General features: G+C 63.7%; 58 protein-coding genes and 1 pseudogene (2 of these 59 only partly in view). 49 read left to right on the top strand and 10 right to left on the bottom strand.

All coding sequences use genetic code 11. The annotated features are described in order from the left end of the window. The 10 genes from TC41_RS02120 to TC41_RS16390 form a co-directional block, all read left to right on the top strand. On the top strand, positions 1-2,129 hold the 3' portion of the coding sequence (locus TC41_RS02120) for a glycoside hydrolase family 3 C-terminal domain-containing protein (protein WP_014463329.1). The gene continues 148 nt to the left of window position 1, outside the view; 2,129 of the gene's 2,277 nt are visible here — the last part of the coding sequence; its start codon lies off the left edge, out of view; it ends in the stop codon at positions 2,127-2,129. Positions 2,130-2,378: 249 nt separating this feature from the next. Then, entirely contained in the window at positions 2,379-2,879 is a 501-nt protein-coding gene (locus tag TC41_RS02125) for a flavin reductase family protein (protein WP_014463330.1), read from the top strand. Positions 2,880-2,951: 72 nt separating this feature from the next. Next, positions 2,952-4,382, top strand: coding sequence for an MFS transporter (locus TC41_RS02130; protein ID WP_014463331.1), 1,431 nt, complete (start codon positions 2,952-2,954; stop codon positions 4,380-4,382). A 62-nt stretch (positions 4,383-4,444) separates the two neighbouring features. Next, on the top strand, positions 4,445-5,173 hold the full coding sequence (locus TC41_RS02135; protein ID WP_014463332.1) for a GntR family transcriptional regulator: 729 nt from the start codon (positions 4,445-4,447) through the stop codon (positions 5,171-5,173). Next, complete coding sequence (locus TC41_RS02140; protein ID WP_014463333.1) at positions 5,133-5,885, top strand: fumarylacetoacetate hydrolase family protein; 753 nt, start codon at positions 5,133-5,135, stop codon at positions 5,883-5,885. Before TC41_RS02135 ends, TC41_RS02140 begins: the two co-directional genes overlap by 41 nt. Then, positions 5,882-7,426 (top strand): 5-carboxymethyl-2-hydroxymuconate semialdehyde dehydrogenase, encoded by a 1,545-nt coding sequence (gene hpaE, locus TC41_RS02145; protein WP_014463334.1) that lies wholly within the window; start codon positions 5,882-5,884, stop codon positions 7,424-7,426. The genes TC41_RS02140 and hpaE overlap by 4 nt, the downstream gene beginning before the upstream one ends. Before the next feature lie 24 nt (positions 7,427-7,450). Then, entirely contained in the window at positions 7,451-8,902 is a 1,452-nt protein-coding gene (hpaB, locus tag TC41_RS02150) for a 4-hydroxyphenylacetate 3-monooxygenase, oxygenase component (protein WP_014463335.1), read from the top strand. Beyond that, entirely contained in the window at positions 8,899-9,897 is a 999-nt protein-coding gene (hpaD, locus tag TC41_RS02155) for a 3,4-dihydroxyphenylacetate 2,3-dioxygenase (RefSeq protein WP_014463336.1), read from the top strand. Before hpaB ends, hpaD begins: the two co-directional genes overlap by 4 nt. A gap of 30 nt (positions 9,898-9,927) precedes the next feature. Continuing rightward, the gene (gene hpaI / locus TC41_RS02160; protein WP_014463337.1) at positions 9,928-10,833 is read left to right on the top strand and encodes a 2,4-dihydroxyhept-2-ene-1,7-dioic acid aldolase; all 906 of its coding nucleotides are present in this window, start codon (positions 9,928-9,930) and stop codon (positions 10,831-10,833) included. A gap of 192 nt (positions 10,834-11,025) precedes the next feature. Beyond that, on the top strand, positions 11,026-11,172 hold the full coding sequence (locus TC41_RS16390; protein ID WP_014463338.1) for a hypothetical protein: 147 nt from the start codon (positions 11,026-11,028) through the stop codon (positions 11,170-11,172). A gap of 119 nt (positions 11,173-11,291) precedes the next feature. Here the strand turns inward: TC41_RS16390 and TC41_RS02165 are convergent, their stop codons facing one another. Continuing rightward, on the bottom strand, positions 11,292-14,495 hold the full coding sequence (locus TC41_RS02165) for an MMPL family transporter (RefSeq protein ID WP_014463339.1): 3,204 nt from the start codon (positions 14,493-14,495) through the stop codon (positions 11,292-11,294). A gap of 252 nt (positions 14,496-14,747) precedes the next feature. On the opposite strand from TC41_RS02165, the gene TC41_RS02170 reads away from it, so the two are divergent. From TC41_RS02170 to TC41_RS02185, 4 genes are all read left to right on the top strand, one after another. After that, positions 14,748-15,263: a CcdC family protein gene (locus tag TC41_RS02170; RefSeq protein ID WP_014463340.1), complete on the top strand. Its 516-nt coding sequence runs from the start codon at positions 14,748-14,750 to the stop codon at positions 15,261-15,263. Positions 15,264-15,290: 27 nt separating this feature from the next. Beyond that, complete coding sequence (locus TC41_RS02175; RefSeq protein ID WP_014463341.1) at positions 15,291-16,505, top strand: D-alanyl-D-alanine carboxypeptidase family protein; 1,215 nt, start codon at positions 15,291-15,293, stop codon at positions 16,503-16,505. Between the two features lie 19 nt (positions 16,506-16,524). Beyond that, a complete protein-coding gene (locus TC41_RS02180) occupies positions 16,525-19,125 on the top strand; it encodes a penicillin-binding protein 1A (RefSeq protein ID WP_237700075.1) in 2,601 nt (866 codons plus the stop codon). A 170-nt stretch (positions 19,126-19,295) separates the two neighbouring features. Then, the gene (locus TC41_RS02185; protein ID WP_014463343.1) at positions 19,296-20,672 is read left to right on the top strand and encodes a sugar phosphate nucleotidyltransferase; all 1,377 of its coding nucleotides are present in this window, start codon (positions 19,296-19,298) and stop codon (positions 20,670-20,672) included. Here the strand turns inward: TC41_RS02185 and TC41_RS02190 are convergent. Next, positions 20,669-20,989, bottom strand: coding sequence for a thioredoxin family protein (locus tag TC41_RS02190; RefSeq protein WP_014463344.1), 321 nt, complete (start codon positions 20,987-20,989; stop codon positions 20,669-20,671). The genes TC41_RS02185 and TC41_RS02190 overlap by 4 nt on opposite strands. Before the next feature lie 126 nt (positions 20,990-21,115). Here TC41_RS02190 and TC41_RS17000 point away from each other — a divergent pair, with 126 nt between their 5' ends. Beyond that, complete coding sequence (locus TC41_RS17000; protein ID WP_008336326.1) at positions 21,116-21,241, top strand: hypothetical protein; 126 nt, start codon at positions 21,116-21,118, stop codon at positions 21,239-21,241. Between the two features lie 288 nt (positions 21,242-21,529). Next, the gene (locus TC41_RS02200; protein WP_230088101.1) at positions 21,530-21,928 is read left to right on the top strand and encodes a toprim domain-containing protein; all 399 of its coding nucleotides are present in this window, start codon (positions 21,530-21,532) and stop codon (positions 21,926-21,928) included. A gap of 56 nt (positions 21,929-21,984) precedes the next feature. Here the strand turns inward: TC41_RS02200 and map are convergent, their stop codons facing one another. Further along, on the bottom strand, positions 21,985-22,749 hold the full coding sequence (gene map, locus TC41_RS02205) for a type I methionyl aminopeptidase (RefSeq protein ID WP_014463347.1): 765 nt from the start codon (positions 22,747-22,749) through the stop codon (positions 21,985-21,987). Between the two features lie 48 nt (positions 22,750-22,797). Further along, entirely contained in the window at positions 22,798-22,986 is a 189-nt protein-coding gene (locus tag TC41_RS02210; protein ID WP_014463348.1) for a hypothetical protein, read from the bottom strand. Positions 22,987-23,087: 101 nt separating this feature from the next. Between TC41_RS02210 and TC41_RS02215 the strand changes: the two genes are divergently transcribed. Next, on the top strand, positions 23,088-23,789 hold the full coding sequence (locus tag TC41_RS02215) for a DUF429 domain-containing protein (RefSeq protein ID WP_041694916.1): 702 nt from the start codon (positions 23,088-23,090) through the stop codon (positions 23,787-23,789). 66 nt (positions 23,790-23,855) lie between these two features. Here the strand turns inward: TC41_RS02215 and TC41_RS02220 are convergent, their stop codons facing one another. Continuing rightward, entirely contained in the window at positions 23,856-24,203 is a 348-nt protein-coding gene (locus TC41_RS02220; protein WP_041694917.1) for a phage holin family protein, read from the bottom strand. 148 nt (positions 24,204-24,351) lie between these two features. Between TC41_RS02220 and acpS the strand changes: the two genes are divergently transcribed. From acpS to TC41_RS02260, 8 genes are all read left to right on the top strand, one after another. Beyond that, entirely contained in the window at positions 24,352-24,756 is a 405-nt protein-coding gene (gene acpS, locus TC41_RS02225) for a holo-ACP synthase (protein WP_237700077.1), read from the top strand. Positions 24,757-24,836: 80 nt separating this feature from the next. Continuing rightward, a complete protein-coding gene (locus TC41_RS02230; protein WP_014463353.1) occupies positions 24,837-26,339 on the top strand; it encodes a bifunctional ADP-dependent NAD(P)H-hydrate dehydratase/NAD(P)H-hydrate epimerase in 1,503 nt (500 codons plus the stop codon). Between the two features lie 9 nt (positions 26,340-26,348). Further along, positions 26,349-27,380, top strand: coding sequence for a LolA family protein (locus TC41_RS02235; RefSeq protein ID WP_014463354.1), 1,032 nt, complete (start codon positions 26,349-26,351; stop codon positions 27,378-27,380). A 93-nt stretch (positions 27,381-27,473) separates the two neighbouring features. Beyond that, on the top strand, positions 27,474-28,676 hold the full coding sequence (gene alr, locus TC41_RS02240) for an alanine racemase (RefSeq protein WP_014463355.1): 1,203 nt from the start codon (positions 27,474-27,476) through the stop codon (positions 28,674-28,676). 112 nt (positions 28,677-28,788) lie between these two features. Then, positions 28,789-29,037, top strand: a complete 249-nt coding sequence (locus tag TC41_RS02245) for a hypothetical protein (RefSeq protein WP_012809791.1) — start codon at positions 28,789-28,791, stop codon at positions 29,035-29,037. 4 nt (positions 29,038-29,041) lie between these two features. Further along, the gene (locus TC41_RS02250) at positions 29,042-29,392 is read left to right on the top strand and encodes a type II toxin-antitoxin system PemK/MazF family toxin (protein WP_008336350.1); all 351 of its coding nucleotides are present in this window, start codon (positions 29,042-29,044) and stop codon (positions 29,390-29,392) included. Between the two features lie 88 nt (positions 29,393-29,480). Then, complete coding sequence (locus TC41_RS02255) at positions 29,481-30,734, top strand: adenosylhomocysteinase (RefSeq protein WP_041695642.1); 1,254 nt, start codon at positions 29,481-29,483, stop codon at positions 30,732-30,734. 14 nt (positions 30,735-30,748) lie between these two features. Beyond that, positions 30,749-31,519 carry a gamma-glutamyl-gamma-aminobutyrate hydrolase family protein gene (locus TC41_RS02260; protein ID WP_237700079.1) on the top strand — a complete coding sequence of 257 codons (771 nt, stop codon included), beginning with the start codon at positions 30,749-30,751 and terminating at the stop codon, positions 31,517-31,519. On the opposite strand, the gene TC41_RS02265 is transcribed toward TC41_RS02260, so the two are convergent. Next, the gene (locus TC41_RS02265) at positions 31,459-33,015 is read right to left on the bottom strand and encodes an HD-GYP domain-containing protein (RefSeq protein WP_014463358.1); all 1,557 of its coding nucleotides are present in this window, start codon (positions 33,013-33,015) and stop codon (positions 31,459-31,461) included. The genes TC41_RS02260 and TC41_RS02265 overlap by 61 nt on opposite strands. A 224-nt stretch (positions 33,016-33,239) precedes the next feature. Here TC41_RS02265 and TC41_RS02270 point away from each other — a divergent pair, with 224 nt between their 5' ends. After that, positions 33,240-33,554, top strand: coding sequence for a DUF1659 domain-containing protein (locus tag TC41_RS02270; protein WP_014463359.1), 315 nt, complete (start codon positions 33,240-33,242; stop codon positions 33,552-33,554). 59 nt (positions 33,555-33,613) lie between these two features. Next, positions 33,614-33,832, top strand: coding sequence for a DUF2922 domain-containing protein (locus TC41_RS02275; protein WP_012809796.1), 219 nt, complete (start codon positions 33,614-33,616; stop codon positions 33,830-33,832). Positions 33,833-33,877: 45 nt separating this feature from the next. On the opposite strand, the gene TC41_RS02280 is transcribed toward TC41_RS02275, so the two are convergent. Both TC41_RS02280 and TC41_RS02285 read right to left on the bottom strand, forming a co-directional pair. Then, on the bottom strand, positions 33,878-34,144 hold the full coding sequence (locus TC41_RS02280) for a YuzB family protein (protein ID WP_041694920.1): 267 nt from the start codon (positions 34,142-34,144) through the stop codon (positions 33,878-33,880). 2 nt (positions 34,145-34,146) lie between these two features. Then, entirely contained in the window at positions 34,147-34,767 is a 621-nt protein-coding gene (locus tag TC41_RS02285) for a DedA family protein (RefSeq protein WP_014463362.1), read from the bottom strand. 153 nt (positions 34,768-34,920) lie between these two features. Between TC41_RS02285 and thiL the strand changes: the two genes are divergently transcribed. From thiL to tsaD, 5 genes are read left to right on the top strand one after another with little or no spacing between them, the layout of a single operon-like run. Further along, positions 34,921-35,892 carry a thiamine-phosphate kinase gene (gene thiL, locus TC41_RS02290; protein ID WP_041694921.1) on the top strand — a complete coding sequence of 324 codons (972 nt, stop codon included), beginning with the start codon at positions 34,921-34,923 and terminating at the stop codon, positions 35,890-35,892. Positions 35,893-35,899: 7 nt separating this feature from the next. Next, entirely contained in the window at positions 35,900-36,385 is a 486-nt protein-coding gene (gene tsaE, locus TC41_RS02295) for a tRNA (adenosine(37)-N6)-threonylcarbamoyltransferase complex ATPase subunit type 1 TsaE (RefSeq protein WP_014463364.1), read from the top strand. Next, positions 36,382-37,095: a tRNA (adenosine(37)-N6)-threonylcarbamoyltransferase complex dimerization subunit type 1 TsaB gene (tsaB, locus tag TC41_RS02300; protein WP_014463365.1), complete on the top strand. Its 714-nt coding sequence runs from the start codon at positions 36,382-36,384 to the stop codon at positions 37,093-37,095. Before tsaE ends, tsaB begins: the two co-directional genes overlap by 4 nt. Next, positions 37,092-37,595: a ribosomal protein S18-alanine N-acetyltransferase gene (gene rimI / locus TC41_RS02305; protein WP_014463366.1), complete on the top strand. Its 504-nt coding sequence runs from the start codon at positions 37,092-37,094 to the stop codon at positions 37,593-37,595. Before tsaB ends, rimI begins: the two co-directional genes overlap by 4 nt. After that, positions 37,592-38,635 (top strand): tRNA (adenosine(37)-N6)-threonylcarbamoyltransferase complex transferase subunit TsaD, encoded by a 1,044-nt coding sequence (gene tsaD / locus TC41_RS02310; RefSeq protein ID WP_014463367.1) that lies wholly within the window; start codon positions 37,592-37,594, stop codon positions 38,633-38,635. Before rimI ends, tsaD begins: the two co-directional genes overlap by 4 nt. Before the next feature lie 265 nt (positions 38,636-38,900). On the opposite strand, the gene TC41_RS02315 is transcribed toward tsaD, so the two are convergent. Beyond that, positions 38,901-40,874, bottom strand: coding sequence for an ABC-F family ATP-binding cassette domain-containing protein (locus TC41_RS02315; protein ID WP_014463369.1), 1,974 nt, complete (start codon positions 40,872-40,874; stop codon positions 38,901-38,903). 63 nt (positions 40,875-40,937) lie between these two features. Between TC41_RS02315 and TC41_RS16680 the strand changes: the two genes are divergently transcribed. The 14 genes and pseudogenes from TC41_RS16680 (at position 40,938) to TC41_RS02380 (ending at position 53,606) form a co-directional block, all read left to right on the top strand. Continuing rightward, positions 40,938-41,162, top strand: coding sequence for a hypothetical protein (locus TC41_RS16680; RefSeq protein ID WP_014463370.1), 225 nt, complete (start codon positions 40,938-40,940; stop codon positions 41,160-41,162). Continuing rightward, complete coding sequence (locus tag TC41_RS15330) at positions 41,153-41,848, top strand: phosphatase PAP2 family protein (protein WP_014463371.1); 696 nt, start codon at positions 41,153-41,155, stop codon at positions 41,846-41,848. Before TC41_RS16680 ends, TC41_RS15330 begins: the two co-directional genes overlap by 10 nt. Then, positions 41,841-42,413: a 5-formyltetrahydrofolate cyclo-ligase gene (locus TC41_RS02325; protein ID WP_014463372.1), complete on the top strand. Its 573-nt coding sequence runs from the start codon at positions 41,841-41,843 to the stop codon at positions 42,411-42,413. Before TC41_RS15330 ends, TC41_RS02325 begins: the two co-directional genes overlap by 8 nt. Next, positions 42,407-43,018: a molybdenum cofactor guanylyltransferase gene (gene mobA, locus TC41_RS02330; RefSeq protein WP_014463373.1), complete on the top strand. Its 612-nt coding sequence runs from the start codon at positions 42,407-42,409 to the stop codon at positions 43,016-43,018. Before TC41_RS02325 ends, mobA begins: the two co-directional genes overlap by 7 nt. Continuing rightward, on the top strand, positions 43,015-44,007 hold the full coding sequence (locus TC41_RS02335; RefSeq protein ID WP_014463374.1) for a molybdopterin-binding protein: 993 nt from the start codon (positions 43,015-43,017) through the stop codon (positions 44,005-44,007). Before mobA ends, TC41_RS02335 begins: the two co-directional genes overlap by 4 nt. Beyond that, positions 44,000-44,557, top strand: a complete 558-nt coding sequence (mobB, locus tag TC41_RS02340) for a molybdopterin-guanine dinucleotide biosynthesis protein B (RefSeq protein ID WP_041694922.1) — start codon at positions 44,000-44,002, stop codon at positions 44,555-44,557. The genes TC41_RS02335 and mobB overlap by 8 nt, the downstream gene beginning before the upstream one ends. 157 nt (positions 44,558-44,714) lie before the next feature. Further along, positions 44,715-45,002 carry a co-chaperone GroES gene (gene groES / locus TC41_RS02345; RefSeq protein WP_008336392.1) on the top strand — a complete coding sequence of 96 codons (288 nt, stop codon included), beginning with the start codon at positions 44,715-44,717 and terminating at the stop codon, positions 45,000-45,002. Between the two features lie 66 nt (positions 45,003-45,068). After that, positions 45,069-46,685, top strand: coding sequence for a chaperonin GroEL (gene groL / locus TC41_RS02350; protein ID WP_012809810.1), 1,617 nt, complete (start codon positions 45,069-45,071; stop codon positions 46,683-46,685). 219 nt (positions 46,686-46,904) lie between these two features. Continuing rightward, positions 46,905-48,092 carry an NAD(P)/FAD-dependent oxidoreductase gene (locus TC41_RS02355; protein WP_014463377.1) on the top strand — a complete coding sequence of 396 codons (1,188 nt, stop codon included), beginning with the start codon at positions 46,905-46,907 and terminating at the stop codon, positions 48,090-48,092. Between the two features lie 16 nt (positions 48,093-48,108). Continuing rightward, a complete protein-coding gene (locus tag TC41_RS02360) occupies positions 48,109-48,696 on the top strand; it encodes a DUF1641 domain-containing protein (RefSeq protein ID WP_014463378.1) in 588 nt (195 codons plus the stop codon). A 142-nt stretch (positions 48,697-48,838) separates the two neighbouring features. After that, complete coding sequence (locus TC41_RS02365; RefSeq protein ID WP_014463112.1) at positions 48,839-50,191, top strand: IS1380 family transposase; 1,353 nt, start codon at positions 48,839-48,841, stop codon at positions 50,189-50,191. Between the two features lie 232 nt (positions 50,192-50,423). Further along, positions 50,424-51,838, top strand: a pseudogene (locus tag TC41_RS02370) (rhodanese-like domain-containing protein). Between the two features lie 41 nt (positions 51,839-51,879). Further along, positions 51,880-52,908: a PAS domain-containing sensor histidine kinase gene (locus tag TC41_RS02375; protein WP_237700009.1), complete on the top strand. Its 1,029-nt coding sequence runs from the start codon at positions 51,880-51,882 to the stop codon at positions 52,906-52,908. A 20-nt stretch (positions 52,909-52,928) separates the two neighbouring features. Then, positions 52,929-53,606 (top strand): response regulator transcription factor, encoded by a 678-nt coding sequence (locus TC41_RS02380; RefSeq protein WP_014463381.1) that lies wholly within the window; start codon positions 52,929-52,931, stop codon positions 53,604-53,606. Between the two features lie 240 nt (positions 53,607-53,846). Here TC41_RS02380 and TC41_RS16685 read toward each other — a convergent pair whose 3' ends face one another. Continuing rightward, positions 53,847-54,059: a hypothetical protein gene (locus TC41_RS16685; protein WP_237700010.1), complete on the bottom strand. Its 213-nt coding sequence runs from the start codon at positions 54,057-54,059 to the stop codon at positions 53,847-53,849. 559 nt (positions 54,060-54,618) lie between these two features. Here TC41_RS16685 and TC41_RS02390 point away from each other — a divergent pair. The 3 genes in view from TC41_RS02390 to TC41_RS02400 are tightly spaced (at most 22 nt apart) and all read left to right on the top strand, a layout consistent with a single transcriptional unit that may run on beyond the window. Then, a complete protein-coding gene (locus tag TC41_RS02390; protein ID WP_041694925.1) occupies positions 54,619-55,608 on the top strand; it encodes an AAA family ATPase in 990 nt (329 codons plus the stop codon). Then, complete coding sequence (locus TC41_RS02395; RefSeq protein WP_014463384.1) at positions 55,605-56,723, top strand: DUF58 domain-containing protein; 1,119 nt, start codon at positions 55,605-55,607, stop codon at positions 56,721-56,723. Before TC41_RS02390 ends, TC41_RS02395 begins: the two co-directional genes overlap by 4 nt. 22 nt (positions 56,724-56,745) lie before the next feature. Beyond that, on the top strand, positions 56,746-56,765 hold the 5' end (the start) of the coding sequence (locus TC41_RS02400; RefSeq protein WP_014463385.1) for a transglutaminase family protein. Its footprint extends 2,101 nt past the window's final position; the window shows 20 of its 2,121 coding nt (coding positions 1-20); its start codon is at positions 56,746-56,748; its stop codon lies off the right edge, out of view.

Below are 56,765 nucleotides of genomic sequence, written 5' to 3' on the forward strand. Positions count from 1 at the left end.
AGCGGCCGGGCGGATCGTTCACCGATTCGGAGCCAGCCACGTGCTTTCCGACGGCTGCCGCGCTCGCGAGTTCCTGGGATCCCGCCCTCGTGGAGCGAATTGGCCAGGCGCTCGGCGACGAGTGCCGCGCGCTCGGCGTTCACGTCTTGCTCGGGCCAGGCGCCAACATCAAGCGATCGCCCTTGTGCGGGCGCAACTTCGAATATTTCTCCGAGGATCCGCTTCTCTCGGGCGAAATGGCCGCGGCGCATATCCGCGGCGTCCAATCGCGCGGCGTCGGTTCGTCGCTCAAGCACTTTGCAGCCAACAACCAGGAGTATCGGCGCATGACGACGAGCGCCGAGGTGGACGAACGCACTCTTCGTGAGATCTACCTCGCGAGCTTCGAAGGCGCCGTCAAGGGCGGCCGCCCGTGGACGGTCATGTGCGCGTACAACCGCTTAAACGGCACCTACTGCTCGGAACACCAGTGGCTTTTGAGCCAGGTGCTGCGCCGTGAATGGGGATTTGATGGCGTTGTGGTGTCGGACTGGGGCGCCGTGAATGATCGCGTGCAAGGGCTTGCCGCAGGGCTGGACCTCGAAATGCCCGGCGGGCCGTACGCGCAGGACGCCGAGATCGTGCAGGCTGTGCGAGACGGACTGCTGGACGAAGCTGTGCTTGATGCGGCCGTGGAGCGCCTGCTCGCGCTCGTCGACCAGGCCTACCATCCGCAGGGTCAACCCGCTGATTTCGACGCGCATCACCGCCTAGCCCGCCAGGCCGCAGCCGAGTCGATGGTGCTCCTGAAGAACGACGGGGCCGTATTGCCCATCGCGCCAGGGCGGCGGGTGGCCGTGATTGGCGCGTTCGCCGTCTCGCCGCGCTACCAGGGAGGGGGAAGCTCGCACGTCAACCCCGCGCGCCTCGACGAGCCGCTCGCGGAACTGCGCCGCGCGTTTGGGGATCAGCTTGTCCTATACGCGCCGGGGTACGCGCTCGACGACGACGCGCCTCGCCCGGATCTCATCGAGGAGGCCTCGCGCGCCGCGGCGCAGGCGGATGTCGCCGTCATCTTTGCAGGGTTGCCGGAAAGCTGGGAGTCGGAAGGGTACGATCGCGCCCACATGCGCATGCCAGACGCGCACGTGGCGCTCATCGAAGCGGTGGCCTCGGCTCAGCCTCAGACTGTCGTCGTGCTGTCGAACGGCGCGCCTATCGAGATGCCGTGGATCCACCGCGTGCCGGCCGTGATCGAGGCTTATCTCGCGGGGCAGGCCTTCGGCGGCGCCATCGCGGACGTACTGTCCGGCGCCGTGAACCCGTCCGGCAAGCTGGCCGAGACGTTCCCGCTTCGCCTCGAACACAATCCGTCGCATCCTTTCTTTCCTGGCGAGAGCGATCGCGTCGAATATCGCGAGGGCATATTCGTCGGGTATCGGTATTACGACACGAAGGAGATGGACGTGCTGTATCCGTTTGGGCACGGGCTCTCCTACACGACGTTCGAGTACGAGGCCATTCGCCTGTCCAAGGCGAGCCTGCGCGACGATGAGCTTCTCACCGTGGAGGTCGATATCCGCAACACCGGCCAGCGCGCGGGCAAGGAAGTGATCCAGGTCTACGTCGAACCGAGGGCCTCGCGAGTGATACGGCCGCGGCGTGAGCTCCGCGCATTCGCCAAGGTGGCGCTGGCTCCCGGCGAGACGCGTACGGTCGAGTTTCAACTGGGCAAGCGCGCGTTTACCCACTACGACGTGGAGGCCCGCGACTTCACCGTGGAGAGCGGCTGGTACGAGATCCACGTCGGATCGTCCTCGCGCGATTTGCGCCTCACGGCTTCCGTGGAAGTGACATCCACCGCCCCGCGCAGGCCGGTGCCGGTGCATGCCAATGCGACGCTCGGCAACCTTCTAGACGATCCGGCCACAGGGCCGGTGCTGCGCGAACTGTTGAACGAGAAGCTCGCCGCTTCGCCGCTTGGCAGCGAGATAGACGCCAATCCCATGTTCGAAGCGTTCATGCGCTTCACGCCCATCGGTCGTGTCACGACGCTGTTTGGGGTGCCGCGGGACGAGATCGATGGTGTGCTCGAGGCGCTGCGGGCGGCGCAGCACCGGGCGCAACAAGCGGAGGAGGAGAAGGCGTGATCGCAGGCCTCGCGATTTGGACTTGAGTGGCAAGTCCCGTGTCCATCGGCTCCCGAGGGCAGCAATCGTGCGGCGCACGGTGAATGGAGAACCATCGAGGGGGAGGCGTGGGTAGGGCCCGCCTCCCCCTCTCTTGAGGATTGACATGGTGTATGAAATCATATATGATTTAGACACAACCCTCGTAAACCACCCAAGGTTTGCAGGAGGATGACGGCCTTGTTGGGCGCGCGAAGGGAGGGACGTCAGATGACCGAGGTGGATGCGCAGGCGTTTCGGCGCACGTGTGGGCTGTTCACAACGGGGGTCACGGTGGTGACCACGGTCGTCGATGGGCACGTTCACGGCATGACCGCGAACTCGTTCACTTCAGTGTCACTCGAGCCGCCGCTCGTGCTGGTGTGCTTTGATGTGCGGAGCAAAATGGCGCAACTCCTGCCTTTATCGAAAGCGTTTACAATCAACGTGCTCGCGCATGATCAGGAACCCGTGTCGCGTCACTTCGCCGGATCGGCCGGCGGGTGGAACGGCACCTTTATCCCTTTCGGCAGTTCGGTGCGGCTCGACGACTGCCTGGCAGCGCTCTCGTGCGAGGTGTACGCCCAGTATCCCGCCGGAGATCACGTCATCGTGCTCGGCCGCGTGAATGACATCTATCAACGGGATGAGGCTGGAGTCCCGCTCGTGTTCTGGCGGGGAAGATACACGTCTCTGGTTGATGACGCCTCGGCGCGCACCTGTTTGGGATGAATCGTATAGGAAATCAAATTCGATAGCTCGCTGTCATCGCGCTCCGCACGTCTGTGAAGGGAGGAACCCATCATGGGCACGGAAGTGCCTGTCTTGAGCGCGGCGGGTGTCTTGTCGCGCATGGAGCGGCTCACGGCGTGGCCTCTCCCCCGGCGACTCTTTCTGGTCATCGGCTTGGGGTATCTCTTCACCTTCTATGACATCTTCGACGTGAACGTGTCCTTCGTGCAAACGGCAACGGCCATCATCCCTGGCGCGACGCCGGCCAATGCGAGTCAGTACATCGGATTGCCCATTTTCGCTAATCTGTTAGGCTACGTCGTTGGCACGCTCATCCTCAGCCCGCTCGCCGATCGCGTCGGGCGGCGGCGGATGCTGATGACGACGATGTTCATCACGGGCGTCGGATCGCTTCTCACCGCGCTCGCGATGAAGGATTGGTGGTTCGTCCTCGCCAGGGGCATTACGGGCGTCGGTGTGGCAGCCGATCTCGCCGTCGTGAACACCTACATGAGCGAAGTGGCACCGCGCCGGGCGCGCGCCCGATACACCTCGGGGCTGTTCATCTTCTCCGGTATCGGCGCGCTCGTGGGCATCTGGCTCGGCCTTTTGCTCACGACGCCGAGCGCACCGTTCCCTCAGGGATTGCCCTTTGCGCTCGCCACGCCCTCGTTCACGTGGGGGTGGCGGCTCATGTATTACATCGGCGCCGTCCTCGCGCTCATCGCCTTGCTCCTGCGGCTCGAGCTTCCCGAGTCTCCGCGGTGGCTGGTGGCGAAGGGACGGATCGACGAAGCGGACGCCATTGTGGCCGAGATGGAGGCGCGCGTGGGCGCGTCCGGGCCAGCCGGCGACATCTCGCCGCTGTCGAGCTCCCCGGCAACCGAGGCGCCAACCCCCTACGGTGATCTCTTGCGAAGCCCGTTGTATCGCAAGCGCGTGTTTCTCCTGTTTTTCGTCTGGCTGTTCAGCTACGTCACGGTGTACGGCTTTTCTGCGGGCATGACCACGCTGCTCGTGGGCGCGGGGTATCGGCCCAGTGAAGCAGGGCTCATCGTGGCCGTGGGTGTCGTCGGCATGCTGATCGCTGGCGTGGTCGCCTATTTTGCCGGCGAATCGATGGAGCGCAAGGTGTACCTCCTGGTGTCTGCCGTGCTCACGATCCTCGGCGGCCTCGTCGTGGGGCTGGCTGGCCACCATCTGTGGATCTCTTACTTCGGCGCGATTGTGCTCTTCTTTGGCCAAAACGTCTGGGTGCCTGTCTTCTACGCGTGGACCGCGGAAAACTTCCCGGCGCGAGCGCGCACGAGCGGCTTCGCGCTCGTGGATGGCGCGGGTCACATTGGCGCGGGCGTCGGGCTCTGGGCCATTGCACCGTACATTCCGGCTCTGGGCGTCACCGCCGGATTCGTCACCATGTCGGGCTTCCTGCTCGTCGCGGCGTTCATCGCGCTCGGAGGCATTTCGTCGCGGGGCAAGGTCCTCGAGGAGATCTCGCCTTGACCACATGGGTTATCCTGCAACTTACGCTTTCGGAGACATAGGAAATCGTATACGATAACGTCATGACCAAACACATGCCGAGCAAGCAACAGGTTGCCTATTACACGTTGAGGCAGCGGATTCTCGACGGAACGTACGGGCCTGGGTATCGGATCGTGATCGACCGGATCGCGAAAGAACTGGGGGTGAGCGCGATTCCCATCCGTGAGGCCATTCGGCGGCTGGAAGCCGAGGGGCTCGTCGAAGTAGAGCGGTTTAGCGGCGCCAAGGTCACCCGCATCGACGCGAAGATGTATGAAGACATTCTGTCGGTGCTTGCGGTGCTCGAGGGGTATGCCACGGCCCAAGCCTACCGCAACCTCACGGAGGACGACTTTGAGGCGCTTCGTGAGACCAACGAGGCGATGCGCCAGGCCCGTTCGGACTTCGATCTCACGCTCTACAGCCGCTTGAACCAGCAGTTTCACGAGATCATCCTGCGCCGATGCCAGAATCGTTATCTCGTCGATCAGATTCACGCGGTGCGCGAGCGCATGGACGCAATGCGGGTGTCTGTCTTCAACCTTATCCCGCACCGCGCCAGCGACTCCATCGCGGAGCACGACAAACTGATTCAACTCATGGTGATGGACATCGGCGAAGAGGCGGTCGAGCGATTTGCCCGCCAGCACCGGCTCGCCACGCTGGAGGCGTTCCGGCGCTGGAACGAGGAACACACCCGTATGGTGGCGGAGGGGAAGGAGTGGTATCGTGCGCCACGCGAGATTCATCGACCGGGGACGGATTCATGAAGGCAGATGGGATGGAAACGCGCTCATCGACGAAGAGGGCCGAGCTGTCCCCGCCGAGCGAGTGACCTGGCTCCCGCCGCTTGCGCCCAGGACCGTCTATGGGCTCGCCCTCAACTACGCCGATCACGCCGCGGAACTGAACTTGGAGAAGCCGAGGGAACCGGTGCTCTTCATCAAACCGAACGGATCGCTCATCGGCCACCTGGCGCCCATCGTCTACCCCACGGGCGTCGAGTACATGCACTACGAGGCGGAGCTCGCGGTCATCATCGGGCGGCCGGGGCGGCGGATTGCGCCGGATCGCGCCCTCGATCACGTCCTCGGCTACACCATCGCCAATGACGTGACGGTGCGGGACTTCGTCGGCAACATGTACCGCCCACCGATTCGCGCCAAGGGCTTCGACACCTTTGGCCCACTGGGCCCGTCGTGGGTCGATGCGGCGGACGTGCCCAATCCGCATCATCTCGCGATTCGGACCTATGTGAACGGAGAATTGCGGCAACAGGGGAACACGAGTGATTTCATCTTTCGGATTGAGGAGATCATCGCCTTCATCAGCTCGTTCGCGACCCTGTATCCGGGAGACGTGATCTTGACCGGGACGCCGCCCGGGATTTCGCCGGTGAAGCCGGGTGACGTGATCGAGATTGAAATCGAAGGCATTGGCCGTCTAAAAAATCCAGTGGTGGGGGAGGGGACGTCGGCATGAACAAGGTGGATAGCCGGGAATCCGGGGCGGACCTGGCGTTCGAAGCCATCGCCCGGCCAGCGCTTCACTTCATCGATGGTCAGTTCGTGGAGAGCGCGGAGGGCGGCTGGTTCGACACGCTGAATCCGACGACGAACGAGGTGTTGACCCAGGTCGCCGAGGGAACGGCCAAGGACGTCGATCGAGCGGTCGAGGCCGCGTATCGGGCTTTTCACGACGGACCCTGGGGCAGGATGACCGCCAAGGAGCGGGCGCGGTACCTGCTTCGCATCGCCGACGCCATCGAGCGGCACGGGGAGGAGCTTGCGCGTCTGGAAGTAGCGGATACGGGCCTACCCATCTCCCAGGCCCGGGGGCAGGCCGCCCGCGCGGCGGAAAACTTCCGGTTCTTCGCCGAGATGGCCACGCGCATGACCGGGGAGACGTTTCCCGTGGGCGAGGACTTTCTCAACTACGCCATCCGCGTCCCGGTGGGCGTCGCGGGGCTCATCACGCCCTGGAACACCCCGCTGATGCTTGCGACTTGGAAGATCGCGCCCTGCCTCGCAGCCGGGAACACGGCCGTCCTCAAGCCCGCCGAGTGGTCGCCTCTCACGGCCACGAAGCTCGCCGAGATCGTGCAGGAGGTCGATCTCCCGCCAGGCGTGCTGAACGTCGTCCATGGGTTCGGGGAGGTGGCGGGCGACGCCCTGGTCAGGCACCCGAAGGTTCCCCTCATCTCGTTTACGGGCGAGACGACGACGGGCCGCACCATCATGAAAAACGGCTCCGACGCGCTGAAGCGCTTCTCGATGGAGCTGGGGGGCAAGTCGCCCGTCCTCGTGTTTGCCGACGCCGATCTCGATCGCGCCTTGGACGCCGTGGTGTTTGGGGTGTACTCTCTGAACGGAGAACGGTGCACCGCGGGATCCCGCCTGCTCGTCGAGGCCTCTATTCGCGAGGAATTTGAGGCGCGGCTCGCCGAACGAGTTCGCCAGATTCGCCTCGGCCATCCGCTGGATCCGTCCACGGAGGTCGGACCGCTGATTCACGCCGAACACAAGCGCAGGGTGGAGTCGTACCTCGAGATCGGCCAGCGGGAAGGCGCCGTCATGGCGGTGGGCGGAGATGTGCCTCCAGAGCTCGAGAGGGGGAACTTTGTCCGGCCGACGCTCTTCGTCTGCGTGCGGAACGACATGCGCATTGCTCAGGAAGAGATCTTTGGCCCGGTTCTCGTATCGATCCCGTTTTCGACGGAGGAGGAGGCCATCCGAATCGCCAACGGCGTGCAATATGGACTCGCCGCATACATTTGGACACGGGACCTCGAGCGCGCGCACCGCGTGGCCCGTCGGATCGAATCGGGGATGGCGTGGATCAACTCCCACAACGTCCGGGACCTGCGCACGCCCTTCGGCGGCATGAAGCAAAGCGGCGTGGGGCGCGAGGGCGGCCATTACAGCTTCGAATTTTACACGGAGTGGAAGACCGTGCATGTCGCGCTCGGGCAGCATCCCATTCCGCGCTTCGGGGTATCGGATGCTGGCGCGGGAAGGCGGTAAACCACAGGGTGAGGTGATGATGGCATGGGAGCGAAGAGCGGAGCGGAATACGTGGAGCGGTTGAATGCGGAGCCGCGAGAGGTGTGGATCCACGGGCAGCGGGTCGAAGGCAAGATCTCGGAGCACCCCGCCTTTCGCAACGTGATCGAGAGCATGGCGAAGTTGTACGACATGCAGTGCGATCCCGCCCTGCGAGACGAGATGACGTATGAGGAAGGCGACCGCCGCTACGGCCTGTCCTGGCTCGTCCCGAGGACCCGCGACGATCTCGTCCGCAGGGGCCGCATGATGCAGCGCTGGGCGCGCGCCACGTTTGGGATGATGGGGCGAACGTCCGACTATCTGAACGTCGCGATCACGGCTATGTCGCAAGCAAGCGCTTACTTTGCGGGCAACCATCCGTCGTACGCCGAGAACATCCAGGCCTACTACGAATACGCGCGCGATCGCGACCTCACGCTCACGCACACGCTCATCGCGCCGCAGGTCAACCGGTCGGTGAGCGTCGGCAAACTTCAGGATCCCTATATCGCCGCCCGCGTCGTGGAGAAGAACAGCCGTGGTGTCGTCATCCGCGGCGCTAGGCTTCTCGCCACGCAGGGGCCCATCGCGGATGAGATACTGGTCTTTCCCTCGACCGTGCTACGCAATACGGAAGAGGACGCGCCGTATTCGTTCGCGTTTGCCATCCCGAGTTCGACGCCAGGTTTGCGGTACATCTGCCGCGAGAGCTTCGATTACGGGCGATCGCACTTCGATCACCCGCTCGGCTCTCGCTTTGAGGAGATGGACGCCATTGTCGTGTTCGACGACGTCCTGGTTCCCTGGGACCGCATCTTCCTCCTCGAGGACGCGGAGCGCTGCAACCAGCTGCACCAGGCGACGCATGCCGTCGTGCACATGACGTACCAGGTGATGCACAAGAACATCGCCAAGTGCGAGTTCCTCCTCGGGCTCGCGGAGTCCTTGGTGGATGCGATTGGCATTGCGCAGTTCCAGCACGTCAAGGAGAAGGTCGCGGAGATCATCCTCGCGCTCGAGACGATGAAAGCGTTTTTACGAGCGTCTGAGGCCGACGCCGAGCTGGACGAGTACGGCGTCATGACGCCGGCCTGGGCCCCGCTCAACGCGGCCCGGAACCTCTTTCCGAAGACCTACCCTCGCCTCGTCGAGATCATTCAGCAGCTCGGCGCGAGCGGACTGATGGCCATCCCGACCGAGGCCGACTGGAACGCCGACATCCGCCGCGATCTCGAGCGATTCCTGCAGGGAAGGAACATCGATGCGTTCCACCGGCTCAAGCTGTTCCGGCTCGCCTGGGACGCGTCGCTCTCGAGCTTCGGCTCCCGCCAGGTCTTGTACGAACGTTTCTTCTTTGGCGATCCCGTCCGGATGTACGGCGCGCTCTACGATTCCTACGACAAAACCGAATATGTGTCGCGCGTGAAGGCGTTCCTGGACGGTGATGCGCAGTGAGAACGACGCTTCCGTATTCCGTCGTCCGCGCTGGCCACGCGGAGCTTTTGGTGCGCGATCTCGCCGCCTCCCGCCGGTTCTACGAGGACGTCCTCGGATTTGTGGTCACCGAGGAGAGGGAGGGTCAGCTGTTTCTCCGCGGCGTGGAGGAGCGCCATCACCACAGCCTCGTGTTGACGCAGTCGGACGTGCCGATGCTCGGCCATCTCGCGTTTCGGGTGGAAGAGGACGAAGACCTGGATGCCATCGCCGCGTACTTCGAGGCCCGCGGCTGCCGGTTCCATTTTGCGGAGGCAGGCCAAGAACCAGGGCAGGGCCGAGCGCTGCGCGTGCAGGATCCGTTTGGGTTTCCGCTCGAGTTTTACGCGGAGATGGCGCCTGCGGAGTGCCTCCTCCAGAAGTATCACCTGCACCGCGGAGCCGGCGTGCGGAGACTCGATCACTTCAACTGCTTTGTCCCCGACCTGGCGAGCTGTGAGTCGATGTGGCGCGACGGCTTCGGGTTCCGCCTCACGGAGTACGTCGAGACGGACGAGGAGCCGAGATCGACGAAGGCGGTCTGGCTTCACCGAAAGGGCAATGTGCACGATCTCGCCTTGATGGAGGGGCGGGGTCCTCGCCTGCACCACCTCGGATTCTGGATGGACGACATGGGGAGCATTATCCGCGCCTGCGACATCCTGGGAGGCGCGGAGATGCACCAGCACATCGAGCGAGGGCCGGGCAGGCACGGCATCTCCAACGCGTTCTTCCTGTACCTGCGCGATCCCGACGGACATCGGATCGAGCTCTACACATCCGACTACCTGACCGTGGATCCCGATCACAAGCCCATCCGCTGGAGCGCCACGGATCCCAGGCGGCAGACGCTATGGGGCCACCAGACGCCGGAGAGCTGGTGGCGGGATGGATCGGTCGTCATGGACTGGGAGTGCAAAGAGCCCGTCGAGGTGTGCGGCGCGACCGACGCGCGCGCGGCGGGGTATATCAAGTGAGGCTGCGCCATCACCGAGAGGAGGAGTGCCATGAAGGTCCGAAGCGACGTGCGCGATCGCCTGCGCGGATCCATCGTGCCGATGGTGACGCCGTTTTGCGAGGACGGATCGTTTGACGAAAAGGCGTATCGCGATCTCATCGAGTGGCAGATCGACAGTGGATCGCATGGGATCTCGTGCGCGGGCACGACGGGCGAACCGAGCTCCCTCACCATCGAGGAGCGCGAGTACCTGTTCGAGGTCACTGTCGACGCTGTGCGCGGGCGCGTGCCCGTGGTGCTGGGGACGGGATCGACGAATCACGCGGAGACGCTGCGCCTGACGAAGACGGCGGAAAAGTTGGGGGCAGACGCTGCGCTCGTCATCGTGCCGTATTACAATCGCCCCTCGCAGGAGGGCTTGTACCGGCACTTTCGCGCGGTTGCAGACAGTGTGGACATCCCCATCATTCTGTACAACATCCCTGGGCGGACGGGTGTGAACCTGGAGCCCGCGACGATGGCACGCCTGAAGCGCGACTGCCGAAACATCGTGGGCGTCAAGGAGTCCAACAAGGACTTCGAGCAGGTGACGCGCGTGTTTCAGGCGTGCGGCCGGGACTTCCTCGTGTATTCCGGAATCGAGCTCCTCTGTTATCCCATGCTCGCGCTGGGGGGCGCGGGCCATATCAGTGCCACGGCGAATCTCATGCCGCGGGAGGTCGCTCGGTTGTACGATCTGGTGGAAGAGGGGCGATGGCGCGAAGCACTGGACCTCCATTTCGATCTCGCCGAGTTGAACGAAGCCCTCTTCTGGGAGACGAATCCCGGGCCGGTCAAGGCGTGCCTCGCCATGATGGGCAGGATCCGCCCCGTGGTCCGGCCGCCGCTCGCGCTGCCCGGAGAGGAGCTGCAGGCGCGGCTGCGGCAGGTGTTGGTGTCGTACGGTCTGGTGTGACATCCCGCGGCGCACCGATATGGACAGCAGAGGCGCGTCTCGGCCGTGATCGCCGGGCCGCGCCTCCGATGCCAAGAGAGGGAGATCGCGGAACAAGCAAAAATATCAGAACATTCGGTTGAAACTTCGCCGCTCCCGTGGTATGATCCGTCTCAACGACAGACGCAGATCGCATGGATAGGAGTGGTGAGAATGCAGAAGACGGCACAGGAGATGACGTGCGTGTTGTGTGGTGCGGACATCCGGGAGGCGGATGGGCCCAACGAGGAGCGCGAGTGGGATCGGCTGTGCGATGAGTGCGTAGATCGTTGGGTCCGCGACTCGCAGTCCGAGTGGTGAGTTCCGCGTCAGGTGAATGGTGAGCCTGGTTGCGGGCTCTTTTCTTTTTCAGGGGCCTCTTGACGGACAAGAGACGGGGGCGGGGCACATCTCGCACCCGCCCCCAGTGTTCCGCCGTTTCACTCCACCGCTAATTCCTCCGGCAACGTGAGTTCGCGCTCCTCGTGCGGGATTCTCTGAAACGGCCAGAAGTGTGCCCGCCCCACGATGGCGGTGCAGGCCGGGACGAAGAGCGCCAGCACGATGAGCGCGTACAGCGCAAGCCCGATGATCACGGACAGCCCAATTTCCACGAGGGTCGTCACTCCGGACACGGACATGGAGCCAAACGTGCCCGCCATGATGGCGGCGGCCGAGAAGACGACGTTGCCCATCTGCCGCATCGCGTAAAGCATCGCGCTGCGCAGGTTCAACTCCGGATGGCGCCTTAGTTCCTCGTCGAAGCGCGACATCAAGAAAATCGAGTAGTCGACGCCGAGCGCCACCAGCAAGAGAAGCGCGAAGAACGGCACTGTCCAGCTGATGCCCGCTTTGTGCATCACATCTACGGCGACAAACTGCAGGCACGCCATCGTCACGAAGTACGTGCCGGTGAGCGACGCGATGACGTACAAAGGCGCGATGAGGGAGCGCAGCATCACCACGAGCAGGATGAAGATGGAACCTAGGATGAGCGCCATCATGCGGACGAAGTCCTGATTGGACAGTTGGTTCAGCGCATACTGCGTCGGTGTCGTTCCCGTGAATCCGATCTGCCCAGTGTGGATGGGCGCCGCCGTAAAGGCCGCTTGGGCCACGGTCTCGAGCCTGGGCATTTCATCAATTGCCGTCATGGAATACGGGTCCGATTTCAGAGTCACGCGAATGTCCGCCACGTGTCCGTCCGGCGAGATGTAGCTGTCCAAGGCCTGCCGCAGGCTGTTGTTGGACGAGATGGCGGACGCAGGCACGTAGAAGCCGGGATCGCCCGAGGTCTGCGCCTTGGCAGTCTCGTCGAGCGCGGACTTGACCGTGCCCACGCCGTTCGAGAGCTTGACGAGGGCGTTGTGCAGCTGATTTTCTCCGGCGCCCGCGTTCGCGAGCCCCGCGCCAAATTGCGAAGCTCCGCTCGCCCATCTGCCAAGCCCCGCCTGAAGTTGGCGAGCGCCGCCGCTCAGCTGATTCAGCCCCTGGACCAACGACGAGGCGCCTTGGCCCACCTGCGAAGCCTCATCGCTCAACCCCTTGGCGCCAGATGCCGCGCTGCGGCTTCCGGTGGCGAGTTGACTCGCGCCCGCAGCGACTTTGTCCGCTCCCTCCGCCATTGACGTGGCGCCATTTGCCCACTGATCCATGCCGTTCGCGAGCCTCTCGGCCGCCTTCGCAGTTTGCTGCGCGCCCGCAGCGTTTCCCTGCGCCAGCGCGACAATCTGCTGCCAATTGGGGTCAGATGCTTCCGTAGGGTGGGCTTTCGTCCATGCCGCAATAGCGTTCGCGAGTTCCTGCGCAGCCTGCGCTTCGCGGGCCGCCCCATTTGCCAGCGCCGTCTGGCCCGAGGCGATGCTGCGCGCCGACGTGGCGAGCTTATCGGCGCCTTGTGCCACCTGTTGTGATCCGGCCGCTACCTGCGCAGCGCCGCTGGACAGCTGCGCGTTTGCCTGCGCCAGCCGCGCTGCGCCGCTCGACAGCGCCTGTGCGCCGCCAGCAAGCTTCGAAGCGCCCTCTTGCGCCTGCGCTGCGCCTTGGCTGAGTTTTCCGCCGGCTTGCGCGAGCGCCGCCGCCCCGCTTGATAACTGCATGGCGGCGTCGGCCGCCTGGTGCGCGCCCTCCGGGCCGACGCGGCTCGCCACCTGATTCAGGCCGCTCTGCACCTTGGCCAGGCCGTTTGCCGCGAGCTGGTTCTGCTTTGCCAACTCAAACTCGCTGATGACCTTGCCCGTCGGCCGAGTGGCGCTCTGTACCTGTTGCACAAACGGTAGCTTCGCGAGGGCCTCGGACACCTGTTCGATGGTCGCCAGCCCTTCCGGCGTGCGCAAATTGTCCGGCGTATCGATCACGACGTCCATCGGCAGGACCTTGCCGGGGCCGAACGCCTTCGACACCACGTGAAAGCCCACGACCGAAGGCGCCGTCGGGATGTCGGAGGTCGGATCGAACGTGCGCTGGTCCGTGAAGGAAAGCGCAATGGGTGTCAGCACCACGAGCACGCCGGCAAGCGTCCACCAGGGATGCCGGAGTGCCGTTCTGCCGGTCAGATCCCAGATGCGCGAGGGCTTGTGGCTAGCGCCGTCGATGTCACGCCGCGGCCAGAACACGTAGCGCCCGAGCGCCATGATGAGCGCCGGGAGGGTGAGGCACGCCGCCAGGGTCACGGCCACGCCCACGGCGACGCCGACGCCGGATCGGAACAGCCCGAAGCGGGCGAAGTACAGGGTCGCGAAGGAGAGAAACACCGTGAGCGCGCTGTACACGACCGTCTTGGCCACGCCCGACATGGCCCGCGCGAGGGCGTCCACTGGGGCGAGGCCTCGGCTCGCCTCCTCGCGGAACCGATTCAGCACGATGATGCTGTAGTCGGTTCCCGCGCCGAAGATGATGGCGATGAGAAACGTGTCCGTGAAGGTCGAGACCGGCAGGCCGACGTTGGCCAACACGGCCACCAGATTCGTCGTCAGGAGATAGGAAAGCCCGATGCAGAGCAGGGTGAGAAACGGGGCCACGATGGATCGAAAGACGACGAGCAGAATGACCAGCACGAGGGCGATGGTCACGCCGGCCGTCTTTGAAGCACCGTCCATCGAGATGTTGATGTTGTCGTTCTCGATAGGCGTGTCGCCCGTAAACAGCACCTGTGCGTCCTTCGGCGGCTTCTGAAACACTTGGTGAAGCTGGTTGAGCGATGCGTCGGTGGCTTTGGATACGTCGTTTCCCGGAAAGCCGACGGTCGCGATCTCCACCGTACCATCCGCGCTGAAAAACTGATTCTGCACGGACTTCGACTGGTTGTAGGCAGCCGTGACGGTCTTCACCCCGTAGGCGGCCTTGTGGTCGGCCACCTGCTTCAGTTTCTGCGTGAACCACGCCTTGTCCGCTGCCGTCAATCCGTGCGGGTTGTAAATCGCGACGACGGCGCTAGACCCCGCCTGGCGCGCCGGATCGACCCGCTTTAACCAATTGCTCGCGATCACGACGCTCGACGAGTTCGGCAAAAATTCCGTGTTCTTGTGGGCGACAATCGCGTTCAGCTGCGGCAAGAACACGTGCGCCACCGCCACGGCCAGGACCCAGATGGCGACGATGGCATACTTGAAGCGCGCGACGAAATGGGCGTAACGCTCTGCCACGGACTCGCCTCCTTCCGCAAGATGGGCTTGACAACTGATTTAGTGGCCGAAAGAATTCTACCAGGGAACTGTCAGGTTTTCCAGACGATTTTCCTCACGCTTTGCCGACTCGTGTGCAAAGTTCGCAGTTTTGTAGATCGCTGTTCAAGAAACCGTTGAGTCAAAGGTGGTATACTCACACGTAGTCCGCATGGGGGAAGCGATTGCCGCTAGGTCAGCTCGTCGGATCTCGCAGGAAAGCGAGGGGAGAGCGTGAATCACAGCGAAGTCACTACGCTGATTGCAACCGTTGTCGCTGTCGTGTTCGCCATCACGGTCATTTTTGTGCGGCTACGGGCGTCCAAGCGCCCGACCAATGCGCGGAAGATCCTCATCCCGCCGCTCGCCATGAGCACGGGGTTCCTGATGTATGTCTTTCCGTTCACGCGCGAGCCGATTCTCTACGCCATTGCGGCATTTTTGGTCGGCTGCATGTTCAGCTATCCGCTGATAGCCACGAGCCATTTTTACGTTGGAGAAGATGGCGTCTATCTGAAGCGGTCGAGGGCGTTCATCTATATTTTGCTCGGACTGCTGGTGGTGCGCATTGTCCTCCACAGCGTCGTCGAGCGGTATGTGGACGTATATCAGACGGGATCGCTCTTCTTCTGCCTGGCATTCGGCATGCTCGTGCCCTGGCGCATCGCGATGTTTGTGCGCTACAAGCGCTTGGTGCGCGAGATGGAGGCGTCGAAGTCGGGCGCCAAGACAGAACAGCCCGCGACCTGATGAGCGCGGGACGAGCAGCATAGGAGGATGGTTGTGCGTAGTCTGCGCGGGTTCGTCATTGCTATCGTGATTGCCATCATCGTCATCGGCGTGCCCATTGTCCAGTTGGTGCGCCCCGTTCCTCAGGCGGCCGCCGATGTGGCCGCGCCACTGCCGCGCGCCATTCCGGGAGAAAAACCTGTCATCCATTGGCCCTCGCAGGGTGAGGCCGCGCTGATGGCCGATGGGGTGGGCAGCTTCGGGACGTACGGGCCCCAGGTGGCGGTACCTATCGCGAGTGTGACCAAGGTGATGACGGCGTATCTTGTGCTTCAAAAGCACCCGCTGCAACTGGGGCAACAGGGCCCTTCCATCACCATCACGCCGGACGACGTGAAGGTGTATCAGCAGGATAAGGCCTTAGGACAGTCCGTGGTCAAGGTGGCTGCGGGAGAACAAATCACGGAATACGAGGCACTCGAGGGATTGCTTTTGCCTTCCGGCAACAACATGGGCACACTCTTGGCGAAGTGGTGCGACGGTTCCGTGCAGGCGTTCGTCCGGGAGATGAACGCGACCGCGAAGAGGCTTGGGATGACTGAGACGCACTACGCCGATCCCACGGGGTACTCGCCGGCGAGCCAGAGTGATGCGGTTGATCAGATGAAGCTGTTTGCGCTCGCCATGCAGAATCCGGTGTTCCGCCAGATTGTGGGAGAGGCCCAGGCGGAACTTCCCGTCGCGGGGCTTGTGTACAACGTCGATTCGGTGGTGGGGCACGGAACCATCATCGGAGGCAAGACGGGATCGACCCTCGAAGCGGGCGGCTGTTTTGTGTTTGCCGCGCGCAAGGTCATCGGCGGCCGCGAGGTGCTGATCATCGGTGCGGTTTTGGGTCAGAAGGGCCCGCAGCCTCTTGCTGAGGCACTGAACGCAGCCGTCGCGATGTCGCAGGACGCCCAGAAGGCACTTCGGTCTGTTCCACTCGTCTTCGCCGGTCAGACGGTGGGGACGCTCTCTGCGCCGTGGGCGAAGCCCGTCTCGCTCGTCGCGACGGAACCTGTGCAGGTCATTGGCTGGGGAGGGCTCCCTGTCAAGCAGTCGTATCGGGCGGATGTGCTCGATTCGAAGAAGCCGATTGCGGCTAACCAAGTGGTGGGCCAGCTCCAAATCCAGGTTGGGGCGCAGACGGTGCGCGTGCCCGTTGCGGCCGCATCCTCCGTTCCTGCGCCCACGCTCAGTTGGCGCATGAAGCGTCTCTGAGAAGTCCATATCGATGGAGGTGGGCCGTTTGGTCCGACGATGGATTGCCATCGCCTTCGGAACGGTCGTCGCGCTTGTCGTGGTGATTGCGGTTGGGTTTTACCTTGCGGTCCGGCTCACGCCGTTCGACGCAAGCCTCTTGGAGGAATCGCATCAACCGACGGTCGTGTACGCCGCCGATGGGACGAAGCTCCTGACGCTCGGCTCGCCGAACACGGATTTAACGTATAACCAAGTTCCGAAAGACATTCAGGACGCGATTGTTGCAACCGAAGATCACACCTTCTGGACCAATCAGACAGGCATCGATCTCAAATCCATCTTTCGCGCGTTGTTCGTGGACGTCTCTTCAGGCAGCTTGGCTCAGGGCGCGAGCACCATTCCCGAACAGTTGGCGAAGATGGTCTATCTGACGGATCAGAAGACGTTTGCGCGGAAGTTCAAGCAGATCATCTTGGGTCTGCAGATCGAGCGCAACTTCACCAAGCAGGAGATCCTCACGATGTACCTGAACCGCATTCCGATGGGCGAGAGTGCGGTCGGCATTGAGCAGGGGGCTCTGCGGTATTTCGGCATCGATCTCAAGACGGAACCGAACAAGCTGACGCTCGCGGACGCGGCGCTCTTGGCGGGGCTGCCCCAAGCGCCGTCGGCGTATGACCCGCTCGTGCATCCGCAAGCGGCGCTCGAGCGGCGCAATCAGGTCCTGCAGAACATGGTGCGTTACGGCTATATCACGCAAGCGCAGGCCGATGCCGCGGAGAAGCAGCCACTAGGTGTATCGTTTCATTCGTTTCCGGGGGACGGTTGGAACACCCAGCCGCTTCTCACTAACTTCCTGCTCGACTATCTGAATCGGCACGGCATCCCGCCTCAGGAGGTCATGCAGGGCGGGTTGAAGATCTACACCACCATCGCGCCGAACGTGCAGAACGCGATTAACGAGGTGTTCTGGAGCGGGAAGTACGACTCGGACTTCCCGGGGCCGACGACCGGGACCGTCGTGGAAGGTGCGGCCATTTTCGTGGATCCGAAGACCGGTGCCATTCTTGGCGCGGCGGGATCGCGCAGGCAGGGGTACGTGCCGCTCGGGCTGGATCGCGTCTACCAGGCGAGCTCGCCGGGATCGTCCATCAAGCCTATCATGGATTACGCGCCGGCTCTGGCTACGGGCAAGTGGACGTATACGTCCATCCTGGACAACACGCCCCAGGATTTCGGCGGAGGTTACATCCCGCAGAACTGGGACCCAAACGCGCCGCCAAAGGTGACCCTCCAGTACGCGCTGGAATGGTCGCAGAACGTCGCGTCGGTGTGGCTTTTGTCGCAGATCGGCATTGACACGGGGGCCAACTTCGCCAAGGCGGACGGCATCCCGCTCACGCCGAAGGACTATGAGCACCTGGGCATCGCCATCGGCGGTCTGGAGAATGGGGTCACGCCGATGGAGATGGTCGCTGCATATACGCCATTTGACAACAACGGCATTCGGTCTCAGCCGTATCTCATCACGAAGATTGTGAACAGCCAGGGCGGGATCATCTATCACGAAGGGCCGCAGCAGACGCAGGTGATGACGCCGCAGGTGGCGCTCGACATGACGCGCCTGATGGAGGACGTCGTGGATTACGGCACGGGCCAGAATGCCAAGCTTCCGGGCTGGGGCGTCGCGGGCAAGACCGGGACCGTGCAGTACAGCGCTGGCCTCGTGAGCGATCATCCGAACTGGGTGCGCGACGGCTGGTTCGACGGCTACACGCCGAACCTCGTCGGCAGCATCCACATCGGGTATGACGTGTCGACGCCGGAACATCACATGACGATGTCGCCGGTCGATCCGTCCGCGAACGCGGCGCAGATTTTCCACGATATCATCGCGCTGGCGCTGGCGAACGAGGCGCCCGAGCAGTTCCCGGTGGGGCCGTACCCTTACATCACCGGCACGGCGCAAGGGGTCGACTACGTCAATCAGATGAACAGCGGGCAGAACAACTCGAACCCGACGAACGCCATCTCCAACCTGACCGCGACGTACAACCCGAGCGCCAACACGGTCACCCTGTCCTGGTCCGGCAGCTTCTCGCAGCCTGTCACCTACGTGGTGACGCGCGTGTCTACGAACGGCGCGGATGAGACGGTGCCCGTGGGGCAGACGACGGCACAGACCATCACGGACACGTCCGTACAGCCCAATGAGACGTACATCTACACGGTTCAGGCCACGAGCCAGGCGACCGGACAGGCCGTGGGCAAGCCGGCATCGGTGACGGTGACGACAAGCCAAGCGCCACCGAATGGGAACAACCAAACAAACACGGCACCGCCTGGAAACGGCTTGAACAACACGCTCCCGGGAAACGGGACGGGCGGCCTCGGGAACCAGAGCTTGGGGAACACGACCGTTGGAAACATCACCACAGGCACGAGTAACGACACCGGCAACACGGCGAACGCGTTGCCGACCAACAGCGCGGTGACGTCGACGCCTCCCGAGGCCGCCAGCCCGACCCCCAAGTCCCAGGTGATGTCGTCTGGGAAAGGCGGCCATGGCAATGGGAACGGGGATACCAACGGGTCGAACTCGAATGGCACCCAAGCGAACATCGCTAATACACCATGAGCAAGCGGGGCTGCTCCCGGCCATGCGGATGGCGGGCCGGCCCCGTTTTCGTTTGCCCGAGCGCGTCTCGAACCCATGGACGAAATGTGAGCTCATGTTTTATAGTGGGAACTGTGAGTGATGGGGGCTGTATCCATCCGCCACGACAACACGTGGGAAGGGAGTGGTGCATGGTGAAACTGGTACTCCTGAGCGGCGGATCGGGCAAGCGCCTGTGGCCGATGTCGAACGACGTTCGGTCCAAGCAATTTTTGCGCATTTTGCCTCGTCCCAACGGCGAAGGACTCGAGTCGATGCTCCAGCGCGTCTGGCGGCAGATTGGCCAGGCGGGCCTTGCCGCGAACGACGTGTTCGTGTGCGCGTCGAAGCCTCAGGTGGAGGTCATTCACGCGCAGATCGGCGAGATCGACGTGATTGAGGAGCCGGCGCGGCGGGACACCTTCGCGGCCATCGCCCTGTCGACGTTGTACCTCGTCGACGAACAGGGCATGGATCCCGACGAGCCCGTGGTCGTCTGCCCCGTCGACCACTTCGTGGACGATCACTACTTCCAGGAAATCCAAAACCTCGGACCGATCTTGCTCCGCGAAGGCGCCGAGATGGCGCTCATGGGGGTGTGGCCGACGGAGCCGACGAGCAAGTTTGGCTACATCGTCCCGGAGGCGCCCGCCGACGGGGACTGCTTCCGCGTGAAGCGATTCGTCGAGAAGCCGGAGCGCGCCGTGGCCGAGGAACTGATTCGCCAAGGGGCGCTGTGGAACTGCGGCGTGTTCTGCTTCCAGCCGCGAACCATCGTCCGCATCCTGCGCGATCGCGGCCTGCCGTCGACGTATGCGGAGGCGCGCCGCGGCTTCGATCAGTTTCCCAAGCGCAGCTTCGACTACGAGGTCGTGGAGAAGCTTTCCTCCATCGTGGCGCATCCGTACCGCGGCACCTGGTCCGATCTCGGCACCTGGTCGTCCCTCGCCGAGCAGATGGAGAGCGAGGCGGTTGGCCGTGCGATTCTCTCCCAGTGCGAGGACACTCACGTCGTGAACGAACTGGGGCTGCCGGTCGTGGCACTTGGCTTGAAGAGGGCCATTGTGGTGGCCACGCCGGACGGGATTCTCGCGGCGGACAAGGACATGGCCGCGGGGCTGAAGGACGTTGTGGCGCCCCTCGACAACCGGCCGATGTACGAGGAGCGCCGCTGGGGGCGCTATCGCGTGATTGACTATCAGTTGCTCGACGACGAGACCGAGGTTCTGACCAAGTGCGTGGAACTCCTGCCCGGCCGCAACCTCAGCTATCACCGGCACAAGTGGCGCGAGGAGATCTGGACCATCATCGAGGGCGAGGGCGAGATCGTCGTCGACGACCGGTGGCAGAAAGTGGCGGCGGGCGACATCGTGCGCGCGCCACAGGGGGTGTGGCACGCGATTCGCACCGAGACGGGCATGCAGTTCATCGAGGTTCAGCGCGGTCGGGGGCTCGTGGAAGAGGACATCGAGCGCAAATACCTCACCTGGGAAGAGCTCGCGGCGGTGCTGCCCGGCATTCCGCGTTAACGCTCGAGAAACTGCCGGATGGCTTCGGCGAGGTTGACCACGTCGCCAAACCGGTATTGGACGTGGGCGATCTCGCCGTTTTTCACGTACAAAAGCGCCGGCACGCTCTCGATCCTCCACGACTGCATGGCCTGGGGGGCGAGGTTGGCGTCGAGATCGTAGAGCGGAAGCCGGCTGGCGTGGGCCGCGTCGACCACCTCCAGCATGCGCCGCGCGAGTTGACACGTGCCGCAGAGCGGCGTGTGGACGAAGACGAGGGCCTCGTGGGGCAGGGCGCCGAGCGCCTCGGGTGTGTCTCCTGGAAACGGGGTGAACATGGGAATCCGTCTCCCTTCGGCATGGACTTGGCGGGGGCCCTGGACATTCGCCCGCACCATCGCGTTCTTCCCGCATTCTATGGCAATGTGCCGACCGGCACAAACCTGTCGGAGGAGGGAATGCGGATGTACGGTGTGTTTGGTGGCTACACGCGTTGGGCAGTGGTGTTTCTGATCATCTTCGTGCTCTTCTTCCTGCTCGTTCCCGCGTATACGTGCTCGACGACCACGACCTGCACGCCCGTGGCGTGAGGCCGCAAAGCGTCCGCACCGCCGCCCCCATCGCGGAGGCGGCCTTTTTCTACATACCGGGCGGAGTCCCGTCCGTATGGGGACGAGGCGGCCCTGCATAGACTGCGAAAAAGGGGGCGAGATCGCATCGGGGCACGCGCGCCATACCGCGCACGCCGTGGCGCCGCGACTTCCAGGGACGACCTCTGCCGATGGGGCGCGACTCGTGCTATGATGGACGTGATCCGACGAAGTCACCTTCGTGGCGCGGCGAGGGCCGCGCGCGATGACGGAAGGAAGTTGAGCGACATGCGGACGCACGCGACTTCGCGAAAAGTCATCATCGTCGAAGGCAAGACGGACAAGTCGAGGATTTTGAAGGTGCTGCGCGAAGAGGTGGACGTGGTGTGCACGCAGGGCACGCTGAGCTACGAACAGGTGGAAAACGACATCGTCCCGCTGCAGCACGACGAGGTGTATATCCTGGTGGATGCGGATGCGGCTGGGAATCGCTTGCGCAAGCAACTGAAGCGAGAACTGCCGAACGCGATTGACCTCTACACGCGCAAATCGTACCGCGAGGTCGCCCGCACGCCGCTCGAACACTTGGCGAAGATTCTTGCCGACGCTCACTTTGAAATCGATGAGCAGTGGCTGCAGGTCCGGCCTCCCCGTCGGGAGCGGGTGCCGAAGACGGTTCACGGATGAAGGATGAATGGAGGCCGCTCGGGCGCGGAAATACGCGCCGGGCGGCCTTTTCGCATTCATTCGCCATCCTGCTTCGTGATGATCTCAGGGCCGTTGTCCGTGATGATGAGCGTGTGCTCGTATTGTGCGCTCAGGCTGCCGTCGGCGGTGCGGGCCGTCCAGCCGTCGGGATCGAGCTTTGTCTCGTACGTACCGACGTTCACCATGGGCTCTACGGTGAACGCCATACCCTTTCGGATCTTCGGCCCGCGGTGCGGTGGACCGAAATGAAGGACCTCGGGGCTCTCGTGCATCTGGCGCCCGATGCCGTGGCCGATGTAATCGCGCACGACGGAGAACCCCTGCGCCTCGACATAGGTCTGAATGGCGTGGCCGATATCGGAGATGTGGTTGCCTGGAATCGCCTGTTCAATGCCGATATAGAGCGCACGCCGCGTCACGTCGAGCAAACGGCGCGCCGTCTCGCTGACCTCGCCGACGGCGTAGCTCCAGGCCGAGTCGGCGTGAAGGCCCTTGTAAACGGCGACCATGTCGACTGTGACGATGTCGCCCTCCTGGAGGACATATTCGCCCGGGAAGCCGTGGCAGATGACGTCGTTGACCGAGGTGCAGGAGGCGAAGGGATATCCTCGGTAGCCCTTCTGCGCAGGCTCCATGCGGTGCCGGCGGATGAAGTCCTCGACAAACTGATCAATCTCGATGGTGCGAATGCCGGGCCGGATGAAGCTGCGCAGCGCCTCGTGGCAGCCGGCGACCACTTTTCCCGCTTCCCGCATGAGATGTTGTTCGTGCCGGCTCTTCAGCGTGATCAAACCTTGCATCGTATGTATCGCTCCGTTCGCTGTCGTGCCCGGGCGGGGCTCAGTGACTCACAGCCCTGTCGTGGGCGCGTAGATGTGGTCAGTCGTGATGAAGATGACGCCAATCACGACGCCAAGCACAAAATAGGCGATCATTTTCGCCCGCGACATCGGTTGCGCGCCTGGGCGTATCTTCATGAGGTAGGTGAAGGCGACGCCGACGAAGAGAATGAAAATGGCTTCGAGCACGTGATGCACGTCCGTCCGCCCTTTCCGTGGACATATCGGCATCATTGTGCCATAAACGAAGTTGAAATGCACGAGCGCGGAGAACGCTTGTTGCGGAAGGAGGCTGCTCCTTGGCCTGGGTGTGCGGCATGGACTTAGGGGGACTGGGCTTCCTGAGCTATGTGGCTTGGCTGGACACAGAAACTCGCAAATTCGCACTGGATCACTACATTCCACGCTTCTCTTCTTCGCCCACCCTGCTTCCGGTAAGCCCCGACTTCATGCCTGCAGGGGCGAAAGCGTACGGCTTCGATGGCCCGCAGGGGCTTCCTCAACTTCATTCTGGCAGGACGCGGCGGTTGTGTGACGAAAAGGCCGATACGCCGACGCGCACGATGCCACTGACGCTCTCGCCGATGTACAAAGGGCCGTACGCTTCATTGATCAAGGTGAGCATTCGACTGTTTTCCGAGGCCGTGTCGACCGGGCAGGCGCGGCTCCACGGGTACCCTCCGTCGTCGAACGCCGCGGGCCCCACCATCTTCGAGACGTATCCCCGAAAGATTCTGAAGGATCATTTCGGACTGAGCTCGATCCCGTCGAAGCGGAAGGAGCCGCATAAGTACGTGGAAGAGGTTTGGAACGCGTTAAAGGAGCGCGACTACCGCTGTTCCGGTGTCATTCGGCCGACGGTCGATCAGCTCGATGCCATGCTCTGCGCCGTCGCGGCGGAACACCTTCTGAAAGGTCAGTTCAAGGATCTTGGGGCAGCGCCCATCTGGGATCCCGTGCAGAAGATCTTCCGAGAAGGGTATATCGTGGTGCCCGCCTAAACAGGCGCAAAAACGAGGCCGGTCCCGCCACGGCGTGCGGGCCAGCCTCTGCCTTTCACTCAAATCTCACTCGTTTCTCGGACGGCGGAAGCTCGTCGGGATGAACAGATCGATGATGCCGATGACGAGCGACGCGAGCAGTGCACCGATGATGCTCACGTGCATGCCGTGCACAAAGATCTGTGCGACATAGATGACGATGGCACCGCTGATGAAGCCGATGATGCCGCGCCCGTACGGAGAGATCCTCCGCCCGAACAGGGCCTCCATGGCCAATCCCAACAGCGTGATGACAATCGCGGCAATGATGGCGCGCCAGAATCCGTGGATGTAAAAGCCGTGGACGATATGGCTGACGAGCAACAGGACCAATGCAGAGACGATAAAGCGGACAATGTGACCGATGATATGCATGGTCATCCCCCTGTTCCAGTTTACCGTAGATGTCCGCGCTCGGAAAGGGGATCCGAGTCATCCACAGAATTACGGTCTCCGCCATGAAACTTTTCCTGTGGCTAGATGGAAACCGCCTGCGCCGTAGTACAATCGATCCAAAGAGGTGGTGAGGCGCTTGATCCTCGGAATTGGCAACGACGTGATCGAGATCCGCCGCATTCGCGCGGCGCTCGAGCGGCGAGGCGAGGCGTTCGTCCAGCGCGTGCTCGCCCCGGAAGAACGTTTCCTCGCGGCCGGCATCTCCGACGCGGCCAGGTTCGCGGAGTTTGTGGCGGGCCGATTTGCAGCGAAGGAGGCCGTCGCGAAGGCCGCCGGCTGCGGCCTAGCCCGGCTCTCGATGCCGCACGTGGCCGTGTCGCTGGGCCACGGGGGCTTGCAGGTCGCCTGGAAGCCGCCATCCGCGCTTTGGGACCGATTCGGTCCGCCGGATGCCGCCCGCGTTCGGATTCATCTCGCCATCACCCACGGCGCCGGCATCGCGTTCGCCGTTGCCGTTCTGGAGCAGTTGTGACCGTCGCGCGCTTGTCAGCGTTGTACATACTTCGTGGACACGGCTCATATCCATATACCAATCCTCGGGGAGGGCACTCTGTGTATCTCGTCACGAGTGATGAAATGCGGTGTTTCGATCACGACACCATCCATCGCCTCGGCGTCCCGGCCATTGTCCTGATGGATCACGCGGGCCGCGCCATCGCCGATCGCGTCCGGGAACTTCGCCCGGACAAAGTGGTGGTCCTGTGCGGCAAAGGCATGAACGGCGGCGACGGCTGGGTGGCGGCGAGATGGCTGCGCCACGCGGGCATCGAGGTCGAAGTGTTGTCCTCGTGCGATCCGGCCGCCCTTCAGGGCGACGCGCGCGCCGCGCAGCAGATGGCGGAGCGATTTGGCGTTCCGTGGCGGGTCTACGAGCCCGGAAGCATTCACCAGTCGCTCTCCGAGTTCGGCCAAGGCGGACGCCTTCGCGCCGTGCTCATCGACGCGCTGCTTGGCACCGGGGTTTCCAGGCCGGCCGAGGGCGTGATGGCGCAGATGATTGAGGAGGCCAACGCGTCCTCGGCGTACATCGTGAGCGCCGACCTTCCGTCCGGCGTCGACGCGTCCACCGGAGAGGTCCCTGGACCCGCCATCAAGGCGCACGAGACCATCGCCATGGGGGCCGAGAAGCTTGGCACGGCGGTGACGCCCGGCGCCGTCTACGCCGGCCTCGTGCGCGTGGCAGACGTGGGCATCCCTGTCGATCCGGCGCGCGTCCGGGCGTCCTACGTATCGCCCGCGGCCTTTGGAAAACGGTTCGGCTTCCGCAGCGCCATGAGCCACAAGGGCACCTTCGGCAAGGTGGGCATCGCCCTCGGCCAGATGCCGGGCGCGAGCCGGCTTGCCTCGCTCGCGGCGCTTCGCGCAGGCGCGGGGCTGGTGGTCGTCGCGGGTGCCCGTGTCGACGCGTCGCTGTTCGCGCCCGATGTCGTCGTGCGAGAAGGCGGCGATCCCGCGCAGTTGCTGCAAGATGTGGACGCCGTGATCGTCGGGCCCGGGCTTGGGCTGCTCGGCCGCGAGGCGCGCACGTGGTTGTACGATCTCGTCCGGGCGGGCGTGGCGCGCGGGGTGGTTGACGCGGAGGCGCTCGCAGCCGTGGCGCACGCGGGCCAGTTCGGTCCGGTGGCGGGCGAATTTGTGCTGACGCCGCATCCCAAGGAGGCCGCGCGCATGCTCGGCTGGGATGCGCGCCAGGTGCAGGCCCGGCGGCTGGAGGCCGCGAGGACCATCGCCGCGCGGAGTCAGGCGGTGACGCTCCTCAAGGGGCACCGGACCGTCATCGCGCACCCGGATGGGCGGGTGCGGGTGAATCCCACGGGATCGAGCGCGCTTGCGGTAGCGGGGACGGGCGACGTGTTGGCCGGCGTCATTGGCGCCCTCATCGCGCAGGGGCTGGACGCGTTCGACGCCGCCTCCCTCGGCGCCTGGCTGCACGGTAGGGCCGGCGAGCGCGCGGGAGAAGAGCTGACGGAGGTCGCCGTCACGGCTTCGGACGTCATTGCTCGGCTGCCGGATGCGGTGCGCGCGTATCGCGCGGAGGTGGACGCCTCGGAGTGAGGATGGTGCGTGGCGGAGAAAGGCGAGGTGGCTATGCGAAAGCTAACGGCAGTCCTGTTGTCGCTCGCCCTCGCGGGGGGCGTCGTCGCTGGCTGCGGCATCCCCGGCACCACGAGTTCCGTGAGTCACAAGATCCAGTCGGAGGCGCAGGCCCTCGAGAACAAGAACTACCAGAGCGAGGCCATCATGACGGTGCAGATGGACAACAACGTCCAGAAGTACTTCGTGCGCGTCTCCTACGAGTCGAAAGACATGTACAAGATTGAGCTCGGCAACGCAGACAAACAGATCAATCAGGTCATTGTCCGCACGCCCAACGGCATGTTCATCGTCAGCCCGTCGCTCGGAAAGGTGTTTCGCTTCAACGGCAACTGGGCGCAGAACCAGGGGCAGATCTACCTCTACGATCAGCTCCTGCAGCGCATCGCATCCGACAAATCCGTCAAGGTGAGCCGGGAGAAGGACGCATACGCGTTCGAGGTACCCGTGGTCCCCGCGAGCGACGTGGTCAGTCGAGAACAAATTGTGCTTTCCAAGGACCTGAAACCGCAGTCGGTCACGCTGCTCGACAAGAACGGCAAGGCCGCGGTCGTCATCACGTACCAGTCGTTCGAAACCGGCGTCGAGTTCCCGAAGAATGCCTTCGATCCGCAGACCATCGCGCAAGCCGGGCAGGCCGCCAAACCCACCCTCGCATCCGATCACGCCTTCGACTACATCGAACCACCGGCCATGTACGGCACGAAGCTCACCGATCTCGCACAACCCGACGAGTCCAGTATCATCATGCGCTATCAGGGAGGCGGCCATCACTACGTCCTCACGGAGTCAGCGTTGACCCCGGGCGCCGCGGGGCTCCCGAACGCCGAATTGGTCGACCTCTACGGGGTCCCGGCGATCTACGACGAGGCGCCCGGCACCCGAGTCGCCAATCTGACCTGGATGCAAAACGGCATCGAGTTCGATCTCACGTCCAACGATCTCTCGCTGCCCGAACTCGAACACATCGCCATCTCCACCTTTGCCGAGGTCGGAAAGTGACGCCATTCCTCCTTCCGCCGCGCCATCTCAGAGGAAGCCCGAGGCCTCTGGGTGGCGCGTTTGTGTTACAATCGGCACATGAGGTGACCCCGAATGTACCGGCCCCTGTTTGCCGTGATCGATCTCGCCCATCTTTCCCACAACATCCGGTATCTGAAGAGCAGGTTGCGCTCGGGCGCGAGCCTCATGGTGGCGGTGAAGGCGGACGCTTATGGCCACGGCGTGCGAGCGGTGGTTGAGCGGCTCGTGCGCGAGGGGGTGCATCACGTGGCGGTGGCTTCCCTCGAGGAGGCGCTCGAGATCCGCGCGTTCCATCGCGACGTGAACATCCTGGTTTTGGGCGCGGTGACGCCAGACGCGTGTGCGAAGGCGGCGGAGGCTGAGATCGAGATTGCCCTGACCGATCTGAGCCCCGTTGAGGAGATCCCGCGCCTGCCGAAGCGGCTTCGAGTCCACCTGCCGCTGGACACGGGCATGAACCGGCTGGGGGTCAAGCGTACGGACGAGGCGGTGGCGCTCGCGCGGGCCATTGCGGCGCGAGAAGATCTGGAACTGGTGGGTGCGGGCACGCACCTGGCCGCCGCCGACGCGGATGATCCCGCGCACGCGGCGGGGCAGATGGAGCGCCTCGGGGAGTTTGTGCGCGCGCTCGAGGAGGCGGGGCTTCGCCCGCCGCGCATCCACGCCGGGAACAGCGCGGCGCTTTTGCGCAATCCCGCATGGCACCTCGATATGGTCCGCGTGGGCATTGCCGCGTACGGCTATTCGCCGGATCCGTCGGTTCTCCCGGTGCACTCGCTGCGCCCGGTGATGAGCCTCTACGCGGGCGTGCTGCGCGTCGCTCGCGCACAGCCTGGGGAAACCGTGGGGTACGGAGCAACCTTCACCGTGACGCGGCCCATGACCATCGCCACCGTTGCCGGCGGGTACGCGGACGGCTACCCGCGGCAGTTGTCGAATCAGGGCGAGGTGCTCGTTCGCGGCGAGCTGCGGCCTGTCATCGGCCGCGTCTGCATGGATCAGCTGATGGCGGACGTGACAGGGCTCGACGTCGCGACCGGAGACATCGCGGCGCTCTTCGGCTACGATGCGCCCTCCGCCTGGCGCACGGGGTGGTGGAGCCGCTTGCGTCCGGAAGAACGAAGGGTTCGCGTGCAGGAATCGTATCGAATGGCGTCGAATGTGGAAGAGAGGCGCGTGTTGTCGCTTCATCGACTGGCGGCGCGGGCGCAGACCATCCCGTACGAGATCTTGTGTCGCGTGCACCGGCGCGTGCCGCGCGTCGTGTGCGATTGACAGGGGCGCCCGGCGCGTTTCGACGCCTTTTTTGCGCCACGAGAAACGGGCGGCTATAATGGCGGCATGGAAGCCGTCTGGGACGTCGCTGCAAACAGTGGAGGTGCCGCGCTTGTCGAGTTCGAAATTCAACGCCTGGAATCAAGCTGCGGGTCGCGAATCCGGAGACAAACGCGCGCGTGACATCGTGCGCGAGGCGCTGCGTATGTATGTATCGAGGAGAGAGCCCGGAGATCTGCGCGAGACCATGCAGCGCGGGTATCAGGAGATGGCGCCTCTCAACCTGCGCATCGCCTGTGAGGCGTTTCTGGTCGAGCAGGAGGCCGGCAACACCGTGGAGCGCTTGGTGAGCGGGGTGTGAACGATTGAATGTCAGGCGTGGGGACATCTTCTTTGCGGATCTGTCGCCTGTGGTCGGCTCGGAGCAAGGAGGATTTCGCCCCGTACTCGTGGTGCAAAATGACATCGGCAACCGCTTCAGCCCGACGGTGATTGTGGCGGCCATCACCGCGCAGATCCAGAAGGCCAAGTTGCCGACGCACGTGGAGATCAAGGCGGAGAAGTACGGTCTGGAGCGCGATTCCGTGATTCTGCTCGAGCAGCTGCGCACCATCGATAAGCAGCGCCTGACCGACAAGATCACGCATCTGGACGACGAAGCCATGAAGCTCGTCAACGAGGGGCTGTTGATCAGCCTCGGCCTGGTGGATTTCTGAAGATTCGCTTTGGAACGCGGAGTAGAAACGGAGAAGGACGGATGGGCCATCCGTCTTTTTCATGCGCAAAAGGAGCGAGGGAATCGACATGCCGCAACCGAAACCATCCATGATCCGCAACCCCGACGCCTATCCTTCGGGGGATCAGAAGATCGAGTGGGCACGGGCGCACATGCCGCTCGTGGGTGAGATTGAGCGCCGTTTCGCCGAAGAAAAGCCGTTTCTGGGCAAGCGCATCTCCATGTGCCTGCACCTGGAGGCCAAGACGGCCCGCCTTGCGCTCGCCATTCAGGCCGGGGGCGCCGAGGTGGCCATCGCCGGTTCGAATCCGCTGTCCACCCAGGATGACATCGCGGCTGCCCTGGCGCGCCGCGGCGTGCGCGTGTACGCCTGGCACGGGGCGACGCCCGAGGAGTATCGCAGCCACCTCGAGGCTGTGCTCGACTGGGAGCCCGAGGGCGTGATCGACGACGGAGCCGATCTCGCCACGATGCTGCACCGCGAGCGGCCGGAGCAGGCGGCGCGGATCCGCGGGGGATGCGAGGAGACCACCACGGGCATCCTGCGGCTTCGGGCCATGGCGCGCGAGGGTGTCCTGCGCTACCCGATGCTCGCCGTCAACGACGCGCAGTGCAAGCACCTGTTCGACAATCGGTACGGCACTGGGCAGAGCGTGTGGGACGGGTTTATGCGCACCACGAATCTGATGATTGCCGGGAAGACCGTGGTTGTGGTGGGCTACGGTTGGTGTGGCAAGGGCGTGGCCATGCGCGCGCGAGGGCTCGGCGCGCAAGTGGTGGTGTGCGAGGTGGATCCGATTCGCGCGGTGGAGGCGGTGATGGAAGGGTTCCGGGTGATGCCGATTCGGGAGGCGGCCGAGGTGGGCGACATCTTCATCGCGGTCACGGGCAACAAGGCGGTCATCTCGCGGGACGCGATGGAGCGGATGAAGGATGGGGCCATCCTCGGTAACGCGGGCCATTTCGACGTCGAGGTGGACAAGGAGGCACTTTCCGATCTCGCCGTGGAGGTGCGCACCGCCCGCCCGAACGTGGACGAGTATCGACTCGCCGACGGGCGCAGGTTGTATCTCATCGCCGAAGGCAGGCTCGTCAACCTCGCGGCGGGGGACGGCCATCCCGTCGAGGTGATGGACATGACGTTCGCGCTTCAGGCGCTCGGCCTGCGCGAAGTGATGACGAAGTCGTACCCGCCTGGGCTGCACGCCATCCCGGCGCATATGGATGAAGAGGTGGCGCGTATGCGGCTTGCGACGTGGGGCGTCGAGATCGACGAGTTGACCGAGGCGCAGAAGCGGTACCTGGCGAGTTGGAACGCTTGAGCGCTGGGGCGGAGGTGGGGTGCTTGACGAGGCCATTGATTGGACTGACTGGATCGCACGAACTGAGGCAGAGCGCGGTCCCGGGTGTGCCGCTCCAGGCGGTGATGCTTGCGGACGACTACGCGCGCGGCGTGGAGCGGGCTGGCGGACTGCCGGTGGTGTTGCCCTATCTCGCGGATGAGGCGAGCGCCATTGAACTGGGCATGCGGCTCGATGGGCTCGTGCTGACGGGCGGCAACGATGTCGATCCGAATCTGTACGGGCAGGAACCACTGCAGGGACTCGGGACGCTCGAGCCGGAGCGAGATCGGTTGGAGATGTTGCTCGTGCAGGTGATGCGGCGGGAACAGAAGCCGGTGCTCGGGATTTGCCGCGGTATGCAGATGTTGAACGTGGCGCTTGGCGGAACGCTGTATCAGGATCTGCCGCGCCAGTGGAAGGGTAAAATTCAGCACAGCCAAAAGGCCCCGCGCAACGCGTACGCGCACACGGTCAAGCTGAAGCCGGGATCGCGCGTGGCGCGGTGCTACGGCAAGACGGCGATTCGCGTCAACAGCTTTCATCATCAGGCGGTGAAAGACTTGGCGCCTTCCCTGAAACCGGTGGGTTGGGACAGCGAGGGGCTGGTGGAGGCCGTGGAGTCGGAGGGGCGCTGGCCCATCGTCGCTGTGCAGTGGCATCCGGAAAATCTGTGGCGTGAGGACGAGGGCGCCCTGGCCCTTTTTCACTGGCTCGTGGAGGCTGCCGCCTCACGGGCGGCGGACTTGGCTTCGTCCGGAATGTAGACCTCTTGAACCACCTCGATGAACGCATCCACGAAGTGCGGATCCCACTGGGTCCCGCGCCCTTCTCGAAGCACCTGAAGGGCCTTCTCGACGGGCATGCCGGCGCGGTACGGGCGGTCGGACGTCATGGCGTCAAAGGCGTCGGCCACTGCGAGGATGCGACCAAACAGCGGAATCTCCTCGCCGGCGAGGCCGTCGGGATATCCCTTGCCGTCGTACCGCTCGTGGTGAGACCGGATGCCCGGCAGAAGCGGTTTCATGGCGTCGTCCGGCTGAATCTGCCGAATGATGTTTTCGCCGATCACAGGGTGCTGTTTGATGATGGCGAACTCTTCGTCCGTCAGCTTGCCTTCCTTCAGCAGGATCTCGTCGCGGATCCCAATCTTTCCGATGTCGTGCAAGAGCGCCGATTGCCTCAGTTCGCGCACCGTCTGCGGCGACAGGTTGACCTTGCGGCCGATGGCCTCGGCGTAGCGCGCGACGCGCTGCGAATGGCCCGCCGTGTACGGATCCCGCGCGTCCAGGGCCGCGGCCAGCGTGGCGAAATAGCTGTCGATAAGCTGGCGGTTCATCGCGTCGCGGTGCGCGAGGCCGTTCAGCATCAGGTTGAAGCCTTGGATGAGATCCGAGAACTCATCCATGTACGTGTCGTCCGCGCGCAAGGAAAAATCCCCCCGCTCCACGCGGCGCATCAGCGCCTCGAGCCTGCGGATGGGACGCTGCACGTCGCTCGCCAACAGGTATCCGCCTAATGCGGAGAACAGGGAGCCGAGCGCCAGGATGCCGCCGGCCCACGTCCAATAAGTGGACGATCCGAGTCCCGCGTTGGTCAGACGAACGGCGTTGGCCAATCCAAACAAGAGCAGGGGAAGGGCGCCAAAAACGACGGCGCTCATCGCGAACTTGAACGCGAGCGGCACAACGACCTGGCCGCGCAGCAACACCGACGCGCCGTACAGGTGCTCGCTCCTGCGCCGGATGGTGACGAGCGTCGGTTCAATGGAGCGCGACGTCAGGAAGAATTCGATCACGGCGTGCATGGAGGCGACAATGAGCGTGCCGAGCGAAGCGAGCCATACATACGCCATGGGCAGGTGCAGGAGCCCTCTGTGCACGAGGATGGACGATGACACGAGCCCCGGGATGAGGAACGACAGCCAGTGAGGCCCCATGACGCGGAGCACAGCCAGCGCCGGCAAGTGCAGCGCCCGTTTATAGCCCTTCGTCAGCACGTCTTCTGTCGGATGAGCTGTGAGAAGCGCTTTCCGAATCGGGCGAATTTGCACGCGAAACGCGATGGAGTCCGCCGTGAGCATCAGCACGAGCGATCCGCCGAGGATACCGCAGATGATCCACAGGTCCGTTGGAGTCAGATGGAGGGTGGTGAAGATGAGCACACCGCCCACGCCGAGGACGGCAATGACGGAACCCGCGAAGTAGTTCAGGATGAGCCGCTTGACCAAGCGCTTGAATTCGTAGTTCGCCGTCCAGCTCATACCGCACCCCACATCCCGTCGAACGCATAGCTCACTCGAATGAATTCCACCTGTTGCGCTCAATTCCTGCCGCCGCGGTCGTCGACCGCGCAAATTTGGGCGGGCGCACCAGCGCCATAAGGCCCGGTCCTGGTTTCTCCGAGAGTGTCCACGCGCGGAGCCCCTCGCTGCATGTCCTCTGGTGCCCGCCCGGGCGGGCGAATCCGCGGAAGGAGGAACGAGCGATGGCACAAACGAGCCTCGCACTCGGCACGACGTTGCAGCTGCAGACGCAGTCGGGCACGCGCGCCAATGGGCAACCCAAACTGAAGGTGCACAAGTTCAACCACGTGTCGCCGCAGGCGGCGGACGAAGATCTGCTCGCGGTCGGCCTCGCGTTGGCGCAGCTCATCGATGAGCCGCTCGTGCAGGTGGAGCGGGTGGATGTGGCGCTCCTGACGAACGCGCCCACTGGCGGAAGCGGCGCGGGCGCAGGGGGTTCCGGTGGCAGCGGCTCCACTGGCGGCACGGGTTCCGGCGGGCAGGGGCCGAGCGCGTGAACGCGAAGCCCGACGGAGATGGGCGTGGGTTCCGATTTGAATGGACAGGAGGCGCGTCGATGGCCGCGAAGGTATCACTCCACTTGATGTTCATGACGGATCGAAATAAGAAGGTTCGCATCGCGATTCCCAATCCGAAGCAGCCGGTCGATCCGACCGCTGTGCAGAACGCTGCGCAGCTGATTGTGGAAAAGGGCGTCTTTGATCTGCCGCAGGGCAAAATTGTGCAGGCGCTCCCGGCGGAACAGACGCAGACGGACACCTCGAGCGTGTCGTAAAACGGCAGCCCTCCCCCGGCGGCTTCGCTGCCAGGGAGGGCCGTCTCATGGGGACGGAAGCCGTGACTGGCCGGTCCCGCCCATGGCCTCGTCGACGGCGTCGAGGAGGCGCTGCGCGAGGCACTCGGGGCTCTCGGCCTCCACCACGGCTCCGCCGACCAGGGCGAACGGTTGGCGCGCGCACAGGCCGCACTGCTCCACGCATGCGTATTTCCTCACCGTCACGCCCGGGCGCTCGGCCCGGACGCGATGGATGGCCTCTCGCACCCCCGTAGGGGCGTTTTTCACGCACCATTCCAGAACCACGCTCATCCCTATCTCTCCCGGCGCCTGGCCTTCACGTGCCTCCACGCCCAGTACAGGCCGGCAGCCATCACAAGGCTCACCGTGATCCAGCTGAGTCCTGACTGCACGTGCTTCATCACTTCGTCCATATTTTCGCCGAACCAGTAGCCAAACGCGAGCCAAGCCCCGCACCAGACCATCGAACCGACGATGGAGTAGAGTGCAAACGTCGCGTACGGCATGTCGGACAGCGCCGCGGCGTACGTGCTGAGCGAGCGGATACCAGGCAGAAAGCGGCCGGGGATGAGGACGAGCCAGGCGTAGCGATCCAGCAAACCGCCGGTATGCTGAAGGCGCGTTTCATTGAGGAGGCGCAGTCGGTAGAGCGGGTTCAACAACAGCGATTCGAAGCGGCGCGTGAGGAGAAAGACGATGGTCACGCCGGTGAAGTACCCGAGCGCGCTGAGGCTGAAGACGGCGGGCGCCCGCATGGTTCCGAGGGCAATGGCGTAACCGTAAAAGGCCAGAAACACGTCGCCTGGAAACGGGAGGCCGAGGCCCTCCATTACCATGGCGGCGTACGTGCCTGGATAGCCTAGCAAGAGGAGGCCTGCGTTCAGCGACTGCAGCATCTCCCGGATGGCGTCCACATGTCCACCCCGCTTCCGTCGTGGGCCCAAGGCCCTAATGGATGTCTATGGACAAGAAGCGCGGCTCATGATTGACGCAGACCTCGGTGGCTGTCATTGTTATGGTATTGGCAAGGGCAACGACTCGGCGCGCTGCAAGGAGGGGATGTCGGGATGGACGAGTTCGCGCTCATTCGCTCGCTTGTCGCGAAGCTGCCGCCGCCGGGCGCGGACGTGTTGGTCCCCATCGGCGACGATTGCGCGGTGGTGGAGGGCAGTGGCCGCTTGGCCATGACGACGGACGCGGTTGTCGAGGGCGTGCACTTTCGGCGCGATACGATGTCCCCGCCGCAGGTGGGCTATCGGGCCATCGCGGCCGCGGTGAGCGACATCGCGGCCATGGGCGGCCAGCCTGCCTGGATCACGGTCGCGCTCGCCGTGCCGCCCTCTTGGCCCCAGGACGACGTGGTGGCCATCTACGACGGCGTCGCGGAGGCGGCCGCAGCTTTCGGCGCGAGCGTCGTCGGCGGGGACGTCGTCTCCACCCAAGGCCCGCTCTGGATGTCCATCACGGCCTTGGGCCGCGTCGAACGGCCCGTCACGCGCGCCGGCGCCAGACCTGGGGACGTGTTGTTTGTCACCGGCAATCTCGGCGGGAGCGCCGCAGGGCTCGACATCCTGCTCGGCCGGCGGGCCGGATCGGCCATCGCGCAGGCGGTTCTCGTCGAGCGGCACCGGCGCCCCACGCCGCGCATTGCCTTCGGCCGGGAGGCGGCGCGCCTGGGCGCCACGGCGCTCGACGACATCAGCGACGGTTTGGCGAGCGAGCTGAACGAAATCGCCGAGGCGAGCGGCGTGCGGCTTTTGTTCGAGGGCGATCGCGTCCCGATTCAGCCGGAGGTCACGGAGTACGCGCGCGCGGTAGGCAAGGATCCTCTGGAGTACGCGCTCTTCGGCGGGGAGGACTACGAGCTCGTGGGCACGGCGCCGCGAGACGTGTTCGCGCGGTTGCTCGCCGTCGCTCCTGTCGTGGGCACCCCCCTGACGGCCATTGGGCGGGTCGAGGAGGGCGACGGCGTGGTGATGCGCCGAGACGGAAAGCTCTCCGTGATTGCGCGCAGAGGATACAATCATTTTGAGAGGTAACGGACGCATGGAAGCACGCGAATGGCGCGTCGATGACGAGTTGGCGATGAAGCGCCTGGGCGAGCGCCTCGGCGCGCTTCTCGCGCCGGGCGACGCCGTGCTGCTCGAGGGGCCGATGGGCGCGGGCAAGACCACCTTCGCGGCGGGCGTCGGCGCGGGCGCCGGTGTGGCGCAGCCGATGACGAGCCCCACTTACGTCCTGCGGCAGGAGCATCGCGGCCGCTTCCGCGTGGCGCACTACGATTTGTACCGGCTGTACGCCGACCCGGAACGCCCGGAGACGCTTGACCTTGAGAGTGTCTGGGCCCTGGGGCTGGACGACGATCTCGCGGGCGGAGCCATTCTCCTCATCGAGTGGCCTGGGCCGCTCGCCGAGGAGATGGAGGCGTATCTCCGGATCATCCTCCGTCCCGAGGGCAGGGCGCGCACCGTGCGCGCGGAGGCTTTTGGAATGCGCCCGGAATCGATACTGAAGGAGTGGACGGCTTCATGAGCGTGATCGCCATGGATACTGCGACCGACGTGTTGGCGCTTGCAGTCGCGGACGAGGACGGGAGGCTGATGTCTTCCCTGGTGGAGTTTCTGCCGCGGGCCCACTCGCGCCTGTTGCAGCCGTCGCTCGGCCACCTCTTGGCCGGCGCGCGCATGAACATTCACGACGTCAAGCTGTGCGTCACCGGCGTCGGTCCCGGCAGTTACACCGGCGTCCGCATCGCGGTGGCGGCGGCGAAGGCCATCGGGCACGCGTGCGGCATCCCCATCGTGTCCGTGCCGACGGTCGACGGCATGGCCATGGCGCTGGCCTGCGCGGAGGGCCAACGGTTCGGCGCGTTCATGGCGCTCATCGACGCAAGGCGGGATCGCGCCTTCGGCTGCTGGTACAGGCTGGAGGACGGGCGGCTGTGGGCGCAGTGCGAGCCGACGGTACAGGCGCTCGCCGACTGGTTCGCCATCGCGGACAGGGAGCGGGCGTCCATCGTGGCGAGCGGCAGGCGCCTCGGAGATTCTGCGGAGGCGCAGGGCGTGCGGGTGCGGCCGTGGAATGAGATAGCCCCGATGATGCCGACGGCGCTCGTGCGGCTCGGGCTGTCGGGATCGTACGAGCGATTCGAGGGCGAGCGCGTGCACGATCTCGCCCCGCTTTACGTGCTGCCCACGGAGGCCGAGGCCAAGCTCGGCGCGAAGGGAGAGGGCGGCGAGTGAGCCCGGCGGCGTTCGATCCGCAGAAGCTCTCCATCCGCCGCATGATGCTGAAGGATCTCGACGACGTCATGCGCGTGGAGACGCGATCGTTTACGGCCCCGTGGTCGCGGCAGGCGTTCGTGGGCGAGTTGGTGGAGAACCGGCTGGCGCGCTATGTGGTGGCGGAGTACGACGGGCGCGTGGTGGGCTACGCCGGCTTCTGGATGATCATGGACGAGGGGCACATCACGAACATCGCGGTCGATCCCGACTTCCGCGGCCTGAAGCTGGGCGAGCGGCTGCTCGAGGCCATCATGTCGATGTGCATGGCCCTCGGCGGACGCAAGATGACGCTCGAGGTGCGGGTCACGAACCACGTGGCGCAGAATCTGTACCGGAAGTACGGCTTCGAGCGCGTGGGCGTGCGCAAGGGCTACTACACGGACAACAACGAGGACGCGCTCATCATGTGGGTGGACCTCCCACCCAAGGTCATGCGCGACAGAGAGGTGCAAGCATGAACATCCTCGCCATCGAGACGAGCTGCGACGAGACCTCCGCGGCCGTCGTCGCGGACGGGGCGCGCGTGCTCGGCCAGGTGACCGCGAGTCAGATGGAGATTCACCGCCAGTTCGGCGGCGTGGTTCCCGAGGTGGCCTCGCGCCGCCACGTGGAAGCCGTCACGCGCGTGGTGGACACCGCGCTCGGGCAGGCTGGCCTTGGGTTTTCCGATCTCGCTGCTATTGCGGTCACCATGGGGCCGGGACTGCTCGGCGCGCTCCTCGTCGGGGTGGCTGCCGCCAAGGCGTACAGCCTTGCCACAGGGCTTCCCATGATCGGCGTGCATCACATCGCCGGGCACGTCGCGGCCGCCATGTTGGAAGAGCCGGATCGACCGGCCGTGCGGCCGCCCTTTGTGTGCCTGGTGGCCTCCGGCGGCCACACGGAACTGTACGAAGTGGATGCGTCGTTTCGGTTCACGCGCCTCGGCGGAACGCGCGACGACGCGGCGGGCGAGGCGTACGACAAGGTGGCGAGGTTGCTCGGCCTCGCCTATCCCGGAGGACCCGAGGTGGACAGGCTGGCGCGCCAGGGCGATCCGGCGCGCTTTTCCTTTCCGAGAGGACTCTTGGACGATCCGTCGCTCGATTTCTCCTTCAGCGGCATGAAGACGGCCGTGCTCGTGGCGCTCGACAAGATCAAGCGCCAGGGGCAGGCCGTGCCCGTGGAGGACGTCTGCGCCAGCTTTCAGGCGGCCGTGATCGAGGTGCTGGTCGAAAAGACGCGGCGCGCGGCCCGGATGACCGGCCACAAGACGGTGGTGGTGGCGGGCGGTGTGGCGGCGAACCGCGGGCTGCGCGCGGCCATGCGCGCCATGGCGGACGAGGAGGGGCTTCAGGTCTACTTTCCGTCACCAGAACTCTGCACGGACAATGCGGCGATGATTGGGGCGGCCGCGTATCTCCGCGCGCGGGAAGGGCGTTTCGATACGCTCGAATTGGGCGCGTACGCCGACCTGACACTGGACGAATGGCAGAGCGGGCGTTATCCCGTCGACTGAACAGCATTCGGTGCGGCAGCGGGCGAGGCTTCGGCCTCGCCTTGGTGTTGAATGGGGCACCGCAGGGCGGGTGGACGAACGCGCAACCGTGCCATCGCGAACGGCTGTTCTTGTGTATAACTCGGGCATATCGCGCTGTGGATGTTGTGGAAAGGTGTCGAAACGGCTCGAAACGGTCGGGATCGAGCTTGTGGATAAGTCGGTGGACAATGTGGATAACTGAACATTGTCCGCATTCGAAAGGGCGCTTCCCGACGAAATCTTTCTAGCCGTGCCAGTCCTCGAGCGCCTTTCGCAGCTCCTCGAGTTCCAGCGATTTCGCTTCCCACTGCTCGAGCGCGTGCTGGTATTCCGCTTCAAGGCGCCTGTAGCGCGCGTCGAGATCGCGCAGGCGCTCAATCTCCTGTGCCACCGCGGCTTCGCTCTGCTCCTTCGCCACCTGCTCCATCTCTCGCTCCATGCGGTGAGCGGCTTCCTCCCACCGCGCGATCTCGGCCTCCAGCTTGCGCGCTTCACTGGAGCGGATGCGCCGCCGGGCCGGTGGCTCTTCGGCGACCTCCCGCTTGCCATTGCCGCCCGTCTCGGATTCGTCCTCCGCGCCTTCGATGCGCCTGAGCCGCTCGTTCTCCGTCACCTTCTCGACGTAGTCGGTGTAGTTGCCGATGTACCACTCCATCCCATCGGGTTTCAGCACCGCGACGTGCGTCGCGAGCTTGTCGATGAAGTACCGATCGTGCGAGACGAAGATGAGCGTGCCATCGTAATCGGCGAGCGCCGCCTCGAGCGCCTCCTTGCTCGGGATGTCGAGGTGATTGGTGGGCTCGTCCATGATGAGGACGTTGGCGCCGCTCTGCATGAGCAGGCACAGTCTCAGGCGGCTCTGTTCGCCGCCGGAAAGCGCGCCGACGGGTTTCAACACGTCCTCCCCGCGGAACAAGAACTGCGCCAAGAGCTTTCGCACGGAGGTGTGGTCGAGGTCCGGGTAGGCGTTCCACACGACGTCAATCACGCGCTCGTCTGGCGGCAGGCCGCCATCCTCCTGGGCGTAATAGCCGAGATCGACGCCCTGGCCGAAACGGAACCAGCCTCCGATGGGCCGGAGTTCCCCGACGAGCGTGCGAAGAAGCGTGGTCTTGCCGGCGCCGTTCGGGCCGAGAATGGCGAGCCGCATGCCGCGCTGGACGCGGAAGCTGATGTGGCGCGCGAGTGCCTGGCCGCGATGGCCAATGGCGAGATCGCGCACCTCGAGCACGTCCTCGCCCGAGGTGCGCCGCACGGAAAACCGCATCCAAAGCGACGGATCGTCCGCGGGAGGGCGCTCGATCCGCTCCATGCGCTCGAGCATTCGGCGGCGGCTCTGCGCTCTTCGGTGCGTGGACGCCCGCGCGATGTTCCGCTCGATGAACGCCTCCATCCGGGCGATCTCGTCCTGCTGCGCCTCGTATCGCCGCCACATCTCCTCGCGCTCGGCGGCCCGCATCTCCAGGTAGACGCGATAGGGCCCTGGATACGCCCGCGTCTGTCCGCCCTCCAGCGCCACCGTGAGGCGCGTGACGCGATCGAGAAAATACCGGTCGTGGGAGATGACCACGAGCGACATCTCCCCGTGTGACAAAAAGTCCTCCAGCCAGGCGAGGGTGTCCATGTCGAGGTAGTTCGTGGGCTCGTCGAGCAAAAGGACGTCCGGGCGAGCCGCGAGGAGCCTCGCCAGGGCGAGCCGCGTCCGTTGCCCGCCGGAGAGCGTGGAAATGGGGACGTCGTACATCTCGCTCGGAAAGTTGAGCCCGGCGAGGACGCGGCGGACGTCCGTCTCCCACTGGTAGCCGCCGAGGGACTCGAACCGCCGCGTCTTCTCCTCGTACACGTGCGCGATATCTGCAAACCGCGCCTCGTCTTCGTACAGCGCCGGATCGCTCATCTGTACCTCGAGCGCGCGCAGTTCGCGCTCCAGTTGCTGAATGGGCCGCTTCGCCTCGGCAACGAAATCGTACATGCGCATGTCGTCCCCACGGCCGATGAACTGCGCGACGTAGCCAAGTTCCACACCGCTCTTCACGTACACGCTGCCTTCGTCCGGCGCTTCTTCTCCCGTGAGAATGCGGAGCAGGGTCGACTTGCCCGCGCCGTTTGGGCCCACAAGGCCGATTTTGTCGCCCGCGCGGACGGTCATGGAAGCCCCGCGCAGCACCTCCATCCCGTCGTAACTCTTTTTCACTCGATTCGCTTGCAAAAGGATCATACGTACGCTCCTTTGTCCATACACTCTAGCAGCCAAGTTCGGACGAGGTGGGGAGGCTCCTTCATGTCCAGCGCGTCGTTCCCGTTGCCGCAAGGCTTCACCTGGCAATATGACCTCATCGTGTGGCTGCAGTCGCATCACTCGGTCGTCCTGGATCGGCTGGCCGTGGCGTTTTCCTACTTGGGCAACGAGTCGTTCTATTTTGCCGCGCTGCCCGTCCTGATGCTCGCCGTCGATCGCGTCCTCGGAATGCGGCTTGCCTACGTGTTTTCACCAGCATGTACCTGAACGCGTGGCTCAAGTCCTATTATCACATCGTCCGGCCCATCGGTGTGCCTGGGATTCGGTCCGGCGACATTCGTTCCGCGACGGGGCTGTCGATGCCGAGCGGCCACGCGCAGGGGACCATGACGTTCTTCACGGCCCTCGCGCTATGGCTGCGCCGCCCGCTGTGGCTTCTTCTCGCCATCCTCCTGTCGGTCGCCGTCGGCATCTCGCGCGTCTATCTCGGGCTTCACTGGCCGATGGATGTGGTCATCGGCTGGGTAGCAGGACTTGCCATTGGTTTTTGCGGCTGGCAGATTGGGCGGTGGTGGACGTATCGCGGTATCCCGTTTGGCGTCGCCCTGGCGCTCGCCGTCCTCTTCCCGGCCGCGCTCCTCGTCCTCGCGCGCGACGTCACGTCGGCGGTCTACGCGGTGTTTCTGCTCGTGGGCGGTGTGGGTGCAGCGCTCGAGAAGCGGTTTCTTCGCACTTCCCTCGATCCCGTCCTGTGGAAGCGCGTGGCAGCGGGCGTGATCGCGCTGGGGGGTGTGGTTGCGGTACAATTGGCGGTACAAGCGCATCTGGAGGAGCCCTTGTGGCAGTACGCGCGCGCGGCGGCTTTGGCCGCCTGGGCCACCGTGCTCGCGCCGTGGCTGTTTCAATTCCTCGGACTGTACACGCGGGAGGCAGATTCCCATCGAGATGGATAAGCAGGCGCTGCGCCAACAATATCGCGTGAAACGAGCCGCCATCGTCCCGGACGCGAGGCGCCGTCAGGAGGAGGCCATCTGCGCACACGCGCAGGCGTGGCTCCGCGAGCTTTCCACCAACGGATTTCTCGGGCTGTATGCGGCTGTCCACGGCGAGGTCGATCTCGCCCCATTGGCCGAGGCGCTGCTTCGGGAAGGCGCGAGCGTCGCCTTCCCGCGCGTGGAAGGGCCGGCGCAGATGGAGTTCTGCGCTGTCCAGTCCCTCGCGGATCTGCATGCTGGCGCCTACGGCATCCCGGCGCCCGGGCCTCGCGCCCCGGTCGTCCCACCCGGCGAGATGGCGGCCGTCCTCGTTCCGGGCCTTGCCTTTGCGGCAGACGGCACGCGACTTGGGTATGGTGGCGGCTTTTACGATCGCTACTTCAAACGGCCGGAGGCGGCATCCATCCGGCGGATTGGCGTGTGTTTCGTCGAACAGTTGGCGGATGCGTTGCCTCGCCACCCGCACGACGTCCGCATGCACCAACTTCTCACCGAGAGGGGACTTGCGCCCTGCAGGTGGTGAAATGGGCCGCCGTGCTTGCGGGCGGTGCGTCGAGGCGGATGGCAGAGCGGGGGAATAAGCTTTTGCTTCCGCGAGAACCGGGCGGGATTCCGATGGCCGGCCACGTCGTGCGGGTGGCGGAATCGGTCGCTCCGCGCGTCGCCGTGCTCTATGCGGACGAGTCTGTGCGAAGCGCTGTCGAGCCTTGGCTGACGGGCGAGATCGCCTGGATGAAAGACGAGGAATGCTACCAGGGGCCGCTCGCCGCGCTCGGCCGCTTTGCGGCGCGCGAGCCTTCGGACGTCTCCCCGCTCCTCGTGCTGGCGGGGGACCTGCCGGGCATTTCGACGGACGCTGTTCGGTCGCTCGTGGACGCGTTGACGCGCACCGGTGCCGACGTCGCCGCCGCGGAGCGCGAGGGGAGGATGCAGCCGCTCGTTGCTGTCTACGCGGAGCGCGCGGTGCGAGCTATCGCGGATGCCGCCGCGCGCGGGGAGAAGCGGATTCTCAAGGCTCTTGAGGGGCTTTCGATTTGTACCGTCGCGTTTGACGATGCCTGGGCCGTCCGGCCGGTGCACCGGCCGGAGGACTACGAGGCGTGGCTTACGAGGGAGGGAAAGGCGTGATCCGGCGAGAAGTGCCTGTCGAAGAGGCCATTGGCCTGGCGCTCGCGCACGACATGACGCGCATCGTGCCCGGAGAGTTTAAGGGGCGCCAGTTTAAGCGGGGCCACGTGGTGCGCGAGGAGGACATCCCGGTCCTGCTCGACATGGGGAAGCGGCACCTGTACATTCTGGAGCTCGAGGCGGGCGAGTTGCACGAGGACGATGCGGCCGTCCGCATGGCCCAGGCCATCGCGGGCGAGGGCGTCGAGCTCTCCGAGGTCTCGGAGGGCAAGGTCATCCTCCGCGCGAAGCGGGACGGCATGCTGTGGGTGGACGCGCGGCGCGTGACGGCCATGAACACCATCGACGAGATCTCCATCGCCACCAAGCGGCCGTTCCAGCACGTGACGCGGGGGACAAGCCTCGCCGCCGTGCGCCCCATTCCGCTGGTCATCGCCGAGGACAAGGTCCGCGCTGTGGAGGTCATCGCGTCGCAGGCGCAGAAGCGCGCCGTGATCGACGTGTTGCCGTATCAGCCCCAGAAGGTGCGGATTGTGACGACGGGCAGCGAGATCCTGCACGGGCGCGTGGAGGACAAGTTCGGGCCCGTTCTAAGGGCCAAGCTCGCGCGCTACGGCATCCAGGACGTGCACCAGGTGTTTGTCGGCGACGAGCGGGATCGGATTGCTGACGCCATCGTCGAGGCGTGCGAGAAGGGGGCGACGCTCGTGCTCGTCACGGGGGGGATGTCGGTGGATCCCGACGACCGGTCGCCTGGCGCCATCCGTGACGCCGCGACCGAGGTGGTGACGTACGGCACGCCCATGCTGCCCGGGGCCATGCTCATGCTCGCGTATCGGAACGACACGGCCATCTTCGGACTCCCGGGCGCCGTCATCTACGATCCCATCACGTCGTTTGATCGCGTTCTTCCGCGCGTCCTCACCGGGCTTCGCGTTCGCAAGCGGGACATCGCCGTCCTGGGCGTGGGTGGCTGGCTCAATGCGTGACGTGGAGGGGCCTGTCATCCTCGGCATTGCGGGCTTTTCGGACTCCGGCAAATCGTGTCTCGCAGAGGCCCTCGTCCAAGAAGCGGCGGCGCGAGGACTTCGCGTGGCCTACCTGAAGCACGACGGCCACGCGGACGAGGCGCCCGACGACTGGGAGAAGCTCGGATCCGACACTGCGCGCCAAGCGGCCGCCGGCGCGTCCGTGACGATGGTCGCGAGCAAGCGCGGCTTTCTCCTGCGATCGCGACAGGAGGGCGGATTTCCCGAGTGGTTCGCGGCCATCCGCGCCGTCGCGGATGTGGACGTCGTGATCGCAGAGGGGGGCAAGCGGGCGGCGCACGCGAAAGTTGCGGTGGTGCGGGGCGAGGGTGAATGGACACAGCTGCTCGCCGCGGGCGCCGTGGCCATCGCGGCGGTCGTCTCGCCCGATTGGGCGCCCATGGGGTTCCCGGTGCCGGTGTTTCGGCCTCATCAGGCAGCGGATCTCCTGGCGTGGTGGCAAGCACGGTGGCGCCAGGGCGCGCTCGACGCGCCTATGGTTCCCGAATGACGGCCTCAACCGAGTCTTTCGCGGTCGGCGAAAAAAAGTTGAATTCCCTGTTGCACTCTCGCAGCGAACCGATTATCATAGTCCATGGTGTTAGCACTCACCGAGCGAGAGTGCTAACAAAGGTTCGGAACTACATCTCGTAAGGAGGTCGTTCGCAATGTTGAAGCCGCTCGCTGATCGCGTGGTGGTCCGTCCGGTGGAGCGTGAGGAAAAGACCGCTAGTGGGATTTTCCTGCCGGACAACGCGAAGGAGAAGCCGCAGGAGGGCGAAGTGATCGCCGTTGGCCCGGGGAAGCTCGATGAGAAGGGCAACCGCGTGGCGATGGAGGTCAAGGTCGGCGATCGCGTCATCTACTCGAAGTACGCGGGCACTGAGGTCAAGGTGAACAACGAGGAGCTCTTGATCCTGCGCGAGAGCGACATCTTGGCGATTGTCGAGAAGTAATGCCGGATTGACGTGAAAAGCGCTCCATGAACGGAACATTCCACAGTCGTCAGGGAGGTATGCAACATGGCAAAAGAGATTCGCTTTGGTGAAGAAGCTCGCCGTGCGATGATGCGCGGAGTCGATGCGCTTGCGGATGCGGTCAAGGTGACGCTCGGGCCGAAAGGCCGCAACGTGGTGCTGGAGAAGAAGTTCGGATCTCCGCTCATCACGAACGACGGTGTGACCATCGCGAAGGAGATCGAGCTCGAGGATCCGTATGAGAACATGGGTGCTCAGCTCGTGAAGGAAGTCGCGACGAAGACCAATGACGTCGCGGGTGACGGTACGACGACGGCGACGGTGCTGGCGCAGGCGATGATCCGCGAGGGTCTGAAGAACGTCGCTGCCGGTGCGAACCCGATGGTGCTCCGCCGCGGCATTGAGAAGGCCGTGACGGCTGCGGTCGAGGAGCTGAAGAAGATCGCGAAGCCGGTCCAGGGCCGCAAGAACATCGCGGAGGTTGCTGCCATCTCGGCTGGTTCGAACGAAATCGGCGAGCTCATCGCGGATGCAATGGAGAAGGTCGGCAATGACGGCGTGATCACCGTCGAAGAGTCGAAGGGCTTCACGACTGAGCTCGAGGTCGTCGAGGGTATGCAGTTCGACCGCGGCTACATCTCGCCGTACATGGTGACGGACGCGGACAAGATGGAGGCCGTGCTGGACGAGCCGCTCATCCTCATCACCGACAAGAAGGTCTCGAGCATCCAGGAGATCCTGCCGGTGCTGGAGCGAGTCGTGCAGGCTGGCCGTTCGCTGCTCCTCATCGCCGAGGATGTGGAGGGCGAAGCGCTTGCGACCCTCGTGGTCAACAAGATCCGCGGTACGTTCAACGCCGTGGCCGTCAAGGCGCCTGGCTTTGGCGATCGCCGCAAGGCCATGTTGCAGGACATCGCCATCCTCACGGGTGGTCAGGTCATCAGCGAGGAGCTTGGGCTTGAACTGCGCAACACGACGCTGGATCAGCTCGGCCGCGCTCGCCAGGTGCGCGTGAGCAAGGAGAACACCATCATCGTGGACGGCGCTGGCGACAAGTCGGCTATCCAGGCTCGGATCAATCAGATCAAGGCGCAGATCGAGGAGACGACCTCCGACTTCGATCGCGAGAAGTTGCAGGAGCGCCTCGCGAAGCTCGCGGGTGGCGTCGCGGTCATCAAGGTCGGTGCGGCGACCGAGACCGAGCTCAAGGAGAAGAAGCTCCGCATCGAGGACGCGCTCAACTCGACGCGCGCGGCTGTCGAGGAGGGTATCGTGCCTGGCGGTGGCGTTGCGCTCGTCAACGTCATCAAGGCGCTCGACAACGTGCAGGCTGAGGGCGACGAGCTGACGGGCGTGAACCTCGTCCGCAAGGCGCTCGAGGCTCCGGTGCGTCAGATTGCGGAGAACGCGGGCGTCGAAGGCTCCATCATCGTGGAGCGCCTGAAGACGGAGCAGCCGGGCATCGGCTTCAACGCAGCGACCGGCGAGTGGGTCAACATGTTCGAGGCCGGTATCGTCGACCCGGCGAAGGTGACGCGCTCCGCGCTGCAGAATGCGGCGAGCGTCGCGGCGACCTTCCTCACGACCGAGGCTGCGGTTGCCGACAAGCCGGAAAAGGAAAAGGCTCCGGCTCCCGGCGCGGGCATGGGCGACATGATGTGAGCATTCAACGGGACATCCAGGCATCCGAAGGGGCGACCCTTCGGGTGCCTTTTCTATTGCCCGAAGGAACGGCAAGGTGGACTTTTGCAGCCTCCCGCCTTGAAGGCGCCGAGATCGCCCGCCGCATTTGTGAAATCAGGGTTTTCCCGGATGGCCGGATAACCTATCGCGCGTGTAGGCTTGTTGGTGAAAAGGCTTTCATTTGCGAGGGGGAGCTGCATGCGTTATCCCATTGTCATTGTGGGCGGCGGAACTGCGGGGATTTCGACAGCTGCACGATTGCTTCGGGAACATCCAAGTTGGCGGGGACAGGTGGCCATCGTGGAGCCTGCCGAGAAGCACTACTATCAACCGCTTTGGACGTTGGTCGGCGCGGGAGCGGCACCGCGAGAGGCAACGGTACGGGATGAGGCGTCGCTCATACCGCCGGGTGCTGTGTGGATTCGGGACGCCGTCGTCGCCTTCCGGCCGGAGCAGGGCGAGGTCGAACTGGCGTCAGGGGCCGCACTTTCATACGATGCGCTCGTGGTTTCCATGGGCATTCAGATGGATTGGAACAAAATCAAGGGGCTTGAGGGCAACATCGGTCGCAACGGGATCTGCAGCAATTATACGTACGAGTACGTCCAGACGACGTGGAGCGCGCTTCAGAACTTCCGCGGCGGCAACGCCGTGTTCACCATGCCGGAGACGCCTATCAAGTGCGGGGGCGCACCTCAGAAGATCGCTTATCTCGCAGACGACTACCTGAGGAAAAAGGGCGTCCGTCACAAGGCTCAGATCCACTTCGTGACCGGAACGCCCACCATCTTCAGCGTGAAGAAGTACGCCGACGCGCTGATGAAGGTGGTCGAACGCAAACACATTCATACGCATTTCAAGCATCGCCTCATCGAAGTGAAGGCGGACGACAGGGTCGCCGTGTTCGAGAATCTGGACACAGGTGAGACCATGGCTCTTGAGTTTGACCTGCTGCACGTGGTGCCGCCGATGAGCGCGCCGGATGTCATCAAACAAAGTCCGCTTGCGAATGAAGCCGGATGGGTCGACGTGGACAAATTCACCCTCCAACACTTGCGCTATCCGAACGTCTTCAGCCTTGGCGACTGCTCGGGTCTACCCACCTCGAAGACAGGTGCTGCGATTCGCAAGCAGGTGCCGGTCTTGGTGCACAACCTGACAGCCTATCTAGCAAACCGGCCGCTCGAGGCCGAATATCATGGCTACACCTCCTGCCCCCTGGTGACGGGCTACGGCAGACTGATCCTCGCCGAGTTCGATTACAGTCACGAGCCAGACGAGACCTTCCCGTTTGACCAGGGCCAGGAGCGCTTCAGCATGTACGTGCTCAAGAAGTCGTTTCTCCCGGTTTTGTACTGGGACGGCATGCTCAAGGGTCTGATGTAGGCGGGGAGGTGGGATCATGGCTGACAACCATGCGGTCGAAGTCAACGGGACCCAACGAGCCCTTGGCGATCCGGATTTTCAGGCGAAGTTTGTGCGCGTGATCGAGCGGCTGGCCGAGTGGGACGAGGCGCTCGGTGACGTATCTACCGCCATCGCGTTCGGGCGGGAACTGGTGCAGGATCGGGAATCCATGCGTTACCTGCTGGCGTCGGCGTCGGAAGAGATTCCACTGCGGGTCGATCGCGACACCCTCGTAGCCCTCGCCGAGCTCGTGAACGCCCTGCCGACAATCGTGCAACTCTTGCGGCCCCTACTGCAGTTCGCCGAGTTTGCCAAAGCCGTGCTTGAGGACCGGGCCTCCGTCGATTATCTGCTCGCGAGCCTTACATCCGAGTTTGAAGCGGTGCAGCGGATGGCCGAAGAAGCTCGCCAGATCTCGCGCGAGGCCAGGCGGATTGCCGCAGAGGATCGTGCGCCAGTGACCGTCTGGTCGCTCATTCGCCTGCTGAAGGAGCCGGTTGTTCAAAGGGGTCTTCGCTACGCGAAGGCGTTCGTCCAGGCGGCTCAGGAACGTGCGGAAGCGCCGCCTGTGAAAAACCTGTAAGCATGGAAGAGAGACAGATTTCAAGAGAGGATCCTGAATCCGTGACGAGTAGGTGCGAAAATTGCTGAAGCGCTCGTGGTTGGTCCTGTAGAATTGAGATAGTTCGGATATCGGCTGTATTCAATCCCTCTTCACCATCGGGGTGAACCACTTGCGTTTCATCATTGAAGAATCCGATGAAGTCATCGTCACGCATTCGGGAATGACCCTTGTCGGCGTGTTGCTTGATAAAACCAGAATCGGCGAGCGGTTGAATCAGACCCGCCTGCCTGGTATGGGCAAACCGGATATTTCAAACCGGGACGTGGCATACTCATACATCGGGCTGCTTTGCCAAGGCAAGACCGACTTCGACCACATCGAAGCGTTTCGAGATGACGAGTTTTTCATGATCGCACTGCAAGTAGACAACGTGCCTTCGAGCCCGACGCTGCGCCAGCGTTTGGACATGGTTGCCGGAAAATCCGGCTGGGAGTCCATTCTCCGGGAAGAGTCCGCAAGGCTCCTGAGAGCCCTCGATGTAACTCTGCATCCGATTGAACTGGGCGTGCCTGCAGAGCGTCGAACTTACATCCCGCTGGATATCGACGTCAGTCCCTTTGATAATTCCGGCACGAAGAAGGAAGGCGTGTCCCGTACATACAAGGGGCACGACGGATATGCTCCCATCTTTGCTTACCTTGGCCAAGAGGGCTACGTGGTCAATGTCCAGTTGCGTGAAGGCAGTACCCACGTACAAAAGGGCACGTCGACTTTCCTGCGGGAGAGTATTCAGTATGCAAGGCAGGTGACGGACCTCCCGCTTCTGGTTCGTCTGGATGCCGGCAATGACAGTGCAGAAAACATCGCCGTGTGTCGCTCCCAGGACAGCAGGGCCGAGTTCATCATCAAGCGCAACTTGCGAAAGGAGAGCCCCGAGGCCTGGCTTGTGATTGCCCAGCGACACGGGACATGTCATGAACCTCGTCCCGGCAAGAAGGTATATCATGGTTCGCTGATGTGTCCCGTCAAGGGTGTATCCGAACCAGTTCGCATGGTGTTCGAAGTTATCGAACGGACCATGACGGCCGACGGCCAAATCTTATTGGTACCGGACATTGAGGTCAGCGCCTACTGGACCTCACTGCCGGATGACCCGGCTGTGATCATTCGCCTGTATCACGACCACGCCGTGATGGAACAGTTCCACAGCGAAATCAAGACGGATCTGGACGCCGAGCGGCTGCCCTCGGGTAAATTCGCCACGAACAACTTGGTATTGCACTTTGTATGCGTGGCGTACAATCTGCTGCGAGTGATCGGCCAGGAGAGTCTGAAGCGAAATGATGCGCCGCTACGAAAAAAGGCAGAACGTCGCCGGATCCGGACTGTGATTCAGAACCTGATGACACTGGCTGCGAAGATGGTGCGACACGCCAGACAGACCAAGCTGAAATTGGGGTACGGGAATCGATGGCTCCCGGCATTTCGGCGATTGTACTTGGCCTTTGCGTAACGTGAACTGTGTCGAGCAAAGACACTGCATATGACCTGACATGGAAACCGAACCCAACCATTCACGAGTCCAGGGGGGACATCTGCCTTTTCGCCGCACTGGCTCCAACCGATATTCACAATCCCTAAGAAAATTGAATGTACATCCGTGAAATCGCAGTGAAGGGGCTTGCGAGAACACACATCAGCCTCTTTCCATCGGCCCTGTCACGGATTCAGGGAGGATGAATGACATGTATCTTCGCCGTTTCTACGATGAAGCACTGGCGCACGCTTCCTATCTGGTCGGCTGTCAGGAAACGGGTGAGGCCTGCGTAATCGATCCCGCCCGCGACGTCGAACCGTATTTGCATACGGCCAAGCGAGAGGGGCTCCGCATCGTAGCTGCGCTCGAGACACACATTCACGCGGATTTTGTCTCTGGTGCCCGCGAACTGGCGGATGGCGCAGGCGCGGTCATCTGTGTGTCGGACGAGGGACCTCCGGAGTGGAAGTCCGCGTACGTCCAGGCGTATCCACACCGGCTGTTGAAGGACGGCGACGAGCTTCACCTTGGCAATGTGAGGCTTGTGGTGATGCATACGCCCGGGCATACGCCGGAACACGTCTCGTACCTCCTGTACGACGGCAAAACTTCGCCGGACGTGCCCATGGCGCTTTTTCTGGTGACTTCGTCTTCGTGGGAGACGTCGGGCGGCCGGACCTGCTTGAGCGCGTGGCCGGCGAGAGCGGCAGTTCGGAGGCGCTCGCTCGCCAGATGTTCCGCTCCCTGCGCAAATTTGAGGCGCTGCCCGATCACGTCCAGGTGTTGCCGGCCCACGGCGCAGGCAGTGCGTGCGGCAAGGCGCTCGGCGCCGTCCCGTCGTCCACAGTTGGCTATGAGAAGCTCGTGAACTGGGCACTTCAGCACAAGGACGAGGACGCGTTCGTGGAGGCGCTCCTCTCTGGGCAACCGGAAGCGCCAATCTACTTCGCCCGCATGAAGCAGGTCAATAAGAACGGACCGCGCCTGCTCAAAGAACTGAGCGCGCCCGAGCGGACGGCGCTGTCGCCGGATGAGCTTCGCGCGTGGCGAGAGAGCGGCATCGTGTTGGATGTGCGCCCGGCGGATGCGTTTGCGAAACGCCACTTGGCGGGAAGTCTCAACATTCCCTGGAACAAGTCGTTTGTCACGTGGGCAGGGTGGCTCCTTTCCGCCGAGCAACCCATCCATCTGCTCGCTGCAGACGGGGTGGTGCCCGACGTGATCCGCGCGCTTCGCTCCATCGGCATTGATGACGTGGTGGATTGGGCCGATCCGGCCGAGGTGGAGCGAGCAGCGGCGGACGACGTCGCGTCCTACGTCAACGTGACGCCGGACGACGTGCGTGGAGCGCTCGCGCAGCAGGGCATCTGGCTTCTGGATGTCCGCAACGCAGACGAATGGGCGGGAGGCCACCTGCCGCAGGCTCACCACATTCCGCTCTCCAAGCTTGTGGCTCACATTCACGAGGTGCCGCGCGACGCATCGGTCTATGTGTATTGCCGAACGGGTGGCCGATCCGCCATCGCCGCGAGTCTGCTGCGGGCCCACGGTGTGGAGGATGTGCGCAACATGCTGGGTGGATACGAGGCGTGGCGCGACAAGGGTTTCCCTGTGGAGGCATGATGTCGTAAGGTAAAGGAAACGCGCTGGCGAGGGTGGTGAAGGTGGTCACCAAAACGATGGGTTACAGCGCGGAACGGCTGCGACACCTGTTCAATGCGCTGAATGACGGGATCATCGTCATGGACAAGGACCGCGTGATTGTGTTCATCAATCCATCCGCAACGCGTATGACGGGCTGGGAACTGGGCGATTGGATCCCGTATTGCAGGTATTGTCAAACGCGCGAGGTGGGCGCCGGTGAAGAGCGGTGTTTCCTCGCCGGTCAGAGCGAAGTCTCGTACTTTGAGTCAGAATTGCCGACGAAGGAAGGGGCCTATGTCCCGGTCGGCATGAGCCGCACGTTTCTTGAAGCGCCTGGCGGCGAGACGAGCCGCGACATGGTGATTGTCATTCGCGACGTCACGCGCGAGCGACAGGCGAAAGAGTTGGAAATGCGGGCGCGGCTGAACCGCATGACGCTGGAGGTGCAGGAACAGGAGCGCAAGCGCATCTCCCAAGAGCTGCACGACGGGGTGAGCCAGTCGCTGTACGCGGTCGATCTCGGCATGGAACACCTCAAGCGCCAGGCCCCGTCTCGCCTGCACAGGGCGCTCGACGACCTGCGCGCGCAAGTCAAGCGCTGCTCGCAAGAGGTACGCGTGCTGTCGCACACCCTGTATCCTTCGCTCCTGTACGATCTCGGCCTCAGCGCGGCCATCCGCATGCTGAGTGAGGAGATGTCGACAAGCGGCTGCCGGATCGAGGTCACGATGAACAAGGAGTGGCCCGCCGGTGACCTGGGCGGAACGGCCATCCACGTGTACCGTATCGTTCAAGAGGCAGTTCACAATGCCATCTCACACGGCCGGGCGAAACACATTCGGATTCACATGACGTGCACCGAGCTGTGCGAGGTGGAAATTCGCGACGACGGATCTGGTTTCGACGCGGAGCAAATCAAGCTGCTGCCCGGCTACGGCTTGAAAAACATGCGCGAGCGCGCGTCTGCGCTGAGCGGCGAGCTTAGCATTGAGAGCCGGCCCGGGCACGGGACGCGTGTTCGCGTCGTCTTTCCGAATCCGTTCGGCTGAGGAGAAGGGGGCGAATCGGTATGGTTCACACGCGGGTAGTCATCGTGGACGATCACGCCTTGGTCCGGCACGGTCTGCGCTTGATTCTGCACGGCGTAGCCGGGATAGAGGTGGTGGGGGAGTGCTCGTGCGGCGAAGAAGCGCTCAAGGCCGCGGTCAAAGAGCGGCCCGACGTCATGCTGATGGACGTGCACATGCCTCACGGGCTGGACGGGATCACGACCGCGCGCCACCTGCGCCAAATCGCTCCCGAAGTCCGGGTCATCATGCTGACGATGTTCGACGATCGCGCCCATGTGGAAAAGATGCTCGATGCAAAAGTCGCAGGAATCGTCTTCAAGCACGATGACTCGCAGGAGATTGTCGAGGCCATCCGACGGGGACGGGCAGAATGTCCCTACATCTCACGCCGCTGGAACGGGAACAGAGAGGCGAAAGGCGAAGCGCATGGGCGCGGGCGAGACGATGTTCGTCTCTCGCCGCGCGAGGCGGAAGTGCTGGTGCTTGTGGCGAGGGGCTATACGAATCGCGAAATCGCAGATGCCCTTCATATCAGTGTCAAAACGGTCGAAACCCACCGTCAACACATCGCACAACGCCTGGGGGCAACGTCCCGCGGTGCACTCATCCGCTACGCTTACGAGAGTGGCCTCGTGGATCCGCCCGTGCCGGGAGGGGTAAAGGGAACGGATTCTTGAGATTTTTGAAAAATCTTGCCTTCCAAGTGGTTCCATCGAATAGAATGGAAGCCATAGGCGTCCATTTTCTCGATCTCGTGAGGAGGAGCATGCAGGGGCTTTGCGGCGGGCTTCTTCGCGTTCTGTGTGCGGCCTCAGTCGACCGTGCGCGTCGTGAGAGATGTGGCTTGAACGAGGCGTTCAAGGGCGGAGCTTCGGCATAGGGGCCGAGGCCCGCCCTCAGCGTGGCCATCTCTCCGGCTAAGCAAGACTTGTGGTTCGCTCGGCCTTCTCCTCGCGCAGCGTCTCGCGCAGGCTGCGCAGGGCCTTGCGGAATGCCTTGATCTGTTCGAACGTCACGCCGTAGGTCTTCAACTCCTGGAGCTGTTTCATCCGCCGCTTCGCCGACTTGTATGCCGCTCGCTTTTCCTCGTAGGTCCGGTGCGGATCGCGCTGAATTTCCACGGCGTCCAAAATGGATTGAAAACACATCCGAGCTTGCGTGACAAATTCCGTCTGACACATCACACAAAACTGGAGATTCGACGGCATTTTGCACCGCTTGCATCGGCTCGCACTCTTGGGGAAGGGCCTCTTGCCGTACAGAGGTACGGGTTCCGGGTTGAGGGCTGACAGTGATATCTCCTCGGTGTCTTTGGCCACGTGCGCATCCCTCCTTTGGTCGAAGGGCTTCGGCCTGTCCGGAGGCCGTTCCATCCGCGCAAAAAGACGCATGCGCTGCGGTGGAAGTTCATGCACTCGACTCAAATCCTGCGGTGTCGCCTCTTCCTTTGATCCTAGCACAAGACTCCTTGGATTGCGACGAACCACGAATCGCAGGTGGGCAGTTTTGCACCTGATGGCCATGGGGAAGCGCGCGGAGGGGACCTTCAAGACCCCATCTCCTTCCAATCGTGATCCCGGAAGCCGCATTCAGCAGCGCGTCTCTTCTCTACCCACTATATGGCCGTTCTTGCGAGCTATGCGGACGGCGGCCGATTTGTTAGAATCGGGAAGAAGAGAAGACAAGGGAATGGGGAATTTGACGTTGGCTTCGCGTCAGCTCAAGGGAGAACCGGAACCGATGACCCCCGCGTTTGCGCGTCTGCGTGATGTCATATCGTCCGTGGTCTTCGGCCACGAGGAGGCCATCGATCTCGCCCTTTGCGCGCTCGTCGCCGGCGGTCATGTGTTGATCGAGGACGTTCCAGGCGTGGGCAAGACGACGCTTGCCAAGGCGATTGCGCGCCTCCTGGGGCTGACCCTGAGCCGCGTGCAGTGCACGGCGGACCTTCTTCCTGCGGACATCCTGGGGTACGTCATGTACAACCAACAGTTGGGCGTGTTCGAAACGCACAAAGGGCCCATTTTCAGCGAGATGGTGCTTGTGGACGAACTAAACCGCGCTTCACCACGGGCGCAAAGCGCCTTTCTCGAGGCCATGGAGGAAGGCTTCGTGACGTTGGACGGCGAGCGGCATCCGCTTCCGCGCCCCTTTTGGGTTATTGCCACGCAAAATCCTCGAGAATTCGAAGGGACCCAACCACTTCCTGAATCGGAGATGGATCGGTTCCTGATGTGCATCGCACTAGGCTATCCTTCCGCAGAAGAAGAAGTCCGCATGCTCGCTGCGGGAGGAGGACAAGCCCAATTAGATGGTCTCAAGCCTCTCGCGGCGCCATCGGATGTCCTGAATTGGCAGCGCGAGGCGGATGAAATCCACGTGGATCCGGCGATCCTCCGCTACGCTGTAAACCTCGCCCAGGCGCTTCGTAACCACCCGCAGGTGCCGATGGGGCCAAGCCCCCGCGCGCTCCTGGCGCTGCTTCGCGCGGCCAAAGCGCGCGCCTACACACGCGGCCGTCCGTACGTGATTCCTGACGATCTGCGCCAGCTTGTCCCACACGTATGGCGGCATCGGCTTCACCGCGCTCGGGATCCATGGGTGGAAGCGCCGCCGGATGGACTGCTGGAGGAGGTCTTGTACCAAATGCCAACGCCGAAGCTCGGTGATGCGCGATGAGCACCGCATTGCGCAGGTCATCATGGTTCGTAGCCGCGCTCGTCTTGGCCAGTGCGTTCGTGACGTCGCTCGCGCTCGGAACAGACGCGGTGGGTGTGCGTGCGCTTGCAGGCGCCATGGACGTGCTCAGTTTGTACGAACTATGTTTCGCGGTGTGCGCGATGGCCATTTCGAGCGCGCGAGTCGATCTTCCGGCGCGCGCGTCCGCGGGCGATAGCGCGCGTGTGGTGGTCGACATCTCGGGCCGCGTATTCGGGTTCGGATTGTGGAGGCGCCGCGGCGTGATCGCGCTGCAGTGGGAGGAACGTTGCGTTCCGTACGATCGCCTGGGCGGCGTCGCCTCGTTCAAGCTGGCGGGCGGATACCGGGTTCAGTTGGAGGCCTCTTTGCTCCGCCGAGGCCAATACCGTCTGCGCGGCGTGTGCGTCCGGCTAAGCGATGCGTTCGGTCTCCTTTCTGTCGAACGGCACCTCCCTGCCGAAGGTGTGATGGTGGTTTACCCCAAGGTGTTGCCGGCGGGACAGTGGATACGTGAGATCGAGCGGCAGATGCGGGCTTGTGAACGAGCGTGGGATGGTGCTAGAACGGCTCCGACCGGCGGCCTGGTACCCTTTCGAACCGGTGAGCGGCGGAGTCTCATTCATTGGCCCACGTCACTCCGGATGGGGACCTTGTACGCGAGAGAACTTGCCTTCGACCGGCCGCGTCCGTGGCTCGTGGTGCCTCTGGCAGAGCAAAATGATGTCCACTTGACGGAACAGGTGCTATCCGTGGCATTCTCGCTCGTGGTTCACTCGCAGAGACGAGGCCAAGTGGTCGAGTGTCTCGCGCCTGTCTCCACGGACGGGCTTGGCACGTGGCGGCGATGCAAGACGTTCGACGAGGTGGGGCGCGCGCTGGCATCGGTGAACGCATCTGCCAGCTTTGCCGCCGTACCGCCGGCAGAGATGCGAGGCGAATGGAGCGCGATTATATGGGTGACGGCGCGCGCGTGCGACGCCATTCGGTGGACAATGGACTTACGTGCGGTGACGGTGTCAGCGGTGGATGTTTGGGCCATTGCGGACGCGGGGCACAAAGGTGCGCGGCGTGAAACGGCCCATTGCCGCAGTTAGCGAGGAAAAGGAGGGAGCACCGATGGCCCATCAGCTTGCTCG

It is taken from the genome of Alicyclobacillus acidocaldarius subsp. acidocaldarius Tc-4-1, assembly GCF_000219875.1.
Taxonomy (GTDB): domain Bacteria; phylum Bacillota; class Bacilli; order Alicyclobacillales; family Alicyclobacillaceae; genus Alicyclobacillus; species Alicyclobacillus acidocaldarius_A.

What these genes read in the sequence shown, in the direction of transcription:
- TC41_RS02125 (WP_014463330.1), top strand. Translation starts at nt 2,379, where the DNA reads ATGACCGAGGTGGATGCGCAGGCGTTTCGGCGCACGTGTGGGCTGTTC.
- TC41_RS02130 (WP_014463331.1), top strand. Translation starts at nt 2,952, where the DNA reads ATGGGCACGGAAGTGCCTGTCTTGAGCGCGGCGGGTGTCTTGTCGCGC.
- TC41_RS02135 (WP_014463332.1), top strand. Translation starts at nt 4,445, where the DNA reads ATGACCAAACACATGCCGAGCAAGCAACAGGTTGCCTATTACACGTTG.
- hpaE (WP_014463334.1), top strand. Translation starts at nt 5,882, where the DNA reads ATGAACAAGGTGGATAGCCGGGAATCCGGGGCGGACCTGGCGTTCGAA.
- hpaB (WP_014463335.1), top strand. Translation starts at nt 7,451, where the DNA reads ATGGGAGCGAAGAGCGGAGCGGAATACGTGGAGCGGTTGAATGCGGAG.
- hpaI (WP_014463337.1), top strand. Translation starts at nt 9,928, where the DNA reads ATGAAGGTCCGAAGCGACGTGCGCGATCGCCTGCGCGGATCCATCGTG.
- TC41_RS16390 (WP_014463338.1), top strand. Translation starts at nt 11,026, where the DNA reads ATGCAGAAGACGGCACAGGAGATGACGTGCGTGTTGTGTGGTGCGGAC.
- TC41_RS02175 (WP_014463341.1), top strand. Translation starts at nt 15,291, where the DNA reads ATGGTTGTGCGTAGTCTGCGCGGGTTCGTCATTGCTATCGTGATTGCC.
- TC41_RS02185 (WP_014463343.1), top strand. Translation starts at nt 19,296, where the DNA reads ATGGTGAAACTGGTACTCCTGAGCGGCGGATCGGGCAAGCGCCTGTGG.
- TC41_RS02190 (WP_014463344.1), bottom strand. Translation starts at nt 20,989, where the DNA reads ATGTTCACCCCGTTTCCAGGAGACACACCCGAGGCGCTCGGCGCCCTG.
- TC41_RS17000 (WP_008336326.1), top strand. Translation starts at nt 21,116, where the DNA reads ATGTACGGTGTGTTTGGTGGCTACACGCGTTGGGCAGTGGTGTTTCTG.
- TC41_RS02200 (WP_230088101.1), top strand. Translation starts at nt 21,530, where the DNA reads ATGCGGACGCACGCGACTTCGCGAAAAGTCATCATCGTCGAAGGCAAG.
- map (WP_014463347.1), bottom strand. Translation starts at nt 22,749, where the DNA reads ATGCAAGGTTTGATCACGCTGAAGAGCCGGCACGAACAACATCTCATG.
- TC41_RS02220 (WP_041694917.1), bottom strand. Translation starts at nt 24,203, where the DNA reads ATGCATATCATCGGTCACATTGTCCGCTTTATCGTCTCTGCATTGGTC.
- alr (WP_014463355.1), top strand. Translation starts at nt 27,474, where the DNA reads ATGTACCGGCCCCTGTTTGCCGTGATCGATCTCGCCCATCTTTCCCAC.
- TC41_RS02255 (WP_041695642.1), top strand. Translation starts at nt 29,481, where the DNA reads ATGCCGCAACCGAAACCATCCATGATCCGCAACCCCGACGCCTATCCT.
- TC41_RS02265 (WP_014463358.1), bottom strand. Translation starts at nt 33,015, where the DNA reads ATGAGCTGGACGGCGAACTACGAATTCAAGCGCTTGGTCAAGCGGCTC.
- TC41_RS02270 (WP_014463359.1), top strand. Translation starts at nt 33,240, where the DNA reads ATGGCACAAACGAGCCTCGCACTCGGCACGACGTTGCAGCTGCAGACG.
- TC41_RS02275 (WP_012809796.1), top strand. Translation starts at nt 33,614, where the DNA reads ATGGCCGCGAAGGTATCACTCCACTTGATGTTCATGACGGATCGAAAT.
- TC41_RS02280 (WP_041694920.1), bottom strand. Translation starts at nt 34,144, where the DNA reads ATGAGCGTGGTTCTGGAATGGTGCGTGAAAAACGCCCCTACGGGGGTG.
- thiL (WP_041694921.1), top strand. Translation starts at nt 34,921, where the DNA reads ATGGACGAGTTCGCGCTCATTCGCTCGCTTGTCGCGAAGCTGCCGCCG.
- tsaE (WP_014463364.1), top strand. Translation starts at nt 35,900, where the DNA reads ATGGAAGCACGCGAATGGCGCGTCGATGACGAGTTGGCGATGAAGCGC.
- tsaB (WP_014463365.1), top strand. Translation starts at nt 36,382, where the DNA reads ATGAGCGTGATCGCCATGGATACTGCGACCGACGTGTTGGCGCTTGCA.
- tsaD (WP_014463367.1), top strand. Translation starts at nt 37,592, where the DNA reads ATGAACATCCTCGCCATCGAGACGAGCTGCGACGAGACCTCCGCGGCC.
- TC41_RS02315 (WP_014463369.1), bottom strand. Translation starts at nt 40,874, where the DNA reads ATGATCCTTTTGCAAGCGAATCGAGTGAAAAAGAGTTACGACGGGATG.
- TC41_RS16680 (WP_014463370.1), top strand. Translation starts at nt 40,938, where the DNA reads ATGTCCAGCGCGTCGTTCCCGTTGCCGCAAGGCTTCACCTGGCAATAT.
- TC41_RS15330 (WP_014463371.1), top strand. Translation starts at nt 41,153, where the DNA reads ATGTACCTGAACGCGTGGCTCAAGTCCTATTATCACATCGTCCGGCCC.
- TC41_RS02325 (WP_014463372.1), top strand. Translation starts at nt 41,841, where the DNA reads ATGGATAAGCAGGCGCTGCGCCAACAATATCGCGTGAAACGAGCCGCC.
- mobB (WP_041694922.1), top strand. Translation starts at nt 44,000, where the DNA reads ATGCGTGACGTGGAGGGGCCTGTCATCCTCGGCATTGCGGGCTTTTCG.
- groES (WP_008336392.1), top strand. Translation starts at nt 44,715, where the DNA reads ATGTTGAAGCCGCTCGCTGATCGCGTGGTGGTCCGTCCGGTGGAGCGT.
- groL (WP_012809810.1), top strand. Translation starts at nt 45,069, where the DNA reads ATGGCAAAAGAGATTCGCTTTGGTGAAGAAGCTCGCCGTGCGATGATG.
- TC41_RS02355 (WP_014463377.1), top strand. Translation starts at nt 46,905, where the DNA reads ATGCGTTATCCCATTGTCATTGTGGGCGGCGGAACTGCGGGGATTTCG.
- TC41_RS02360 (WP_014463378.1), top strand. Translation starts at nt 48,109, where the DNA reads ATGGCTGACAACCATGCGGTCGAAGTCAACGGGACCCAACGAGCCCTT.
- TC41_RS02380 (WP_014463381.1), top strand. Translation starts at nt 52,929, where the DNA reads ATGGTTCACACGCGGGTAGTCATCGTGGACGATCACGCCTTGGTCCGG.
- TC41_RS02390 (WP_041694925.1), top strand. Translation starts at nt 54,619, where the DNA reads ATGGGGAATTTGACGTTGGCTTCGCGTCAGCTCAAGGGAGAACCGGAA.
- TC41_RS02395 (WP_014463384.1), top strand. Translation starts at nt 55,605, where the DNA reads ATGAGCACCGCATTGCGCAGGTCATCATGGTTCGTAGCCGCGCTCGTC.